45 protein-coding genes (1 of these 45 running past the window's edge) are annotated in these 57,671 nt (G+C 65.6%); 27 read left to right on the top strand and 18 right to left on the bottom strand.

Annotated features, from left to right (window positions below):
• Nucleotides 1-170 precede the first annotated feature (170 nt).
• Both HK353_RS05005 and HK353_RS05010 read left to right on the top strand, forming a co-directional pair.
• On the top strand, nt 171-968 hold the full coding sequence (locus HK353_RS05005) for a nitrilase-related carbon-nitrogen hydrolase (RefSeq protein ID WP_173153281.1): 798 nt from the start codon (nt 171-173) through the stop codon (nt 966-968).
• 60 nt (nt 969-1,028) lie between these two features.
• Nucleotides 1,029-1,724 (top strand): TetR/AcrR family transcriptional regulator, encoded by a 696-nt coding sequence (locus HK353_RS05010; RefSeq protein WP_173153284.1) that lies wholly within the window; start codon nt 1,029-1,031, stop codon nt 1,722-1,724.
• A 137-nt stretch (nt 1,725-1,861) separates the two neighbouring features.
• Here the strand turns inward: HK353_RS05010 and HK353_RS16935 are convergent, their stop codons facing one another.
• Nucleotides 1,862-2,242 carry a hypothetical protein gene (locus HK353_RS16935; RefSeq protein WP_245395806.1) on the bottom strand — a complete coding sequence of 127 codons (381 nt, stop codon included), beginning with the start codon at nt 2,240-2,242 and terminating at the stop codon, nt 1,862-1,864.
• Entirely contained in the window at nt 2,239-3,819 is a 1,581-nt protein-coding gene (locus tag HK353_RS05020; RefSeq protein ID WP_139470250.1) for an acyl-CoA carboxylase subunit beta, read from the bottom strand. The genes HK353_RS16935 and HK353_RS05020 overlap by 4 nt, the downstream gene beginning before the upstream one ends.
• Before the next feature lie 67 nt (nt 3,820-3,886).
• Between HK353_RS05020 and HK353_RS05025 the strand changes: the two genes are divergently transcribed.
• Both HK353_RS05025 and HK353_RS05030 read left to right on the top strand, forming a co-directional pair.
• Nucleotides 3,887-4,759, top strand: coding sequence for a biotin--[acetyl-CoA-carboxylase] ligase (locus tag HK353_RS05025; protein WP_173153287.1), 873 nt, complete (start codon nt 3,887-3,889; stop codon nt 4,757-4,759).
• On the top strand, nt 4,759-6,489 hold the full coding sequence (locus tag HK353_RS05030) for an adenylate/guanylate cyclase domain-containing protein (protein ID WP_173153290.1): 1,731 nt from the start codon (nt 4,759-4,761) through the stop codon (nt 6,487-6,489). Before HK353_RS05025 ends, HK353_RS05030 begins: the two co-directional genes overlap by 1 nt.
• A 133-nt stretch (nt 6,490-6,622) precedes the next feature.
• On the opposite strand, the gene HK353_RS05035 is transcribed toward HK353_RS05030, so the two are convergent.
• The 3 genes from HK353_RS05035 to HK353_RS05045 all read right to left on the bottom strand — a co-directional run bounded on the left by HK353_RS05035 (nt 6,623) and on the right by HK353_RS05045 (nt 13,038).
• Nucleotides 6,623-9,385: a DNA gyrase/topoisomerase IV subunit A gene (locus tag HK353_RS05035; RefSeq protein ID WP_173153293.1), complete on the bottom strand. Its 2,763-nt coding sequence runs from the start codon at nt 9,383-9,385 to the stop codon at nt 6,623-6,625.
• A gap of 147 nt (nt 9,386-9,532) precedes the next feature.
• Nucleotides 9,533-10,087: a TetR/AcrR family transcriptional regulator gene (locus HK353_RS05040; protein WP_173153296.1), complete on the bottom strand. Its 555-nt coding sequence runs from the start codon at nt 10,085-10,087 to the stop codon at nt 9,533-9,535.
• A 278-nt stretch (nt 10,088-10,365) separates the two neighbouring features.
• Nucleotides 10,366-13,038 (bottom strand): bifunctional acetate--CoA ligase family protein/GNAT family N-acetyltransferase, encoded by a 2,673-nt coding sequence (locus HK353_RS05045; RefSeq protein WP_173153299.1) that lies wholly within the window; start codon nt 13,036-13,038, stop codon nt 10,366-10,368.
• Nucleotides 13,039-13,118: 80 nt separating this feature from the next.
• Between HK353_RS05045 and HK353_RS05050 the strand changes: the two genes are divergently transcribed.
• From HK353_RS05050 to manA, 9 genes are all read left to right on the top strand, one after another.
• Nucleotides 13,119-13,706, top strand: coding sequence for a DUF5998 family protein (locus tag HK353_RS05050; RefSeq protein WP_173153302.1), 588 nt, complete (start codon nt 13,119-13,121; stop codon nt 13,704-13,706).
• Nucleotides 13,707-13,786: 80 nt separating this feature from the next.
• Nucleotides 13,787-14,896: an alkaline phosphatase family protein gene (locus HK353_RS05055; protein ID WP_245395807.1), complete on the top strand. Its 1,110-nt coding sequence runs from the start codon at nt 13,787-13,789 to the stop codon at nt 14,894-14,896.
• A 53-nt stretch (nt 14,897-14,949) separates the two neighbouring features.
• Nucleotides 14,950-16,221, top strand: a complete 1,272-nt coding sequence (locus HK353_RS05060) for a methyltransferase (protein WP_173153308.1) — start codon at nt 14,950-14,952, stop codon at nt 16,219-16,221.
• Nucleotides 16,222-16,296: 75 nt separating this feature from the next.
• Nucleotides 16,297-17,490, top strand: a complete 1,194-nt coding sequence (locus HK353_RS05065) for a 5-(carboxyamino)imidazole ribonucleotide synthase (protein WP_173153312.1) — start codon at nt 16,297-16,299, stop codon at nt 17,488-17,490.
• 78 nt (nt 17,491-17,568) lie between these two features.
• Nucleotides 17,569-18,096 carry a 5-(carboxyamino)imidazole ribonucleotide mutase gene (purE, locus tag HK353_RS05070; RefSeq protein WP_173153315.1) on the top strand — a complete coding sequence of 176 codons (528 nt, stop codon included), beginning with the start codon at nt 17,569-17,571 and terminating at the stop codon, nt 18,094-18,096.
• Nucleotides 18,097-18,131: 35 nt separating this feature from the next.
• On the top strand, nt 18,132-19,283 hold the full coding sequence (locus tag HK353_RS05075) for an acyl-CoA dehydrogenase family protein (protein ID WP_173153318.1): 1,152 nt from the start codon (nt 18,132-18,134) through the stop codon (nt 19,281-19,283).
• Nucleotides 19,284-19,631: 348 nt separating this feature from the next.
• Entirely contained in the window at nt 19,632-21,152 is a 1,521-nt protein-coding gene (locus HK353_RS05080) for an LCP family glycopolymer transferase (RefSeq protein ID WP_173153320.1), read from the top strand.
• 265 nt (nt 21,153-21,417) lie between these two features.
• Nucleotides 21,418-24,240, top strand: coding sequence for an NlpC/P60 family protein (locus HK353_RS05085; RefSeq protein ID WP_173153323.1), 2,823 nt, complete (start codon nt 21,418-21,420; stop codon nt 24,238-24,240).
• A gap of 290 nt (nt 24,241-24,530) precedes the next feature.
• On the top strand, nt 24,531-25,850 hold the full coding sequence (manA, locus tag HK353_RS05090; RefSeq protein WP_173153326.1) for a mannose-6-phosphate isomerase, class I: 1,320 nt from the start codon (nt 24,531-24,533) through the stop codon (nt 25,848-25,850).
• 342 nt (nt 25,851-26,192) lie between these two features.
• Here the strand turns inward: manA and HK353_RS05095 are convergent, their stop codons facing one another.
• The 4 genes from HK353_RS05095 to HK353_RS05110 are packed head-to-tail and all read right to left on the bottom strand — an operon-like array spanning nt 26,193 to nt 29,490.
• On the bottom strand, nt 26,193-26,855 hold the full coding sequence (locus HK353_RS05095; protein WP_173153329.1) for a 3-oxoacid CoA-transferase subunit B: 663 nt from the start codon (nt 26,853-26,855) through the stop codon (nt 26,193-26,195).
• Nucleotides 26,856-26,867: 12 nt separating this feature from the next.
• On the bottom strand, nt 26,868-27,638 hold the full coding sequence (locus tag HK353_RS05100) for a CoA transferase subunit A (protein WP_173153331.1): 771 nt from the start codon (nt 27,636-27,638) through the stop codon (nt 26,868-26,870).
• Nucleotides 27,626-28,318, bottom strand: coding sequence for a hypothetical protein (locus tag HK353_RS05105; RefSeq protein WP_173153333.1), 693 nt, complete (start codon nt 28,316-28,318; stop codon nt 27,626-27,628). Before HK353_RS05105 ends, HK353_RS05100 begins: the two co-directional genes overlap by 13 nt.
• Before the next feature lie 44 nt (nt 28,319-28,362).
• Nucleotides 28,363-29,490 (bottom strand): coenzyme F420-0:L-glutamate ligase, encoded by a 1,128-nt coding sequence (locus HK353_RS05110; RefSeq protein WP_173153343.1) that lies wholly within the window; start codon nt 29,488-29,490, stop codon nt 28,363-28,365.
• A gap of 349 nt (nt 29,491-29,839) precedes the next feature.
• On the opposite strand from HK353_RS05110, the gene HK353_RS17415 reads away from it, so the two are divergent.
• From HK353_RS17415 to HK353_RS05125, 3 genes are read left to right on the top strand one after another with little or no spacing between them, the layout of a single operon-like run.
• Nucleotides 29,840-30,280, top strand: coding sequence for a WhiB family transcriptional regulator (locus tag HK353_RS17415; protein ID WP_276330045.1), 441 nt, complete (start codon nt 29,840-29,842; stop codon nt 30,278-30,280).
• Entirely contained in the window at nt 30,277-33,378 is a 3,102-nt protein-coding gene (locus HK353_RS05120) for a glycosyltransferase family protein (RefSeq protein WP_173153345.1), read from the top strand. Before HK353_RS17415 ends, HK353_RS05120 begins: the two co-directional genes overlap by 4 nt.
• Nucleotides 33,375-34,832: a DUF5719 family protein gene (locus tag HK353_RS05125; RefSeq protein WP_173153348.1), complete on the top strand. Its 1,458-nt coding sequence runs from the start codon at nt 33,375-33,377 to the stop codon at nt 34,830-34,832. Before HK353_RS05120 ends, HK353_RS05125 begins: the two co-directional genes overlap by 4 nt.
• A 37-nt stretch (nt 34,833-34,869) precedes the next feature.
• On the opposite strand, the gene HK353_RS05130 is transcribed toward HK353_RS05125, so the two are convergent.
• Nucleotides 34,870-35,232 (bottom strand): metallopeptidase family protein, encoded by a 363-nt coding sequence (locus HK353_RS05130; RefSeq protein ID WP_173153351.1) that lies wholly within the window; start codon nt 35,230-35,232, stop codon nt 34,870-34,872.
• A gap of 88 nt (nt 35,233-35,320) precedes the next feature.
• Between HK353_RS05130 and HK353_RS05135 the strand changes: the two genes are divergently transcribed.
• The 3 genes from HK353_RS05135 (at nt 35,321) to ahcY (ending at nt 38,790) form a co-directional block, all read left to right on the top strand.
• Complete coding sequence (locus HK353_RS05135; RefSeq protein WP_173154351.1) at nt 35,321-35,677, top strand: DUF3499 domain-containing protein; 357 nt, start codon at nt 35,321-35,323, stop codon at nt 35,675-35,677.
• The gene (locus HK353_RS05140) at nt 35,674-37,158 is read left to right on the top strand and encodes a phosphohexomutase domain-containing protein (protein ID WP_173153354.1); all 1,485 of its coding nucleotides are present in this window, start codon (nt 35,674-35,676) and stop codon (nt 37,156-37,158) included. The genes HK353_RS05135 and HK353_RS05140 overlap by 4 nt, the downstream gene beginning before the upstream one ends.
• A gap of 171 nt (nt 37,159-37,329) precedes the next feature.
• Nucleotides 37,330-38,790, top strand: a complete 1,461-nt coding sequence (gene ahcY, locus HK353_RS05145) for an adenosylhomocysteinase (RefSeq protein ID WP_173153357.1) — start codon at nt 37,330-37,332, stop codon at nt 38,788-38,790.
• A gap of 120 nt (nt 38,791-38,910) precedes the next feature.
• On the opposite strand, the gene HK353_RS05150 is transcribed toward ahcY, so the two are convergent.
• Nucleotides 38,911-39,735: an RDD family protein gene (locus HK353_RS05150; RefSeq protein WP_342589821.1), complete on the bottom strand. Its 825-nt coding sequence runs from the start codon at nt 39,733-39,735 to the stop codon at nt 38,911-38,913.
• 114 nt (nt 39,736-39,849) lie between these two features.
• Between HK353_RS05150 and HK353_RS05155 the strand changes: the two genes are divergently transcribed.
• Nucleotides 39,850-40,848, top strand: coding sequence for a stage II sporulation protein M (locus HK353_RS05155; RefSeq protein WP_173153360.1), 999 nt, complete (start codon nt 39,850-39,852; stop codon nt 40,846-40,848).
• Between the two features lie 41 nt (nt 40,849-40,889).
• Here HK353_RS05155 and HK353_RS05160 read toward each other — a convergent pair whose 3' ends face one another.
• Genes HK353_RS05160 through HK353_RS05180 form a run of 5 tightly spaced genes read right to left on the bottom strand, consistent with a single transcriptional unit; the run spans nt 40,890 to nt 46,289 of the window.
• Nucleotides 40,890-42,176, bottom strand: a complete 1,287-nt coding sequence (locus HK353_RS05160; protein ID WP_173153362.1) for a DUF58 domain-containing protein — start codon at nt 42,174-42,176, stop codon at nt 40,890-40,892.
• Nucleotides 42,177-43,262, bottom strand: coding sequence for an AAA family ATPase (locus HK353_RS05165; RefSeq protein WP_173153365.1), 1,086 nt, complete (start codon nt 43,260-43,262; stop codon nt 42,177-42,179).
• Nucleotides 43,259-44,518: a DUF4350 domain-containing protein gene (locus HK353_RS05170; protein ID WP_173153369.1), complete on the bottom strand. Its 1,260-nt coding sequence runs from the start codon at nt 44,516-44,518 to the stop codon at nt 43,259-43,261. The genes HK353_RS05165 and HK353_RS05170 overlap by 4 nt, the downstream gene beginning before the upstream one ends.
• Nucleotides 44,515-45,243, bottom strand: coding sequence for a DUF4129 domain-containing protein (locus HK353_RS05175; RefSeq protein WP_173153375.1), 729 nt, complete (start codon nt 45,241-45,243; stop codon nt 44,515-44,517). The genes HK353_RS05170 and HK353_RS05175 overlap by 4 nt, the downstream gene beginning before the upstream one ends.
• A complete protein-coding gene (locus HK353_RS05180) occupies nt 45,240-46,289 on the bottom strand; it encodes a DUF7847 domain-containing protein (protein ID WP_173153380.1) in 1,050 nt (349 codons plus the stop codon). The genes HK353_RS05175 and HK353_RS05180 overlap by 4 nt, the downstream gene beginning before the upstream one ends.
• A gap of 344 nt (nt 46,290-46,633) precedes the next feature.
• On the opposite strand from HK353_RS05180, the gene mtrA reads away from it, so the two are divergent.
• From mtrA to secA, 7 genes are all read left to right on the top strand, one after another.
• Nucleotides 46,634-47,314, top strand: coding sequence for an MtrAB system response regulator MtrA (mtrA, locus tag HK353_RS05185; RefSeq protein ID WP_062861422.1), 681 nt, complete (start codon nt 46,634-46,636; stop codon nt 47,312-47,314).
• Nucleotides 47,311-49,290 (top strand): MtrAB system histidine kinase MtrB, encoded by a 1,980-nt coding sequence (gene mtrB / locus HK353_RS05190; RefSeq protein WP_173153384.1) that lies wholly within the window; start codon nt 47,311-47,313, stop codon nt 49,288-49,290. The genes mtrA and mtrB overlap by 4 nt, the downstream gene beginning before the upstream one ends.
• Entirely contained in the window at nt 49,287-51,017 is a 1,731-nt protein-coding gene (locus HK353_RS05195; protein WP_245395809.1) for an LpqB family beta-propeller domain-containing protein, read from the top strand. Before mtrB ends, HK353_RS05195 begins: the two co-directional genes overlap by 4 nt.
• Before the next feature lie 166 nt (nt 51,018-51,183).
• A complete protein-coding gene (locus HK353_RS05200; protein WP_173153386.1) occupies nt 51,184-51,906 on the top strand; it encodes a ComF family protein in 723 nt (240 codons plus the stop codon).
• A 66-nt stretch (nt 51,907-51,972) separates the two neighbouring features.
• Nucleotides 51,973-52,635 (top strand): ribosome hibernation-promoting factor, HPF/YfiA family, encoded by a 663-nt coding sequence (gene hpf / locus HK353_RS05205; protein ID WP_173153388.1) that lies wholly within the window; start codon nt 51,973-51,975, stop codon nt 52,633-52,635.
• 86 nt (nt 52,636-52,721) lie between these two features.
• Nucleotides 52,722-53,963, top strand: coding sequence for a winged helix-turn-helix domain-containing protein (locus HK353_RS05210; RefSeq protein ID WP_245395810.1), 1,242 nt, complete (start codon nt 52,722-52,724; stop codon nt 53,961-53,963).
• A gap of 54 nt (nt 53,964-54,017) precedes the next feature.
• Entirely contained in the window at nt 54,018-56,708 is a 2,691-nt protein-coding gene (gene secA, locus HK353_RS05215; protein ID WP_173153405.1) for a preprotein translocase subunit SecA, read from the top strand.
• A gap of 18 nt (nt 56,709-56,726) precedes the next feature.
• Here the strand turns inward: secA and HK353_RS05220 are convergent, their stop codons facing one another.
• Nucleotides 56,727-57,197: an Rv3235 family protein gene (locus HK353_RS05220; RefSeq protein WP_173153408.1), complete on the bottom strand. Its 471-nt coding sequence runs from the start codon at nt 57,195-57,197 to the stop codon at nt 56,727-56,729.
• Nucleotides 57,194-57,671, bottom strand: the 3' portion of a protein-coding gene (locus HK353_RS05225; protein ID WP_173153411.1) for a LysM peptidoglycan-binding domain-containing protein. It continues 416 nt past the right edge of the window; 478 of the gene's 894 nt are visible here — the last part of the coding sequence; its start codon lies off the right edge, out of view; the stop codon is at nt 57,194-57,196. Before HK353_RS05225 ends, HK353_RS05220 begins: the two co-directional genes overlap by 4 nt.

A 57,671-nucleotide genomic window follows, 5' to 3' on the forward strand; every position in this document is an offset into this window, starting at 1 on the left:
TTGGTGATCAGACAGTCCTGACGCATGGAATGGTCCCTTCAAGTTGGTTTGTGTTGATCACAGTCCAACTTTCGGGGACCACTCCAGCGCGAGGTTGCTGGGCCGCCGTCAGGTAGCAATTGGGGAGGGGTGGGCGCGATAGGCTGGAAATAACCGACTGGAGGATGAGAATGAAGTTCGCGCTCGCTCAGATCAACACCACCACCGAGGTGGCCGACAACCTTGAGAAGGTCCGTTCCTATTCCCGCCGGGCCGCCGCGGCAGGCGCACGGTTCGTCGTCTTCCCCGAAGCGACGATGTCGGCGTTCGGATCCGGCCTGCGCACCATCGCCGAGGAGCACTCCGAGTCGTGGCGGGCCGCGCTGAGCGAGCTCGCCGCCGAGACCGGAATCACCGTCGTCGTCGGCGAATTCGCGGCGACGGACGACAAGGTCATCAACCTGCTTGCCGTCTATTCCCCTGACGGCCGGCGCAGCGACTATGCGAAGATCCACCTCTACGACGCCTTCGGATTCAAAGAGTCCGACACCGTCGAGGCGGGAGAGGCGCCGGTGCTCTTCACCATCGACGGCGAGGACATCGGCCTGGCCCTGTGCTACGACATCCGGTTCCCGAAGCTCTTCGCCGAACTCAGCCGGCGGGGCGCACGCCTGACCGTCGTCGCCGCCTCCTGGGGTGCGGGACCGCGCAAGGCCGAACAGTGGGAGATCCTCGCTCGCGCCCGGGCCCTAGACTCGAATATGTTCATCGCCGCCCTCGGCCAAGCCGATCCCGAAGTGACCGGCGTCCCGGTTCCGAAGAAAGGGCCGACCGGGGTCGGCCACAGTCTGGTCTCCGACCCCCTCGGGAAGGTGCTGATCTCACTCGACGGTGCCGAACGACTCGAGATCGTCGAGATCGACCTCAGCGCCGCCGATACCGCAGCGGAGACGGTTCCGGTGCTCACGAACGCGAAACTCGGGTACTGAGCTCGAGGCGGGCGCTCAGCGCATTTCCGGTGAAAATGCAGCGACTGCAATACTGTTCTCATGAGTTCTGGTTCAGAGGTCCAAGCGTCACCGCCGGTCGAGGGACTGCGCGAACGCAAGAAGCGTGAGCGCGGGCAGGCTCTTCGCCGTGCCGCCATCGACCTGGCCCTGGAGAAGGGCTATCACGACGTCACTGTCGAAGACATCTGTGAGCGCTGCGGAGTCTCCCGACGGACCTTCTTCAACTATTACTCATCGAAGGACGAGGCGCTGCTCGGTCGCGCGGACACCGTCTTCGACGAAGAGGACCAACCGGCCATCGAGGAATTCGAAGCCGGGGGACCCCATGGGCGCCTCGTCGCCGACCTCGAACACCTGCTCGCATTCATCGTCGCCACTCGGATGGAGAAGCGCGATGATATGCACCAGTACCATCTCATGCTGAAAAAGGACCCGTCGCTGTTACCGCTGCAGATGTCGCGGATGGGCAACAACGAACGGCTCTTCCGGCAGATCATCCAACGCCGACTCGACGGGACCTCCTCGGCGCCGGTGGACGTCATGGGGGCGCACTCCGGTGACTATGCCGACGACGATATCGAAGTCTCCCCGCGAGCCGAAGCCGTCGCCGCCTTGGCGATGATGGCGCTCAAGGCGACATTCACCCGGATGCGACGAGTCGACGGAGATCCGGGACCAGTGATCGACAGACTCTTCGACGAACTGCGTGCGCTCTTCCGCGAAGAAGCCGACTAGAGAAACAGCAGACGAGAACAGAGGACCGTCGGTCGCCGCTGTCGCTTGAGGCGACGGCGGGCACGGGAGACGCGACCCCAGTAGGGTAGACCCGACCACAGTACGGGAGTCCGTCGAGGGCCGGGGCCGGCGGGGCCTCAGCGACCCAGGTGCTGGTCCCAGGTCTGGGGGAGGCGCTTGCGCACATTGCGTCGTGGAGCCCGGAAACCCGCTCGATCGCCCTTGCGGGTTTCGGACTCGGCCTCCGCACTGGCCTGCTGGGCCGCATAGGCGATCGCCACCTGACGGATCGCCACGACCGCGGCCACAGCCGCCGCGCTGGCCATCTCGTCGCTGATCGGTTCGCCGTCATCGGCGCGCACCTGTGAGCGTCCCTCCACGGAGGGCGCCCGCAGCGCCCCGTCTGAGGCTGTGGCCCCGCCCTCCTCGGCGGCCGCGCCCTCGCCGGGGACGGTCACCTCGGCGTCCACTTCGCCGGGCAGGTTCGCCTCGGCGTCGGTCTGCAGATCATCGCTCATAGGGGGATGTTACCGTGCTTGCGCGCGGGAGCGTCGACGTGCTTGTTCTTCAGCGCACGCAGCGAACGCACGATCCGGCTGCGAGTCTCGCTCGGCTTGATGACGGCGTCGATGTAGCCTTCCTCGGCGGCCAGGTACGGGTTGAGCAGCGCATCCTCGTAGTCCTGGATGAGTTCGGCACGCGCCGCTTCGACGTCCTCTCCGGCCTCTTCGACGGCCTTGAGCTTACGGCGATAGACGATGTTCGCCGCACCCTGGGCACCCATGACCGCGATCTGCGCGCTCGGCCAGGCGAGATTGATATCGGCACCGAGCTGCTTCGACCCCATCACGCAGTACGCGCCGCCGTAGGCCTTGCGGGTGATGAGGGTGACGAGCGGAACTGTGGCCTCGCCGTAGGCGTAGATGAGCTTGGCGCCGCGGCGGATGATGCCGCCGTACTCCTGGTCGGTGCCCGGCAGGAACCCGGGCACATCGACGAAGGTGAGGATCGGCAGGTTGAAGGCATCGCAGAGGCGCACGAAGCGTGCGGCCTTCTCCGAGGCGTCGATGTCGAGGGTGCCGGCCAGCTGCATGGGCTGGTTGGCGATGACGCCGACGCTCACCCCTTCGACGCGGCCGAAGCCGGTGACGACGTTCGGAGCGAAGAGCTCGGAGACCTGCAGGAAATCGCCGTCGTCGAGGATCGTGGTGACGACGTCGAGGATGTCGTAGGGCTGCGAAGGCGAATCCGGCATGAGCGTATCCAGCGCCTCGTCCTCGGGAGTCACCGACAGATCGGACTCGAACTCGTCGGCATCTGCTGGGTCGAGGTTGTTCTGCGGCAGGAACGAGAGCAGATCGCGCACATAGTTGAGCGCATCGTCCTCATCCGAGGCCAGGTAGTGGGCGTTTCCGGACACGGTGTTGTTCGTCCGTCCGCCGCCGAGCTCCTCATGGCCGACGGACTCTCCCGTGACGGTCTTGATGACGTCGGGGCCGGTGATGTACATGTGGCTGATCTGATCGACCATGATCGTGACGTCGGTCAGTGCGGGGGAGTACACGGCGCCGCCGGCCGAGGGCCCCATGATGAGCGAGATCTGGGGGATCACTCCGGACGAGGCGACATTGAGGCGGAAGATCTCGGCGAACAGTGCAATCGATCCGACGCCTTCCTGGATCCGGGCACCTCCCGAGTCGTTGATGCCGATGATCGGGCAGCCGAGTTTGAGAGCGAGCTTCTGCACCTTGACGATCTTGCGGCCGTTGGCTTCGGCGAGGGATCCGCCGAGGACGGTGAAGTCATGAGCGAAGACCGCGACGGTCTTGCCTTCGATCGTGCCCAATCCGCAGACGACTCCGTCACCGTCGGGGCGGTTGTCCTGCATCCCGAACTGGTGATTGTGATGGCGGGCGAATTCGTCGATCTCCTGGAAGGAGTCGGCGTCGAGGAGAGCGTCGATGCGTTCACGTGCGGTCTGTTTGCCGCGCTTGTGCTGGTTGTCCACCGAGCGCTGATTGCCCGTGTGGGCTGCTTCTCGGCGCTGGGTGAATGCGTCGATGCGCTCGGCTGTGGTCCGTGGGGTATCCGTCATGTCTCCACAATAACGATGACGTGAGACTTCGTTGTGCACTCTCACCAAAAGAATCTAGAGTGGGCTGGTGAACAGCCAACACAATTCCGTCCTCGTCGACGTCGACTCCGTGCGCCGCACCGCTGCGGACCGAGGTCTCTCGCTCCCGCCGCTGATCTGGGACGATAGCTGCACGTCGACGAATGACGAACTTGCGCGAGTGGTCCGAGAAGGAGCCGACGCCGGTTCACCCGTGGCCGAATTCACCATCCGCGGCACCGACTTCCAGAACGCCGGACACGGCCGACTGGGCCGGACCTGGACGGTGCCCGCCCGCCGGTCGCTGACGTGGTCGATTCTGCTCACACCCCCGGCCGGGTTCTCCCAATGGGGGTGGATCCCGCTCATTGCCGGTGAGGCCGTGCACTCCGCCGTCACCGAGGCGGGGGTGCCGGCCGCGATCAAATGGCCCAACGATGTGCTCACCGCCGAGGGCAGGAAGCTGTGCGGGATCCTCGCACGCGTCGAACCCCTGGCCGGCGGACCGCAGATCGTGTTGGGGATGGGGCTGAACACCCGGTTGGAGCCTGCTGATCTGCCGCGCGAAGACGCGAGTTCGCTGGCGATCGAAACCGGAGTCGACGGTTCAGAAATTGATCATGAAGCATTGTTAGTCTCGATTCTCGGCACACTGATCCCCTGCTACAGAGAGCTGATCGACTATGGAGACGAGGATTTCCGTGACAGCCGCACAGCGCGGAGAGTGCGTGATCATATGGTGACGCTCGGGTCGCGGGTCCGGGTGGAGAAGCCCGACGGTTCCGACATCATCGGCACCGCCACGGGGCTGGACGCAGGAGCCGACCTCATCATCGACGATCAGGTGTGCTTAAGCGCCGGAGACGTCCACCATCTGCGTCCGGCCGCGGCCCCGACCGCTGCGGAGAGGAGCGAAGACTGATGGCGGTTTCGGACTTCACCGCCGGATTCGACATCGTCGAACCGGAAGGTGTGGGCACACCCGAGGCGGCGGACGCCGACGGCTCCTCCACGAAGGGCCACCAGTCCGACGACAGAACTCAATCGGACGGTGAAACACCGCAGACCGGTCGTGATCCGCAGACGGCTGCCCAGGCCCAGGCCGATCCAGGCTCTCAGAAGCGTGCAGCGAATAGTGATGCGGCGAATCGCACGGGTCCCGACGCTGCGATGAGGGCAGTTCCGGAGGGGGAGGATGAGACGCGATCCCGCGCCGAGGCGGACGTCCGTTCCGCTGACACCGTCGCTGTCGAGGACGGCGAGGACGTCGAGGCGAACGCACACGACCAGTTCGGTGACGGCGGAGTCATCAGCGATGTCGGTGATGACGACGAACCTGTCGGCGGCCTGACCGGATCCGCTCCTCAGGCAGGAGAGGTCGGCGACGAGCTTGCCGACGAATTGACCGCTGATTCGGACACAGCCACCACGGACGTGGGGGCCGCCGACGCCGACTCGGACATCGACGTCGATGAGGACTTCTTCAGCGGACTGCGTGAGGATCCGCGCACCACAGCGCTGTCGATCATCGACGAGGACGACGCCGACGGAGCTCTCGACGCGGACGGCCCCGACTTCGACGACACGATCTATGAGACCCGAACCGCGGCCGAACGACTCGAAGAGATCCTGCTCGACGGCAAGCGCGTCCTCGACCGACGGGAGGCCGCGAAACTCGGCGGGATCTCCACGGTCTCGGCCCGGAAGATGTGGCGGGCCCTCGGCATGTCCCAGGCGAAGCCGACGGATAAGGCCTACACCGTCAGCGATGCGCACGCCCTGCGGATCTGGGCCAAGCCCGTCGCCGACGGACTCATCGACCAGACGACCGCGCTGTCCCTGGCTCGGGCGATCGGCCAGACGACGGACCGCCTCGTCGTCTGGCAGATGGAGACCCTTGTCGAATTCCTCACCGAGGAGAAGGGGCTGACCGATCCGGAAGCACGCCGGGATGCCCTGGCCGTCGTCGAAGAGATGATCGACCCGCTGCAGAAGATGCTCACCTACTCCTGGCGGCGAAACCTCGCCGACGTCATGGGCCGTCTCAACGTCAACGTCTCAGACGGGCTGGCCATGGACAACCGGCAGGGCTGGTACGACTCCTCGATGCCTTTGGCCCGTGCCGTCGGATTCATCGACCTCGTCTCGTTCACCCGCCTGTCGCAGAAGATGGAGCCGCGGCAGCTGGCGGACATGGTTCAGGAGTTCCAGGGCATGGCCTACAACATCGTCGCCACCGGAGGCGGACGGGTCATCAAGACCGTCGGCGATGAAGTGTTCTTCGCCGCCTCGACACCGCTGGCCGGCGCCGAGATCGCCATGACACTGATGGAGCGCGTGACCGCAGCCGAGGACCTGCCCCAGGCGCGCGTCGGCTTCGTCTGGGGCCGGGTGCTCTCTCGCCTCGGCGATATCTTCGGCTCCAGCGTCAACCTCGCCGCCCGCCTGACAGCAGTAGCCGATCCCGGGACGATCTTCACCGACGAGGAGACCGCGCGAGTGCTCTCGGCATCGGACGACTACGTCTTCGAACCGCGCGATTCGATTTCGCTGCACGGACTCGGCGAGACCGCCATCGGCGAGATGAAGCGCGGCACCGCAGCCAAGATGCGCCTCGACCTCGACGACGATCCTGAGAACTCAGACCAGTGAGCGGCTGCAGCGGCCGCTGACAGCACAGGCGGCAGACAGCAGAGCCCAGCACCGAGGTGCTGGGCTCATTTGCTGAAACGGCCGACGGCCGAGCGGTTCGCCAGAGCAGGCTCCCGTCAGGGCCGGTCCGAGCTCAGAACAGGGCGGAGTCGTCGTCCTCGTCGTCCTCGTCATGGGAGACGATCACGGCGCCTTCGGTGTCGAACTTCGACCGCGCGATCTCGTCCTTGGCCTCGTCGAGGTCGAGATCGAGCTCATCGAAACTGGTCGCCAGTCTCTGCTGTCCCCGCTGCTTCTGGCCCGCGGATCGCTTTCCTGCGGACTTGGGCTTCTCTTCGCCGGTGCCGGACGCAGAATCAGCGTCAGCTTCGGTGTCGTCTGAAGCCTCAGCCGATTCGTCATCGCCGGCCTCCGGTGACTGGTCGTGGGATTCGGCGCCGCCGAGGCGGGGCAGGGTGCCGATGACATCGATCTTCGACTCCAACGGCGATCCCGTCCCGTCGCGACGGGACAGCTCGGCCGGAAGCGTGCGTGCACCGCCGGCGGTGGCAGCAGCCTGCGGAGAGTCGCCGACCCAGGCCAGCGACAGTTCGGTCTCCCCCTTGAGGAACTTGTGGGCGCGCACCCCGGAGGTGGCTCGCCCTTTGGTCGGGAACTCGGAGAATTCGCTGACCTTGATCGACGACGATGGGGCGCCGTAGAAGTTCTCGCCGCTGGCGATCGTGACGACCGCGAAGCTGCCGAGCTCGGCGTCCGCGGCACCGTCCTCGTCGGTCTTCGCCGCCTTCGGAGTCATTCCGAAGAAGATCACCTTCGCGTCGGCGGCCACCTTGATTCCGGCCACGCCCGAGGCGTTCCAGCCCTGTGCACGCAGACCGGAGGCGTCGAAGGCGAGCAGCTGCGCGTTCGAGGTCACGAATACGGAGAGGGAGTCGTCGATGTCCTCGGGTTGGGCGACCCCGACGACTGAGTCCTTGCCCTTGAGGGTGATGGCTTCCCACTCGTTCTTGTTCGGCCGACCGGCCACCGATACGCGTTTGACGACGCCGTCGGCGGTGCCGAGGACGAATTCCCGGTCGAGGTCGATCAGACCGATGATCTTCTCGTTCTTCTCCAGCGCCGCATATTCGGCGATCTTCACACCGCCGGCGACATTGGGTCGTGCCGCGGCCGGCGGCAGGGCAGGCAGATCGACGACGTCGACCATGTGCAGGCGACCGGTGGTGGTGATGGCGCCGACCTTGCCCTGAGTGGTGGTGACGATCTCCGAGACCAGCGCATCATGGCTGGAGCGGCGACCCTCACGTGCCAGCGGAGCGGCATCCGAGGTGCGCGCAATGCGTCCGGAGGTCGACAGCAGCACCCGGCAGGGAGAATCGGCGATCTTGAGGTTCGTCGGAGCCTTCTTGCCTTTGGCCGTCAGCTCCTTCATCGAGCCTTCGATGAGGACGGTGCGTCGCGGAGAGCCGATGACCTCGGCCGTGGACTCCAGTTCCGAGGCGACGAGTTCCCGCAGCTTCGCCTCATCGGCGAGCAGTGATTCGAGGTAGTCGATCGTCTTCCTCAGCTCGTCGCGTTCGGCTTCGAGTTCGAGACGCGAGAACTTCGTGAGCCGACGCAGCTGCAGATCGAGGATGTAGGTCGCCTGCAGCTCGGAGAGCTCGAAGACGTCCATCAGGCGGGTGCGGGCCGTGGCCGCGTCGTCCGAGGAACGGATGAGCTGGATGACTTCATCGATGTCGAGGATCGCAATGAGCAGACCTTCGACGAGGTGGAGCCGATCCTTGGCCTTGCGCAGCTGGAAGACCGTGCGCCTGCGCACCACGTCGATGCGATGGGAGAGGTAGACCATGAGCAGCTCGCGCAGTCCCAAGGTCCGCGGCTGCCCCTCGACGAGGCAGACGTTGTTGATGCTGAACGATTCCTCGAGGGGGGTCTGGCGGTAGAGCTCGGCCAGCACGGCCTCGGGGTTGAAGCCGTTCTTCACACCGATGACCAGACGCATGCCGTTCTTGCGATCCGAATAGTCATCGATCGAGGCGATTCCGGACAGCTTCTTCGCCCCGACCGCGTCCTTGACCTTCGACACGACCTTCTCCGGTCCCACGAGGTAGGGCAGCTCGGTGACGACGATTCCCTTGCGGCGGGCACTGATGTTCTCGATGGACACAGTGGCTCGGGTGCGGAACGTGCCGCGACCGATCTCATAGGCCTCGCGCACTCCGTCGAGACCGATGATCCGCCCGCCGGTGGGCAGATCCGGGCCGGGGATGAAGCGCATGAGCTCCGAGAGTCCGGCTTCCGGATTGCGGATGAGGTGGGCGCAGGCGGCGATGACTTCGCCGGGATTGTGCGGGGCCATGTTCGTGGCCATGCCGACGGCGATGCCCGACGCGCCGTTGATGAGCAGATTCGGGAAGGCACTGGGCAGGACCTCGGGCTGAGTGAGCGTGTTGTCGTAGTTCGGCACGAAGTCGACGACGTCTTCGTCGAGCCCGGCAATCATGTGCATCGACGCGGTCGTCAGTCGAGCCTCGGTGTAGCGCGGGGCAGCGGGACCATCGTCGAGGGAGCCGAAGTTGCCGTGGCCGTCGACCAGGGGCACACGCATGATGAAGCCCTGACTGAGGCGCACGAGGGCGTCATAGATCGCGGTGTCGCCGTGCGGGTGGAGCTTGCCCATGACATCGCCGACGATGCGCGAGGACTTCACGTGTCCGCGGTCGGGGCGCAGCCCCATATCGCCCATCTGGTAGACGATGCGACGCTGGACGGGTTTGAGGCCGTCCCTGGCATCGGGCAGTGCGCGGGAGTGGATGACCGAGACCGCATATTCGAGGAACGAACTCTCCATCTCTGAGGAGACGTCGACTTCGATGACTCTGCCTTCGGGCATGGAACTCCTTTGACGCACGAACTGTTCGATTCGAACACCCGCCCGCGCCGAGGCCTGACCTCAGTGGGGGAGGGCACCCGTCGATTCTAGCGTTCGATTTGCGAACTCCTGCTCAATCGGTCGTTCCCGGAGGGTTCGTGTCGAAGTTCAGGCGCTTTCGCGGCTGCCGCGCAGCCACTGGAAGAACTCCCTCATATAGGCCTCGACACGTGCACGATCAGCCGTGCCGGCGACGAGTTCGCTGACCATCATGCCCGCGACCGAGCTGTTGACCCGCTCCGCGTACTCGGCGTCGATGCCGGCGAAGCGCATGATGAATTCCCTGATCGCGCGGAGGTTCTTCTCCTTGGCGATCACTGCCTCCGGCGGCAGCGCCGGATCCAAGCTGAGCATCATCATGGTGTAGAACCGGTTGCGGTCGGTGGTCAGCCAGTTCATGCAGAAGTCGATGGCGACCTCGATAGTGTCCGCGCCCGGAGTACGCACCAGCTCCGGCAGGCGCTCGAGCTGCTGGGAGTTGAGCTCACCGATGCGCTCCATGATTCCGGTGATCAGGGCATCGCGGGTGCGGTAGACATTCGAAGTCGACCCCACCGGCAGTTCGGCCAGTGCATCGACTGCCCGATGGGTGAGCCCGCGGACTCCTTGTTCGGCGACTACGGCGATCGCGGAGTCGGTGACGACGTCTCTGCGCGAAATCATGACTGTGAGGCCTCGCTCTCATGGGACACCCGCTGAATGCGGACGCCTGGGACGGTGGATGACCAGTGACTGGTCACAGACAATGGCCGCCGAAGCGGCCATCCATTAAAACACGAATTCATAACATTTCGTGGTGAACGGATACAGACACTACCCGTCAAGTCTGCGAATTGGTATAAGACGCGCCCATATGGGGCTGGGACACCGAAAGTCGAAGGCGTCCTGCGGCGGGGGCGGATTCTTTTTTTCAGCTGGGCAGGTGTCTGCTCCGAACCGTCTCAGCTCAGCAGTCGGCGGGTGCCGTCGATGCGGGTGGGGTCGGGCAGCAGATCGACACGGGCGCTGAGCACATGCCCCTCGGTCTCCGTGGCGATCATCGGATGGATGACGAGCTCGAGGATCTGCGGATGACGTTCGACGAGCACCGAGAGCCTTTCGAGGACGTCGATGAGCGGGCCGATGTTCATCGGCGGAAGACCGCGGTAGCCGAACAGGCGCGGGGAGGCCTTGACCGTGCGGATCATGTCTTCGGCCTCCCGATCCGTCAGCGGCGCGACCCGGTGCGAGACGTCGCCGAGCAGCTCGGTCGTGTCCCCGGCCAGAGAGAAGGACAGCAGCGGTCCGAGGAGGGGGTCCTCGCCGGCGCGGATGACACACGGGACACCGTGGGGGGCCATGGCCTGAACGTCGACGAGGGGCTCGTCGTCGCCGATCACCTGGGTGATGATCCGCTGCACGGCAGCGAAGTCCTCGGCCAGTTCTTCGGGCGAATCGATGTTCAGGCGCACCCCGCCGAGCTCCATGCGGTGCCGGAGCACGTTCGTCACCGCCTTCAGCGCCACGGGATAGCCGATCTTCTCGGCGGCGGCGAGCCCCTCGTCGACCGAGGAAGCAGTGATATAAGGCAGGACCTCGATCCCGTAGGCGCGGAGCAGCTCTCTCGTTGCATCGCGTTCGAGGCGAACCGGTGTGCCCAGCGGCGCCCCGTCGAGAGCCGAATCGATGATCGAACGCACCGCTTTGTCGTCGATGTCGTCGAGTTCGACGTACCGACCGTGGTCGGCGGCGCGCCAACGCGAGTAGTCTGTCGCCCTGGCCAGCGCCCACACGGCATCCTCCGGGCCGATGTAGCTGGGCACCGTGCGGGAGACGCGGTTGCCGTCCTGGTCCTTGAGGTAGCTGGTCAGTTCGTCGCGGACACCTTGAATGCCGAGGAAGCAGGCCACAGTGGTCTTCTCCGACTGTGCGGCGGCCTCGGACAGCAGCGCGGCGATCTCAGACTCCTCGGCTCCCGCCGACGGGGTGAAGGTGACGATGACCGAGTCGACGTCGTCGCGGGCATACATCGCATCGAGTTCGCTCCGGAAGGTCTCCGCATCGACCTCGGGGTGCAGGGACACGGGCTCGGTGTCGACGCGCATACCTTCGGAACGGGCGCGCTGCATGGTCAGGGTGCTCATCGCCGCGGAGTTGCCGATGACACCGACCCGGCGGCCCGCCGGCAGCTTCTGGGTCGAGAACACCTGGGTGAGGTCGAAGAGCTGGTGGATCGTATCCGCGCGGATCACTCCCGCCTGCTCGAGCACCTGGTCGAGGGTGTTCGGCGCCAGGGACGAGGTGCGCACGATATGCCCGGGCGGCAGCTCCCGCCCCGTGAGGTCGGACTTGATGACAACGACGGGTTTGACGCGGGAGACTCGACGGGCGATGCGCGAGAACTTGCGCGGGTTGCCGATGGATTCGAGGTAGAGGCCGACGGTCTGCGTGGCCGGATCCTCCTCCCAGTACTGGAGGAGGTCGTTGCCTGAGAGGTCGGCGCGGTTGCCGGCGGAGACGAAGGTGGAGATGCCCAGTCCGCGGGTCTTCGCTGCCGCGAGCAGGGCGGTGCCGAGGGCTCCGGACTGACTGAAGAGCCCGAGCGTTCCGGAAGCCGGGAGGAACGGGGCCAGAGAGGCGTTGAGCGAGATCTCGACGGCCTCGTTGACCAGTCCGAAGGAGTTCGGCCCGACCACGCGCATTCCGTAGGCGCGGGAGGTTGCGACCATGCGGCGCTGGAGTTCGGCCCCTTCGGGACCGGTCTCGGCGAATCCGGAGGAGATGACGAGCACGGCTTTGACCCCGTGCACGGCACAGTCCTTGACCACCTCCGTGACGGATTCGGCGGGCACGGCGATGACCGCGAGGTCGGCCTTGCCCGGCAGATCGGCGAGGCTCGGATAGGCCTGGACGCCGGCGATCTGATCGGCTTCGGGGTGGACGACCCACAGGTCGCCGGTGAACTTCGCGGCCGTGATGTTGCGGATGAGCAGATGGCCGGTGGAGTTGCGTTTGCGGCTGGCGCCGATCACCGCCACCGAGGCGGGGTGGAGGACCGTGCGCACGCTCAGGGCCTCGGCCCTGTGTTCCCTGGAGGCCTGCACTTCGATGGACCGTGCCGTGGGATCGATGTCGAACTTCACGGCCACGACACCGTCATCGAACCCGCGGGAGACCTCGTAGCCGGCGGCCTGGAATACCTGCAGCATCGACCGGTTCTGGGGCAGCACTTCGGCGGTGAATCGCTGGATCCCCGATTCGCGCGCGGCCGCGGCCAGATGCTCCAGCAGGATCGAACCGACCCCGCGACCCTGGTGGGCGTCGGCGATGTTGAACGCCACCTCGGCGTCGGTGTCGCTGATCCGATCGAAGCGGCCGACGCCGATGATGTCGTCGCCGATGAGCATGATCAGCGCCACCCGGTCGCGGTGGTCGACGTTGACGAAGCGGTCGAGGTCGCGTTTGGGAAGCCGGGGCAGCGGAGCGAAGAAGCGCAGATAGACGGACTCCGGCGATTGGGCCTCGTGCATGCGGGCCAGAGCGGCGGAATCGTCAGGGGTGATCGGGCGAAGGTGGGCGGTGCCGCCGTCGCGGAGGACGACATCGGCTTCCCATCCGGCAGGATAGTCTTCCATGGTCCCAGCATATGCGTCGGGCGTCCGGATATGGCCGACCTCGCTGGGACAAGTCAGAGGAGTGGGGCACAATAGTGGGCATGGCATTACCCGAAGTTCTCGTTCACGATCTGCAGTCGGCCGGCTACTATCCCCAGCTCACTCAGGGCATCCTCGCCGACTCGCTCTACGACGAACCGGTCTTGGCCCACTTCGTCCACATCGACACACATGTCGACATCGAATCCATCCACCGGCATGTCACCGCCTTCGTCCTCACCGAGACCCGCCTCCTGCTGGCTCACGTCGATGACGATCCGAACGCGGAACCCGGCGCCAAACCCCGCGCCGTCACGAGCAGCGAGGACATCGAACTCGATCGCCTGGGCACCGTGATGGTCGGCCGCACCTTCGCCGATCCGGCCGCCTACAAGCCCGGTGACAAGCCCGTCGAAGTTTCGCTGACCATGTCGTGGGGTGCGTCGAAGCGCATCGAGGCCTTCCCCGAGACCTGCGGAGATCCCAACTGCATGGGCGATCACGGATACGGCGGATCGATCTTCGCCGAGGATGTCATGCTCCGGGTCTCGGCCGAAGCCGAAGGGCAGGCCGCCGTCGACCGAATGGCCGACTTCGCCGAGAAGCTGCGCGCCGCAGTCTTCCATGCCCGGCTGCGGTCGCGCCGCTGATGAGCGGGGACTCGACGAGTCAACAGCAGCAGGACCCATCCGGTGCTGAGCCCCTGGGCCCCCCGGACTATGCGGGTCCCATGCTCTCCGATGTCGTTCCCGCCGCGGCGCTGAGCCTCGGTGCGGCCGACGCCCTCGACGCGCCGATGTCCGATCGTGCACGAACGCTCGGACTCGGCCGGGAGTCCCGGGCGACGATCGTAGTGCTCATCGACGGTCTCGGGGAGCAGCAGCTGCGCCGCTACAGCGGATACACTCCCTTCTTCCGGTCGCAGGCCGGAACACGCCGTACCCTGTCCGCCGGATTCCCGTCGACGACGGCGAACTCTCTGTCGTCGTTGGCCACGGGCCGCCTGCCCGGCGCCCACGGCGTGGTCGGCTACCGCGTCCTCGACCCGGAGAAGGACGCGGTGTTCAACCAGCTGACGTGGAACCTCGACGTCGACCCCGTCGCCTGGGTCCCCGATGCGACGCTCTTCGAACGCCTCGTCGATGCCGGAATCGATGTGGTCAGCCTCGGAGAGAAGAAGTTCGCCGGACGCGGCCTCAACCGGGCCTCGCTGCGCGGCGGCAGATTCCGGGACTCGAAGAGCCTGGAGGAGCGCTGTGCCCAGGCTCTCGCCGAGACGAGGGCTCCGGGCCGCCGCCTCGTCTACCTCTATTGGGGCAATCTCGACAAGACCGGTCATGTGCACGGTGCGGACTCCGCCGCTTGGACAGAAGAACTCGAACGCGTCGATCTCGCCCTGTCCCGACTCGCCTCCGACCTGCCGCACGACGCGACCATGCTCATCACCGCCGACCACGGCATGGTCGACGTCGACCACGAACGCCGTTTCGACCTCGCTGAACTCCCTGAGCTCAAGGCCGGCCTGCGCCACGTCGGCGGAGAGCCGCGCGCACTGCATCTCTACGCCGCTGAGGGCGCGGAGGCGGACGTGCTCTCGGTCTGGCAGGAGACGCTCGGCGATCGCGGGCTCATCCTGCCGAAAGCCTCGGCGATCGACCGCGGCTATTTCGGTCCAGTCGCCCCGCACGTCTATCCGCGGATCGGGGATTTCCTCGTCATCTGCACCGATGGCTTTGCCGTGGTCGATTCGGAAGTGGAATCCGCCTCGGCGCTGGCCCTCATCGGTCACCATGGTTCGACCACGGAGCAGGAGCTGCAGATCCCGCTGCTCGTCGTGTGAGCGGTGCCGACTGCAGCCGAGATGACCCACCACCGACCTTCTGGGAGCACCCGTTGACGACGATCCGCTGGACCGAGGACGGCATCGGCCGCGCAGCCCACTGGCATTCGGAGAACGGGGCGCCGCCTCCCGCGACTGTGCAGATCATCGGAGACGAGACAACCGCCGACGAAGCCTGCCGATCGGCACGCGCCGGAGTGGGACTGCTGTGGCGCGGAGACTTCCACAACGGCCGCCAACTCGTCCAGGCGATGAGCCGTCGGCTCAGGGGCGACCGAGGCGGAAACCGTGAAGCCACCGGGGGTCGACGTTCCGGCGGCCGTCGGGGCGGCCGGGGCCGATCCCGCGACAGACGGGGCAGAGACCGATTCGTGGGATCCGTGGACAGTGCTGGCCCTGCTCACGATCCCGCTCTGTCATTCTTCGCGGAACGTGACGCCATCGAGCAGCGGGCCCGGCTGCTCGGCAGAGTCGTCGTCGAGCTCGGCCCGGACTTCGACCTCGCGCTGCGCCGTGCCCCCGACGTCGCCGCGGCCTGCCGCGCCGCCTACGGCCCGGCCGACGGACCGGTCTGCGTGTCGCTCACCGAACTCGGCGGAGTGCTCAGCGCTTATGAATGGCAGCTGCGAGGAGTCGAGATCCCGGCTCTGGGCGATTCCGTCCATCCGCGCTACGGCGTCTTCTCGCCTGTGCGGGGAGAGTACCTCGATCTCGTCGCTCAGACGCCCCTGCCGTGGGGAAGGAATGTCGGTTCGGTTTCGACCGACACGGATTCCGCGGAGCCGACCGGCACCGCATTCGACCTCGGAACGGGGACCGGAGTCCTCGCCGCGATCCTGCTGCGGCGCGGCGCTGCGACAGTGGTGGCCACCGACATCAACCCGCGCGCCGTCGCCTGCGCCAGTGAGAACCTCGACCGTCTCTGTCCTGGTGCCGATGTGAGCGTGATCGAGGCCGACCTGTTTCCGCCTGGTCGTGCCGACCTCATCGTGTGCAATCCGCCGTGGCTGCCGGCCCAGCCGACCTCGGCACTCGAGATCGGCATCTACGATCCGGGCTCCGCTGTCCTCCATCGCTTCATCGAGAGGCTGACCGACCACCTCACACCGGCTGGGGAGGGATGGCTGATCATCTCCGACCTCGCCGAACGATTGGGCCTCAGGCCCTCAGGTGAGCTCCGCGAACGCATCGAGACGGCAGGACTGCGCGTGCTCGAACGCATCGACACGGTGCCCCGCCATCCCCGCGCCGCTGATACCGCCGATGCGCTCCACGCTGCCCGCAGCGCCGAAGTGACCTCACTGTGGCGACTGGGACTGAGATGAGCTGCCGACCGCTCGGCCGATCCACGATATGACCGCAGTCGATCCGCGACATGCGCGGAAGATAGGATGTAAAACGTGACTTTTCCTCGAATCGGTGTCATTGGCGGCGGTCAACTGGCACGCATGCTCGCCCCCGCCGCAGAAGCTCTCGGCGTCCGCTTCTCCGTTCTTGCGGAGACCGCCGACGCCCCCGCCACACAGGTCATCAACGAGGTGACCGTCGGTGACTATACGGACTATCCGACGCTCAAGGCCTTCGCCGAGACCGTCGACGTCATCACCTTCGACCACGAACACGTCCCACCGGAGCATCTGCAGGCCCTCGTCGAGGCCGGACACGCAGTGCGCCCTGGGCCCGATGCCCTCATCTTCGCCCAGGACAAGATCCGGATGCGCACGAAGATGGACGAGCTCGGTCTGCCCAATCCCGCATGGGCGGAGATCACCTCGGTCGCCGATGTCGAAGCGTTCGCCGCTCGCGTCGGATACCCCTTCATCCTCAAGACGCCCCGCGGAGGCTATGACGGCAAGGGCGTGCGCGTCATCGACAGCCTCGACGAGGCCGTCGAGTGGCTGAACGAGGTTCCCCAGCTGCTCGCCGAGGAGAAGGTCGACTTCACCCGGGAGCTCGCCGTCATGGTCGGGAGGTCCCCGATGGGGCAGACCGCAGTGTGGCCGGTCGTCGAGACCTGGCAGCAGAACGGCGTGTGCAAGGAGGCCATCGCCCCGGCTCCCGATCTGAGTGATGAGAAGGCGCGGGTCATCACCGAAGCGATCCTCACTGTCGCCGGCACCCTCGAGGTCACCGGCGTCATGGCGATGGAGATGTTCGAGACTGACGAGGGGTTCCTCATCAACGAATTCGCAATGCGCCCGCACAATACCGGGCACTGGACCCAGGACGGAGCGGTGACGAGCCAATTCGAACAGCACCTCCGCGCGGTTCTCGACCTTCCCCTCGGCAGCCCCGCGGCACGGGAGGACGTGTCCGTGATGGTCAACATCCTCGGCGCTGATCACGAGGACCTCTATCAGCCGTACCTGCATGTCATGGCTCACGACCCGGCGGTCAAGGTCCACCTCTACGGCAAGGGGGTGCGTCCGGGTCGGAAAGTCGGCCACGTGAATGCCTACGGCGAGGACCGGCAGCTCGTGCTCGCTCGAGCGCGGCATGCCGCCGATTTCATCGCCGGCGTCGACGTCGATCCGCATCCGCAGATGCCCACTCCGGAGAACCTCCGGGCCGAGAGCGAATCCGGCACACGCTGAGTCCCGGCGCCGACTGCACCCCGGATCCACCCGGCACCGATCCGCGGATATCATCCGCCTGCAACGAAGGAAGCACAGATGACCACAGCGAATGAACGCTCCACTGACACGGCGGCTCCGGTCGGCATCGTCATGGGCTCGGACTCGGACTGGCCGACGATGAAAGCCGCCGCCGACGCCCTCGACGAACTCGGCATCGAATCGAGCGCCGAGGTGGTCTCTGCCCACCGCATGCCCGAGGACATGGTCGAGTGGGCCAAGTCCGCGGCCGCTCGCGGCGTCCGAGTGATCATCGCCGGAGCCGGGGGAGCGGCCCATCTGCCCGGAATGATCGCGTCGATGACCTCGCTTCCGGTCATCGGAGTCCCCGTGCCCCTGAAGTACCTCGACGGAATGGATTCGCTGCTGTCCATCGTGCAGATGCCCGGAGGGGTTCCCGTGGCCACCGTTTCGATCGGCGGCGCCAAGAACGCCGGCCTGCTGGCGGCGCGCATCCTCGGGGCCGGGCAAGGCGTCGAAGCCGAGGCTGTGCGCACACGTCTCGACGACTATCGCAGCCAGCTGCGGCAGGTCGCTCTCGACAAAGGCCGGGCGCTGCAGGAATAATAGGGCTTGCTGAACGTTTGATAAGTCTGAGGAGAATGATGTTCGACCTGTACCAGCCCAGCGAAGAGCACGAAGAGATCCGTGCCGCGGTCCGCAATGTCGTCGAGAAGAAGATCGCGCCGTTCGCGGCCGAGGTCGACGCGGACTCCCGCTACCCGCAGGAGGCGCACGACGCCCTCGTCGAGACGGATTTCTTCGCCGCGCACATCCCCGAAGAGTACGGGGGCATGGGCGCTGATGCGTTGGCAGTGGCGATCATCATCGAAGAGGTCGCACGCGGCTGCGTCTCGTCCTCGCTGATTCCGGCTGTGAACAAACTCGGCAGCATGCCCGTCCAGCTCGGAGGCAGCGAAGAGATCAAGAAGAAGTACTTCCCGTCCGTGGCCGCCGGAGAAGCAGGCTTCTCCTACGGACTGTCCGAGCGCGAAGCCGGATCCGACACCGCATCGATGAAGACCCGCGCCGAACGGGACGGCGACGACTGGATCCTCAATGGTGTCAAGACCTGGATCACCAACGCCGGAGAATCCGAGTACTACACGGTCATGGCCGTGACCGACCCCGACGGAGCCCGTGGGCGCAACATCTCCGCCTTCGTCGTCGAGAAGTCCGATGAGGGCTTCACCTTCGGAGAGAAGGAGCGCAAGCTCGGCATCAAGGGCTCGCCCACCCGCGAGCTCCTCTTCGACAATGTCCGCCTGCCCGGCGACCGCATCGTCGGTGAGCCCGGGGAAGGTCTCAAGATTGCCCTGCGCACCCTCGACCACACTCGAGTCACGATCGCAGCGCAGGCCGTCGGCGTCGCCCAGGGCGCGCTCGACTACGCCCTGGCCTACGTCAAGGATCGGCAGCAGTTCGGCAAGTCGATCGCCGATAATCAGGCGATCCAGTTCATGCTCGCCGATATGGGCATGAAGCTCGAGGCTGCACGCCAGCTGACCTACACCGCTGCCGCCAAGAGCGAACGCGGCGACGACGACCTCACGTACTTCGGCGCCGCGGCGAAGGCCTTCGCCTCCGACGCCGCGATGGAGATCACCACTGACGCCGTGCAGCTGCTCGGCGGTGCTGGCTACGTCGTCGACCACCCGGTCGAGCGGATGATGCGCGATGCGAAGATCACGCAGATCTACGAAGGCACCAATCAGATCCAGCGCATGGTGATGGGACGCAAGCTCCTCGCCTGAACCGGGCTCGAGATCTGAGCTGCTGGCCGCACATGGTCATGGCCGCTCGGTGCCGGCCGGTCCGTGTCGAACGGGCGCTGCGGACTCCCCCGGGACGGGAGTCTGCAGCGCCCGTTCTTCTGTCTGTGTCAAATCGCACACGCGACGAATCCGACATGCGCGGCGCGGATGTGCCGGAATCGATGGTTCTCACGCGACACAATAGGTGAACACAGTGGTCTCTGAAGTCTCTTTGGCACAGTTGTCTGCTGTGGACATCCACTGGGTCGATGCGACCTGAGCGTAGCCACCCGCGGATGTCGATGCCGGAAGCAGTCCGTGAGCAGAGCCCGAAGCGAAGGGAAGTCAGTGGCCGAAACGAGATATGTGGACCCGATCCGCCACCCGTCGTATGCTTCGCAGCCGACGCGTGATGTGCGGGCTTGGCTTCTGCTGCTCGTCACGGCTCTCGTGCCCGGGGGAGTGCAGCTGCTCTTCGGCCACCGCCGGTGGGCGAAGATCTCTCTGTCGATCACCGCCATCAGCTGGTTCCTTGTCCTGATCGCCGGTGTGATCGTCCTCATCAGCCGGACGTTCCTCTTCACCATCGGCACGAACCCGTTCATCCTCACATTTCTGACCATCTGGGTGCCCGTCATCGCGATCAACTGGGCGGTGTGCCTGTTCGACACCCTGCGCCGCATCCGGATCGTCACGATCTCCCGAAGGGCCCGCAAACGCTTCGTGGCGGCCTTCTGCGCCCTCTTGCTCATCGTCGTGGGCCCCTTGGCTTGGGGGACGACGATTCTCAACTCGCAGCGCGGACTGATGAGCGACCTGTTCGCCTCGGGCAAGGCGCTCAAGCCCGTCGACGGCCGATACAACATCCTGCTGCTCGGTTCGGACGCCGGAAAAGGGCGGACGGGAATCCGACCGGACTCGCTGTCGCTGGTCTCGATCGACGCGAAGACCGGCAAATCCGTCATCATCGGCCTGCCTCGCAATATGGAGAACGTGCCGTTCCCGGACGACTCTCCGCTGCACAAGCATTACCCGCAGGGATACAACTGCGGGGACGAATGTCTGCTCAACGCCGTCTTCCAGCAGGGCGAACAGCACAAGGATGAGTTCGAGGACCCGAAGACTGCCGGCGAGCAGGCGACCATGGACGCCGTTTCGGGCGCCACCGGACTCGAGGTCCAGTACTACGCGATGATCAATCTCAAGGGATTCGAGAACCTCATCGACTCCCTCGGCGGAATCACCCTCGTCTCCGGCAAGCGAGTGCCGATTTCGTCGAAGGTCGATCCGACCACGGGCGAGCATGGGCCGGTCAAGGGATGGATCGAACCGGGCAAACAGAAGCTCGACGGTTTCCACGCGCTGTGGTTCGCCCGCTCCCGAGAGTTCTCCAGCGACTACGAGCGGATGGTCCGCCAGCGTTGCGTGCAGACGGCGATGGTCAAGCAGCTCGACCCGGCCACCGTGCTCACCCGCTACCAGTCGATCGCGAAAGCCACTCCAGGGGCCGTGTCGACGGACATTCCCTCGTCGCAGGTGGACTCGTTCGTCGACCTCGCGCTCAAGGTGAAATCGCAGAAGATCGAATCCGTCGACCTCACCCCGCCGCGCATCACTCCGTCACAGCCCGACTTCGATGTGGCACATCAGCTGGTAGCCGATAAGATCGAGGAGTCGTCGAAGTCCTCGGAAGAGGACAAAGGCGCGTTCTCGGTTCCCGGAAGCGACCTGTCAGCCGCTGCCGGAGTCGATGCGGGACTCGATCCGAACCCCGGTTCAGGGCCGCAGCTGCTGGCGCAGGGTGCCGGCGACACCTCTGCTGACAACGGCGAAGAAGCCGACGCGAAGGCGATCTGCTACGTGCCGTAAGGCGCCGCTGTGGGGTCGGTCGTGATGAGACCGATGACCGAATCGGTCGATCCCATGCCGATTCCGGGAAAATCTTTTGCTCGGTGTGTCCCTTGCCAATGCTGGGAACCACACTCGTGTAATTAGAATATTCTGCTCTGTGGCTAGTCTGACACGCCGAAAATGTGTAACAATTTTGAGATGTTGGGGTTGCCCACCGTTCTGCCAACGGTGAAGGGGACCTCGAGGCCTGAACTTCCCTGTCTTCCTCGAAAAGGCTGTAACGATGAAATATCTATTGCCCACTGTTGCGGGCTGCGCTTCTATTGCGCTGGTCGGCACCTTAGCGGTCACGGCACCGTCGGCTTCCGCAGCCACGACGTCGCCTGATGTGTCCAAAGAGGCGCTGAACGTCAGCAAAGAGGGACTCAACGTCCCCGGCGCCCGCGATTCCAGTGATTCCACCGCCACTGCCGCCAACCAGAGCGCCACGAGCAATCTGCCGAATATCTTCAAGTCGCAGACCGCCCTGGCCTCGGCCAAGGTGCCCGATATCGTCAACGCGTCGGCGTCGGCGTCTTCGGGTTCGGTCAACAACGTCTCCGCCGGACTGACCTCCGGAGCCGACGAGGCCGCACCGTCTGAGGGATCGGCTCCGTCCGAGACCGAGCAGGCTCCTGCCGAGGGCGCAGAGACCGAGACCCCGAAGTCCGAGGACGAGGACGCGAAGGATTCGTCCGACGAGTCGAAGGCCGAGGGCGAAGACGACATCTCCGGTTCGGTCCGTCAGAAGACCGAAGACGGAGTGAACATCGCGCTCATCTCCGATGTCCTCGATGTCCCCGCGAACAACCCGAGCCTTGTCGGCTTCACCTTCTCCGAGTCGAAGTCCAATATCCGCATCCAGGTCCGCACCAAGCAGGGCTCGGAATGGGGCAATTGGGACACCCTGGACGAAGAGCAGCAGGAAGAAGCCCAGAACAAGGGTTCGGAGCCGATGACGGTGTCGAACGCTTCCGCTGTGCAGATGCGCATCCTCGGTGACTCCGCACCGAGCGAGGCCGAACTCGTCCTCGTCGATTCGAAGCGGGACGCCGGCGACGCTCAGGCTGTCGCCGAGAACGATCCCGTCGAGCTCGACGATCAGGTCGGCGGCGACTCCGCCGGTGCTGAAACCGCGCCGGAGCAGTCGACCGAGGACGCGACCGACGCCGAGGCGGCATCCGCAGAGAACGTCGACGCGGCGGCCGGTGCGACGGTGACCAACCAGAACTACGTACCCGGATCGTCGACGGTGGACACCGTGGCGAAGAAGGTGTCGAAGCCGAAGATCGGCTCGCGCAGCTCGTGGGGTGCCAAGGCCTACCGCGGCAGCCCCGACTACGCCAGCGGAATCAAGCAGGCCGTCGTTCACCACACCTCCGGCTCGAACAGCTACTCGGCTGCCGACGTTCCCGGAATCATCCGTGGTATCCAGGCCTACCACCAGCAGGGCCGAGGCTGGAGCGACATCGGATACAACGTCGTCGCAGACAAGTACGGTCGCCTCTGGCACGCCCGCGGCGGTGACGTCTCGAAGGCCGTCGTCGGCGCTCACGTTGCCGGACACAACACCGGAACCTTCGGCATCTCCGTGCTGGGTACATACAACAGCGCGGCTCCGCCGAAGAAGACCCGCGACGCCGTCGCCTCGGCGATCGCCTGGAAGTTCTCGATCAACGGAATCTCCAAAGCCACGAAGTCGAACCTGGTCGGCCACCGCGATCTGGGACAGACCGACTGCCCGGGTGACGCCTTCTACGCCAAGTTGGGTGAGATGCGCTCGACGGTCAACTCGATCCTGAAGACCGGCGAACAGCCCAGCGACAGCAAGGACGATTCCAAGAAGGATGACGACAAGTCCAAGGATGACTCCAAGAAGGACGACGACAAGTCCAAGGATGACTCCAAGAAGGACGACGACAAGAAGGCCGAGAAGCCGAAGGCGAAGACCTCGATCGAGAAGTACGCCGAGAAGAACAAGCTCGGCAAGGCCCTCGGCAAGGAATACGACGTCAAGGGCGTCGCTGGTGCCAAGGCACAGAAGTTCGAGAAGGGCACCGTCTACTGGTCCAAGAAGACCGGCGCCTACCACCTGTCCGGAGCGATCGCTTCGGCCTACAAGGACAATGCAGTCACCGACTTGGGGCTGCCCACCTCTGCGGAGAAGGGCGGCCTCAAGGGCGGGGGCGTCGCGCAGCGCTTCGAGAAGGGCTCGTTCTACTGGTCGAAGACCACCGGCGCTCACTACACCTCCGGCACGATCATGAAGTACTGGGGTGACAAGGGGACCGTCAAGGGTCACCTCGGTTACCCCAAGTCGGACGTGGTCTACAAGAAGGGCCGCGGTGAGCAGCTCTTCGAAGGCGCACGTCTGGTCTGGGCCGAAGGCTACGGAACCACCGAGTTCTCTGCCAAGGGTTCGATCGCCGGCGGAGTCAGCGACGACAATGCTCCGGGCGGCACGACGCCACCGGGAGACGATTCCACCGATGACAAGTCGGCTGCAGACTCCGGGGAAGGTTCTGCAGACGACAAGGACTCGAAGGATGACAAGTCCAAGGACGACTCCAAGAAAGACGATTCCAAGAAGGACGATAAGTCCAAGGACGATTCCAAGAAGGATGACTCCAAGAAGGATGACAAGTCCAAGGACGATAAGAAGAAGGACGACGACAAGAAGAAGGACAAGCCGTCCAAGGCCGAGAAGATCGCGGCCCAGCGTGCGTCCATCATCAAGGATGCGAAGGCCAACCTCGGCGTCAAGTACGTCTGGGGCGGCACCTCGCCGAAGTCCGGTTGGGACTGCTCGGGTTACACCCAGTACGTCTATGGCAAGAACGGCATCAAACTGCCGCGTACAACCAGTCAGCAGCGTTACGCCGGCAAGGAGATCTCGCTCAAGGACGCCAAGGCCGGCGACCTGATCTGGATCCCCGGTCATATCGGAATCATCTCCGAGACCAAGGGTCAGATGTACGATGCCGGCTCGACGCGGACGAACACCACGAAGCGCAGCTACAGCTGGATGCTGAACCGTGGAGCCAAGGTCATCCGCGTAGTCGGCTGACACTCGGCATCGAGGACGGGGCGTACAGCGCCTGCCAGCCAGTGCCCCGGGGGAGGATCCCATTGTGGATCTCCCTCGGGGCACTGTCTGGTTTCCCCGACGATTCCGGTCGCCGCAGTGACCGGGGCATATGCATCTGCGCAGGTGAAAAGCGGTGAATAGATTGTGACTTCGGCTGAACAGTCAGTGAAGTGCCGACTCCGGGCACGACAGCGGGGCTAGGCTGAACTGAGCACAACCGGAAAACACCGGATGTGAATCCGACTCGATCCTGTCAAAGGGGGCCCGCAGTGCATCGTCTGCACAATACGGTCAAGAAGTTCGAATGGGGCAGCACCGACGCGATTCCCGCGATTCTCGGCACAGTCCCGGACGGCACCCCCTGCGCGGAACTCTGGCTCGGAGCACATCCGGTCAGCCCCTCTCGACTCGATGTCGGGCACACGCGGGCCCAGGCTCCGCTGGAACGGCAGAACCGCCTCGGCGGGCAGCAGGCGACGGGCGGCGTGGCGACCGAGGCCGAGCCGCGGCTCGGACCCAACCTCATCGAGTACCTGGCGGGGGACCCTGAAGGTCTGCTCGGCCATGACTCCCTCGAGTCCTTCGGAGCGCGACTGCCGTTCCTGCTCAAGGTGCTTTCGGCGAGCAAGGCCCTGTCGATCCAGGTGCACCCGAACCGCGAACAGGCCCGGGCCGGATTCGCCGCCGAGGAAGCGGCCGGACCGGCACTGGACGCTCCCGACCGGAACTTCAAAGACGCCTCGGCGAAACCGGAGCTCATCTACGCACTCACCGACTTCCACGCGCTCACGGGATTCCGTCCGCGCAAGGCCGTGCGAGCCACGTTCGAACGGATGCTCTCCCAGCCGCTGACTCCGCCGTCCTTGGACGTGCTCGGAGCCATCATCGCAGCGCTGAAGTCCTTCAGCGAGTCCAAGGCGCTGTCTCGAGCCGTCGAAATCATCCTCAGCGATCCGCGGACACCTGGGCTCGTCGACGAGGTGGCCGCCCACGGAATCGACGAACTGCCGGTCGGACACATCAGCCGGTCGGGCAGTGCTGTCGATCCGGCGCAGACGTTCTGCGAGCTCGTCACCGACTATCCCCATGACCCCGGTGCGCTGGTCGGACTCATGCTCAACCGGGTTCACCTGCAGCCGGGTGAAGCACTGACCATGGACGCCGGAGTGCTGCATGCCTACCTCTTCGGCACAGGCATCGAGATCATGGCCTCGAGCGACAACGTCGTGCGCGGCGGTCTGACCTCGAAGCACGTCGACATCGAACAGCTGTCGAAGATCACGGACTTCCACGCCGGTGCTCCTCGGATGGTCGAGCCCGATCACTCGGGAATGCTGCTGGGACCCACCGATGATTTCGCTCTGCAGGCACTGCGGTGCCCGCGTATGGCGACGGTGGAACGGCGCGGTGCTGCGATTGTGCTGTGCACCGCGGGAACTGTCACACTCAGCTCGCTCGGCTCGACGCTCACCCTCGAACGTGGGCAGAGCGCGTTCATCGCGGCCAACGAACCGACGGTGACGGCCGATGGCCACGGCGACCTGTTCGTGGCGACCACCGGACTGAACTCCGGAGCTGCCGGCCGCTGAGCCCGCGCTGTCCGCCACCACCGGCGGCTGAGCTCGTCTGCTCAACTCACCCCGGCGAATGCTTACTCACCCCTGCTGATCGGTGTGCAGGGCCCCTGGAGTGTGATTGTTGGGTCGATCCACGGTGATTTCTTCAACGTAACCACCGTGGATCGACCCAAGAATCTGCGTTTCCAACGGTGTCGAATAACGTCCGACGGCCCTGACGGACGAAGACGGTGTTCGGCGGCGGTCGACGCCAACGCGTGGGCGATCAAGACTGCGGTGCGCAGGCGGCAGAACACAGAACAGTGGTCACGTTCGGACACTACACGCGTGAGGCCTGGGCCGGTCACTCGGAACTCAGGCGGCGACCTCGATGGTGGGGACGTCCTCGGGGACGATCACCTCGGCGCCGGTCTTCTCCTTGACTTCGTCGACGGTCACGCCCGGGGCGAGTTCGACGAGGGTGAACGCGTCACCGCTGACGTCGAGTACGGCGATATCGGTGATGATGCGCTCGACGACGCCCTTTCCGGTCAGCGGCAGTTCGCACGCCTTCAGCAGTTTGTGCGAACCGTCCTTGGCGACGTGGTCCATGATGACGATGACGCGCTGGGCACCGTGCACGAGGTCCATGGCGCCGCCCATTCCCTTGACCATCTTGCCCGGGATCATCCAGTTCGCGATGTCTCCGTTCGTGGCTACCTGCATGGCGCCGAGGATCGCGGCGTTGATCTTGCCGCCGCGGATCATGCCGAAGCTCGCCGCTGAGTCGAAGTACGCGGCGCCCGGGTTCATCGTGACGATCTCCTTGCCCGCGTTGATGAGGTCGGGGTCGATCTCATCCTCGGTCGGGTACGGGCCGACGCCGAGCAGGCCGTTCTCCGACTGGAGCACGAGGTGGACACCCTCGGGCAGAAAATTGGGCACCAGGGTCGGCATGCCGATGCCGAGGTTGACGTAGCTGCCGTCTTCGAGTTCCTGGGCGGCACGGGTCGCCATCTGATTGCGTGTCAATGACATTTCTGTGTCTCCTCAGGCTTCTCGTACGGTGCGCTTCTCGATGGGCTTGTCCGCCACCTGTTCGGGCGTCAGCGGCACCACGCGGTGGACGAAGACGCCTGGCACGTGGACCATGTCCGGATCGATCTCGCCGGGTTCGACGAGCTTTTCGACCTCGGCGATGGTGATGCGAGCCGACTCTGCGGCCGGGGGATTGAAGTTCCGCGCCGAGGAGTGGAAGACGAGGTTGCCGTGCCGGTCACCGATCGCGGCACGCACAAGTGCGTAGTCGGGAGCCAGGGACTTCTCGAGGACGTATTCCTTCTCTTCTCCGAAGGTGTTGAAGACCTTCGTCTCCTTGGCCGGAGATTCCTTGACGACGTTGCCGTCTGCGTCGTACTTCCAGGGCATGCCGCCCTCGGCGACCTGCGTCCCAGCGCCCGTGATGGTGAAGAAGCCCGGGATGCCGGCGCCTCCTGCCCGCAGCTTCTCCGCCAGGGTGCCCTGCGGGGTGAGTTCGACCTCGAGTTCACCGGAGAGGTACTGGCGAGCGAATTCCTTGTTCTCGCCGACATACGAGGCGATGATGCGGCGGAGTCGTCCGTCGGCGAGCAGAATGCCCAGTCCGCGGCCGTCGACGCCGGCGTTGTTCGAGATCACCTCGAGGTCTTTGGCTCCCTGGTCCTGGAGGGCTCGAATGAGGAATTCGGGCACGCCGACGACACCGAAGCCGCCCACGGCGATCGATGATCCATCTGCAATGTCGGCCACCGCTGCTGCGGGGGTATCAACTACTTTGTCCATGTGCCCAGTGTGCCATGGACCACTCCGAGCCCGGCGGCCAGGTCCGTGATGCGAGCATCGTCGACTCTGCTGGTGAGCAGAACCTCACCACCGCCGAGGAGGTGCTGCAGAAAGCGCGGCCACTCGCCCGGCAGCGGGGTCGAGTTCGAGGCGAGCAGTCCCTGCGGGCGGGCGGCGTCGGTCGATGGGGAACTCGTCCAGTCGATGATCTGACCGTCCACTTCGAGGATTCCCGAAGCGTCGAGGCGACGCGCTGTGACATCGGGGTAGGCGCGGATGGCGGAATTGACGTCGATGAAGTCGGCATCGACCGGGGTGCTCAGCGCCAGGGCCGGGGGATTGAAGACGAAGACCTCATCGGCGTCGGCCACTTGGTCGTCATCCTCGTGGCCGAAGGGAACGAGGGCCATGAAGTCCTCGTCCGGTGCTTCGCTCGCGATGACGACGCGGCCCCCTGCCATCAGGACGCTGAGGACAGCGACGAGTTCGCGCCAGTGCAGACCCTCCGGCAGAGGAGCGAAGAGAGTGAAGTCCGGTCCGAGGTCGTAGTCGCCGAAGAGCCCGACTCCCTTATTCACCCAGTTCGAGACGACCGGACCGGTGAGGTCGAGTCGATCGAAATCGGGTCCGCGCCAGATGAGGACGGGCCCGCCGGTGCGCGCGATGACTGAGAGATCCATATCCGCTTCCATGATTGTGTTTCGAGTGCAGCCTGTCGGGAGGGTCAGTGAACGATGAGGCCGATGTCGATCGTCACCCCGCGGGGGAAGGCCCCGAGCTCACCATCGACCCAGTGATAGCACGTGGAGGCGCTGAGATCCTCGGCGAAGAGGGCTGTATGGAGGCGTTCGACGAGCGATCCGAGTCCGACCATCGCCTCGAGCAGGGGCGGGCCGCCCGATTGGGCGGTCGCCGGCGAGTCAGAGGGGCTGAGCGTGATCCGCGATCCCGACCCCTCGATGCGCATCCGCCATGCCGCATGGCCCGGAGTCCGCGACTGCCCGGCGCGGACGACGCGGATCGCTCGAGACACCCTTTCGAGGATGTCGTCGCTGTTGTCGCCGGCAGGGGCGCTGCCGGGCAGGTCGGTGACTCCCAGACCGCGTTGAATGGCTTCGACATGGCCGTGTCGGAACCAGTCCTCGCCGAGGTCGCGGGAGAGCGCACGGGCGCCCTCGCGACCGTTGTCGAGGTATCCGCCGGCGCCGCGGACCAACGCCATGGGCAGTCCGCGGGAGGAGCCCTTGACCAAGTCGGCGGCCGCTGCGATCTCATCGGCGATCGCGCGTACCGTCACGGTCTGGACGCGCCCGTCGTCGTCGGGGCGACCGCGCTGGTCGTCGAGACCGGAGAACCCGGACAGGCCGATGGCGATATCGCCGACCCCGACCCGCCACGGCCGTGAACTCGTATCCGAGATGACCAGACCGATACGCACCTCGAAAGCCTGCTCGACCCGTCGGCGCAGGCCGTCGGCGGATCGGTCGCTGTCGAGCGGGTGGAGGATGACGGCACCGCCGGAGTTCGACTGGTCGAGACCCGCTGCTGCCTGAACGGTGCCCGCCGGGGTGCGCACGATCTGCACGGTGGTGCCGGAGCGATAGGAGCGTTCAGCGACCAAGTGGGTGCCGGTCTCCGCGACGAGCTCCTCGAACTCGGCACGATCTGAGACCGTGCGCAGGCGCCCCTCGGCCTTGGAGACGACTTTCGAGGCGACGACGAGGATATCGCCGTCCTTGAGGTCGATGCGGTTGCGTCGGAGGGCGTTGATGAGGATCGCGGAGAGGTCGGAGCCCGACGCGATCTCTTCCTCGACGGGAGGCGCGTAGACGGTGAGCAGACGGTCATTCATGCCGGGCCACCGGTGATTCCACTCTCATCTCTCCATAATCCCATTGTGGGTGCCCACTTTCTAAATTCTCCAGGTTTGCTCAGGCGAATCCCACAGGTTGTGCCCAGCGACTGGGTCGTGACCTATATATGGGGTTCCGGGCGCGTGTGCATGTGAACGCGTGTTCGAATAGCGTCTCACGCGGTGTCTCGATACTCCATAAGGGCTTGACGGGGCGGTAATGACACGCGTGTAATTTATACCTAAGGGGAACGCGCCGAGCAGGGATCCTTCAGGATTCGACCGTACATCGGACTGATCGCCTCAGTCACGGTACTGGACCTGCTCGAGCGTGAGAAAGGGGAAAACCGTGCAAAGTGCACAGAGAGAATGGCGGGAGAGAGAAGACTTCACCGCCGCACCGGGAGTCACCTCCCGCCGTGCCGAAGACTGGTTCATCGAACCGGGAGCACGTACACCCGAGACGTTGCCGGATCCGCTGGCCGTCGATCCGAGCGATCTGACGCCGCTGCCGCCGGACAACTCCGCCGTCTCTCCGCTGTCCCTGCTGCTGGGAGCTGCAGACGACGGTGAACTGTCCTGGCAGGACCAGGCCCTCTGCGCTCAGACCGACCCCGAGGCGTTCTTCCCGGAGAAGGGCGGATCGACGCGTGAAGCCAAGCGGGTCTGCGCCTCCTGCGACGTCCGTTCCGAATGCCTCGAATATGCTCTCGCCAACGATGAGCGGTTCGGCATCTGGGGCGGAATGTCCGAACGCGAACGCCGCCGGCTCAAGAAAAAGGTCGTGTGAGTCAAGCCGTCACCATCGTCGTCGTCTCCGGCGACGATGCCAGCAAGGTCGAGCTCGAAACAGCTCTTCGTCCGCACTACCCCGAGATCCCCGTGGTGGATCTCGGGGGGCGGACGGTCCGCGAAGCCGGTGAGATGCCGGAGATCGCGGAGTCGGATTTCCTGTGGTTCCTCACCCCTGACTCCCGTCCCGAACCAGACTGCCTCGATGAGCTGCTCGACGCCATCGGGGAGACGGAATCCATCGCCGCCGTCGGACCCAAGCTCATCTGCTCCGGCCGCATCGTCTCCGCCGGAGTGAGCACCACCGCGGCGGGGGAGCGTTTCAACCCCGTCGGCTCCGGGGAGATCGACCAGGGCCAGCGCGACAGTCAGATCGAAACACTGGGTCTCGACCTGCCGGGCCTGCTCATGGCCACCACCGAACTCGAGCGCATCGGGGCACCCTCCCGTGTTCTCGGCCCCGCCTATTCCGGTCTCGAATACTCCCGCCGTCTGCGCGACCTCGGCGCCCGCGTGCTGCTGGCCCCGCGTGGGCGGATGGAGATCTCCGCTGCGTCCGCTGCCCGGCTCGGCTCCTCGCCCCACCCGCCGAGGTCGAAGTCCCAGATCCGGACGGAGCAGCGCTATCGTCTCAGCCTCGCCGGTCAGGGGCTGGTCTCGCTGTTCTGTCTCCTTGCTCTCGGCCACCTCGGCCGAGTCATCGGCGGGCTGCTGTCGAATAACTTCCGTCCTGCCGGGTGGCACCTCGGTGCGCTCATCGGCCTTCCCGCAGACGTGTCGACCACCGCCCCGCTGAGACGTGCCAACGCCCGTCGCAACCGTGTGGCCAGACGATCGAACACCGGACATGTCGCCGCGCTCTACGCCGATGACGAAGAACTCGCCGTACAACGCCGGACGATGAGCGGTGAGAGCGATGACTCGCGTCCCGCGGAGGTTCCCACCGGCGGCCCCGACGCCGATGCCGAACTCAACCCGGTCGGCGACACCGAAGAGGCCATCGACTCCTTCTCCCGTCTGGAGATCTCCGGCGGTTCCAGTCTGCTGCGTGCACCCCTGACCTATGTGGTCCTCGCCGCCGTGGTGATGAGCGGGGTCATCAGCTTCCGTCTCTTCGGCCCCGGCCACCTCGACGGCGGCGCCCTGGGTTCGACCGACATCGGCTTCGGTGAGATCGTCGACCGTCTCCTCGGACGTCACCTCGACGTCTCGACTGGCGCGGCGGTGCCGGCCGACCCCTACCACCTTGTCCTCGGTGTGCTCTCCCTCCTCTTCTTCGGCCATGTCGATGTCATGGTCCGCTCCCTGCTGTTGGCCGCGCCGATCCTGGCCGCCATCACCGCCTACGCGGGCGCGGGGAGCGTACTGGCACGGCGATGGGTGCGCGGCTTCGCCGCCCTGCTGTGGATCGCGTCTCCGCTGTTCACGGCCGCACTGTCGGACGGTCGCCTCGGCGTGATCCTCGTTTGGATCTGTGCCCCGCTGGCGGTGCTGACTCTGCGCCGCAGCCTGACGACCGGATCGATCGCCGCGGCAGCGGGCACCGGCCTGCTGCTGTTCGTCATCACCGCAGGCATTCCGCTGCTCCTGCTGGTCACGGTCCTCGGTACCGCGGTGCTTCTCGTGGCAGGTCGCGGCCTGCGCCATCTGTGGCTGCTCGCCCCGACCGTGTTCCTGGGCTGGCCGTGGCTGTGGGCCGTCGTCCGCGAGCCGGGAACTCTTCTCACGATGCCCGGGCAGACCACAGCCACCGAGTCCGCCCCGACCTATCTGCTTGCCGTCGGGTTCCCCGCTCCGCTCGACATGTCCTGGCTGACGAAGCTGATCTCTGATCTCGGCTTCGGCGGGGTCTCTGCCGGCACCCTCGAACTCTGGGCGCCGGTCCTGATGCTGCCGATGCTCATTCTGGCCTTCTTCACCCTCATCGAAGCCCGGCTCGAACTCTCCCGCCTGACCTGGGCGGTCGGACTCTACGTCGGCGGTCTCATCCTCGCCGCGATCCAGGTGCACCTGCCGGCGGAGACGGGACCGTTCCACCTCATCGCCTCATACCCCGCAGCGGGACTGACCCTGGTCAGCCTGGGGTCGATCCTGTTGCTGTCCCTCGGCGCCGACCGCACCGTGGGTCGCCGCCCCGGGCGCAGCCGAGACGCCGGTTCGTCCTCTGCGAAGAGTGCGGCCAAGGGAGCCTCCGCGGCATCCGGCCGACTGCCCATGCGCGGCCTTGTCGGGCTCGTGACCGTAGCGGCCATCGGGCTCATCGCCATCGGCGCCGTACGGGCCGCGTCCTCGCCCGAAGCGGTCACCGCGACCTCCGACGGCAACGTCCCCGCACTGGCCGCCGACCGCGCAGCGGGGGAGACCCAAGCGCGCACTCTCCGCCTGGACAACGTCGACGGAGAAGTTCTCGCCACCCTCATCGCCTCCGCCGACGGCACGGTGCTGGGCACATCGACGGTGACCTCGGCAGAAACCGTGGGTGGGTGGCCGTGGCAGCGCCGCCCGCTGCCGATCACCTCCGACCGGGTGCTCGTGGCTCAGGCCGCGTCCGCGCTCTCGGCCGATGACGCCGGTGACCTCGGCAGCATCCTCGGCGAACTCGGAGTCGATTTCGTCCTCGTCGGCCCCGATGCCGGCAGCCTGACCAACTCGGTATCCGTCTCCGAGGGGCTCCTGCCGGTCGGGCCCACCTCGTCCGGGCAGCTGTGGCGCGTCGATAAACCCTACAGCGGCCGTTTTCTCATCCGCGACGCCGAAGGCCAGGTGTCGACGGCGGCGATGAAAGGCACCACCGCGACGGTGCCGGCCGGTCAGGAGGGGCGTACCTTGACCATCGCCGATGCAGCGCACGGCATCACCGCGAGCATCGACGGTGAGCCGCTGCCGCAGCCGAAGCCAGGCGAAGAGGCGTGGGCAAGCGAATTCGACCTTCCCGCCGCCGGGGGAACGGTCGAGATCTCGCTGAACTCACCCCTCTACCCGATCGGCGTCATCGTCGGATGGGTGCTCGGACTGCTCAGCCTCATCGTCGCAATCCCCTTCGGCCGGGCGGGGAATGTGACACGGAAGACCGGCCGTGAGGAGCAGCAGGCATGAAGCACCAGCGCAGCATCGTCACCTTCACGGCCATCGCCGTGCCCGGGGTGCTTGTGGCCATGACCTCGTTCCTCACCCCGTTGACCCCTGGCACGCTGGACCGCAGTCCGGAACAGGTGCGCATGCCCACCGCGGACACCCGCGCCGTCTGTCCCGGCCCCCTGCTCACAGCGGGAGAGGCCGAGGGTACCGATGCCGAATTCGTCGACGACTCGAAGGTCTCGACCCGTCTCGTCTCCGCCTCTGCGCCGATCGGTGCGGCAGACGGATCGACCTCCTCGGCTCGGCTCCAGGTCGCCGATCTCGGCGGTTCGATCGACTTCGACAATCCTTCCGGCCAGGGCTTCGTCTCCGGAGACGACAACATCGACTCGACGAAGCTCGTCACCGGTTTCGCCCGCCCCGGGGCTCCGGCTCTGACGACCGGCCTCGAAACCGTCGAAGGCAGCTCCGGTGACCTCACGGGCCTCGCCACCCTCACCTGCGCCCAGGCATCGAGCAGCTTCCGGATCGTCGCCGGATCCGGAGCCACCGGCTCGAACTCGCAGCTGCTGCTGAGCAACCCGGGAGACGTTCCCGTGCAGGCGAAGGTTGCGCTCATGACTCCGGGCGGCGAATCCGCCGAACCGACCGAACTCAGCATCAAGGCCGGTCAGCAGCGTGCGGTCCCGCTGGGCGGACTGGCAGGAGGTGCCGAGGCCCTCGCCGTCGACGTCACCGTCGACGGCGGAGTCCTGGCCGGTTCCGTCCAGGAGACCATCCTCGACGGACTCAAACCGCAGGGCATCGACCTCGCAGCCGGCGGGGCAGGGGCCGATCGCCAGCAGGTGCTCACCGGGCTCAGCGGCAAGGACGCGCGAGTCCGGGTCGCGAACCCGAGCAGCGACCTCGCCGAGGTATCCCTGAAAGCGTACGGGCCGGACGGAGAGATCGACATTCCCCGTTCCTCGATGACCGTTGTCGGCCGCGGTGTCGCCGAGGCCGACCTCGGGGATCTCGACGCCACGAGCCTCGTCATCGAATCCTCACAGCGCGTCCAGGCCGGAGCCTTCATCGGCAAGGACGGTGAGAAGGGAGCCGCCGACTTCGGCAGCATCCCGTCGACCGACTCCCTCGCCGAGACCCAGATTCTGGCGCTTCCTCGCACCGGTGAGTCCTCACTGAACCTCTCGCCCGGTCAGGGACATGTGCAGGTGCAGGGAATGCTCGACGACGGAACGCTTACCGATCCTCAATCGATCGACCTCAACCCGACGGGAACGACCGTGCTCAATCCGAGCGACGTTTCCGAGGAGCCGGTGCGCGCACTCGTCCTCAAAGGATCCCAAGCCTCGGGCTCACAGGCCGATGGGGTGCATGCGACCCTCGTCGTGTCCACCGAGGACGGAATCTCCACGGTCGTCCCGGCGCCTGCTCCGGCAGGTGTGGCCTACCGGGATATCCGGCTCGGCTGAGGTCTCACGAACCAGGATCCTGCGGTGACTGCGGATCTCAGGTGCGACGGAGGATATCGACCTGGTCCGCCACCACCTCGGCGATGAGCGCATCCCGGGCGTCACTGCCGGCATGATCTTCGATCACCCGCCGATAGAGGACGATATGGGTGGGACGGTCCCCGGCCGCCGGGAACACGCGGCCGAAGCTCGGTTCGGTCGAACTCGCCGGTGGGACGGAATCGACGGCCAGCACCACCTCGGCGAGGAGGACGGGTTCGCGCCTGCGCATGCGGGCGAATTCGGCGGCCGCGACCTTTGCAAAACTCTCCGCCCGACTCAGCCGCGCGGGCACCTCGGCCCGGTGCAGCGGAGACCGCAGACCCCGCCCATGTCGGTCGCGATGTCGCCTTGGTCTCATAGCACTTCATTCTACGTGCGGTGCCGCCGTGCCTGAGCGAATCGGCGGGGCGCGGCGTGTAGAGTGTGGGACTGTGTCAGCCGTGAGAATGTGTTCAAAAGTCAGCTGTTCGCGCCCCGCCGCCGCCACCATGACGTACGTGCACGCCGATGCGACCGTCGTCATCGGACCTCTGGGCAGGCGCGCCGAACCGGGCGCTCATGACCTGTGCGCCGAACATGCGGCGAAGCTGACCCCGCCCGTGGATTGGCAGCTCATCCGCATCGACTCCGGGCAGGCCCCACCCGAACGCAGCCATGACGACCTGCTGGCGATCGCCGACGCCGTCCGCGAGGCCGCCGATCGCGCCGATCAGACCCCGGCCCGGAAGGAATCGGGACCGGCCGACGATCCGGCCGCTTCGGGACGTCGACACGGTCACCTGCGCATCATCGGCGACTCATGAGCCACCGCGAGCCGGACTCGACTCGAATCGAACCCGCCCAGCAGATCCCGACCGACTCCGAACTCGGACGAGCCCGGACGGCTGCCCTCGATTCCGCCGTCGGAGCCTACGACATCCGCGGTCGCATTCCCGACCAGCTCGACGACGACATCCTGTTCGCCCTCGGCTGGGCGACGGCCCGAGCCATGGCAGAGATCCACACCGCCACCGAGGTGGTCATCGGCCACGATATGCGACCGAGCTCTCCCGGATTCGCCCACTCCTTCGCCGCGGGAGTCGAGGCTGCCGGCTCGGCAGCCGTCCTGCTGGGGCTGTGCTCGACCGATCAGCTCTACTTCGCCTCGGGCATCTTCAAACTGCCCGGCGCCATGATCACGGCCAGCCACAATCCCGCCGACTACAACGGGATCAAGATCTGCGGACCTCGCGCCGCCGGAGTCAGCCTGGCCTCCGGACTCTCGCGAGTCAGAGAACTCGCGATCACCGCACCACAGACCGGCGGCCGGACCATCGCCGAAGATGAGACTGCCGCATCCCGGATGCGGGAGCAGTACGCGGCACGGATCCGCGAACTCACCCACGTCGATGAGGTCACGGGACTGTCGATCGTGCTCGACGCCGGAAACGGCATGGCCGGGCGCCTCCTCGGGGAGGTCTTCGGCACGGACGCGGGATCCGCCTCGGTGCCCTTCGACGTCATCGGCCTCTTCACCGAACTCGATGGGACGTTCCCCAACCACGAGGCGAACCCGCTCAAACCCGAGAACCTCGTCGACGCGGCACGCGCTGTCGTCGACAACGGCGCCGATCTCGGACTCGTCTTCGACGGGGACGCCGACCGCTGCTTCTTCATCGACGAGACAGGCGCGACGATGTCGGCCTCGGCCGTCGGCGCACTCGTCGCCGAACGCGAGATCGCACGGGCCCGGGCACTCGGCGACGACCGACCCACCGTCATCCACAACCTCATCACCTCCCGCAGCGTGGCCGAGACGATCACCGCCGCCGGCGGACACGCACTGCGGTCGAAGGTCGGGCATTCGGGAATCAAGACGCTCATGCGCGAAACCGGTGCCGTCTTCGCCTGCGAACACTCCGCGCACTTCTACTTCGACGAGTTCTTCGGGGCGGACTCGGGAATGCTCGCCGCCTGTCACCTCATCGCCGCCCTCGCCGAATCACGCGCTCCCGCCTCCCGTCTGGTTGCCGACTATGACCGGTTCGTGCAGTCGGGGGAGATCAACTTCACCGTCACCGACCCCGACGCTGTGCTCGCCGACTTCGCCGCACGTGCCGGAGACTTCCCAGAGAACACCGTCGACGACCTCGACGGTATTGGCCTGCAGGGTGCGGACTGGTGGGTGAACCTGCGCAAGTCCAATACCGAACCCCTCGTCCGACTCAACGTCGAAGCCGCCGATTCGGCCCAGGTGGACGCGCTCACCCGCCGGGTCACGGACTTCGTCAGCGCTCACGCCTGAAGCCGGATCGACGACCGCCGGATCTCTGCTTCCGGTTCTCGGCAGTAGGGCAGCAGGGATATGACCGCTCGCTGACAGTCTTCGCTGTCCGCAGAACGAACATGACGCGACAAGCCGCCTGCCCGGCAATAGACTCGAAGCCGATCAGACAGCCCGCCTTATGGAGGTACCGTGCTCGTTTCCACTGACTTCAAGGTCGCCGATCTCAGCTTGGCCGAGGCCGGCCGACACCAGATCCGCCTCGCCGAACGGGAGATGCCGGGCCTCATGGCGCTGCGTGAGGAATACTCCTCGACGGCACCGCTGGCCGGGGCCCGCATCGCCGGCAGCCTGCACATGACCGTGCAGACGGCTGTCCTCATCGAGACCCTCGTCGCACTCGGTGCAGACGTCCGGTGGGCCAGCTGCAATATCTTCTCCACGCAGGACGAGGCCGCAGCGGCCGTCGTCGTCGGCTCCGGCACTCCCGAGGCCCCGGCCGGCGTCCCCGTCTTCGCATGGAAGGGCGAGACCCTCGAAGAGTACTGGTGGGCCGCTGACAAGATCTTCGACTTCGCGGATGGACCGAACCTCATCCTCGACGACGGCGGCGACGCCACCATGTACGTGCTCAAGGGCACCGAATTCGAAGCCGCCGGGGGAGTGCCCACCGCCGGCGCCGAGGACTCGGAGGAGTTCAAGGTCCTGCTCAAGCAGATCGCCGCGTCCATCGAATCGGCCCCCGGACGCTTCGCCCGTCTGGCCGCCGGAATCAAGGGCGTGAGCGAGGAGACGACGACCGGAGTCAACCGCCTCTACCGCCTCGCCGAACAGGGGACTCTGCCGTTCCCTGCCATCAACGTCAACGATTCGGTGACGAAGTCGAAGTTCGACAATCGCTACGGCATCCGCCATTCGCTGCCCGATGGACTCAACCGTGCCACCGACGTCCTCATCGGCGGAAAGATCGCCGTCGTCATCGGCTACGGCGACGTCGGCAAGGGTGCCGCCGAAGCCCTGCGCGGGCAGGGTGCGCGCGTCATCGTGACCGAGATCGATCCGATCTGTGCGCTGCAGGCCACGATGGACGGCTACCAGGTCGACCTCCTCGCCGAGGTGGCGCCCCAGGCCGACATCATCATCACCACGACCGGAAACACCCGGGTCCTCGACGTCGACGTGCTACAGACGCTCAAACCCGGCGCAATCGTCGGCAACGTCGGCCACTTCGATGAGGAGATCGATCTGGCAGGGCTGTCCCGCCTGCCCGGAGTGGAGAAGATCGAGATCAAACCGCAGGTCCACGAGTGGAGCGTGCCCGTGCCCGCCGAGGCGGGACTCGGTCGCGACCGCACGGACTTCCTCGTCCTCTCCGAAGGGCGCCTGCTCAACCTGGGCAACGCCACCGGCCATCCGTCGTTCGTGATGAGTGCGTCATTCAGCAATCAGGTGCTCGCCCAGATCGAGCTGTGGAACGCCCACGATGACTACGGCAACTCGGTGCACCGGCTGGCGAAGGAACTCGACGAGAAGGTGGCGCGCCTCCATCTGCCGGCGCTCGGGGCGAAGCTGTCCGAACTGAGCAAGGAACAGGCCGAGTACATCGGCGTCGACGTGGCAGGGCCGTTCAAACCCGAGCACTACCGGTACTGATCGAGCACTGCCGGTCCGGTCCGGCGGCGGAGTTGGCGAACCCGGTCGCAGTCCGGGACCGCTCCGCCGACCGAGGACAGTCGAGTCGCGGCGTCGGCGGCGGACAGTCAGACTGCGTCGTCAGCGGCGGGTGAGGCTGAGACCGTAGGGGAGCGTGTCGACTCCGGACCGGAAAGCGTCCGCACGGTCGCTCCGACGGCGCTGTTTCTCGATTTCGGCGATGCGTTGCCGATGGATGACCGCTGACAGGAACTGTTCGGGAAACGTTCCCTCCGGCGGGGCCGGAGCCACATAGGGATTGAGCTCGGTGGCGAGCTCGATCGCTCGCTGCCACCTCGACTCCGCACCGAGTTGGGGCGCCATTGCGAGGAACGCGACGATGCGCCGATGCAGACCATCGGGGATCGCTGTCACGTCTGTGCGGTTCAGCCATTCGTGCAGATGAGGAGCCACATGGGTGTGCATGGGCGGCAGAGGTCGGCTGCGTTCGCTGACGGCGATGGTCCCGGCCAGATAGTCGCCGAGGCGCTTGGCCTGCGGTGAGAGCAGACCGGACAGAGCCGCGATGCCGCCGCCGCTGGACACGATCTCGAACGGCCACAGCAGAGCGCGGATGAAGGAATGGCGCAGCCGCACCGCCCCGCCGTCGTCGCGAACAACGCGCAGCCCGAGGATGAGCTTGCCCAGCGAACGACCGTGACTGAGCACTTCGACGAGCATCGGCAGCAGCACGAACACGAAGATCGTCATCACGGTCATGAGCGAGCCGAGAAGCAGTCCGTTGAGATCGAGCACCTTGAGCATGAGCCAGAACATGGCGATGAGCAGACCGACGTTCACCAGCGAATAGACGATGTAGTCGATGAGACAGCTCAATGCCCGCGCCGCGAGAGCGGCCGGTTGGACATTGAGTTCGACGGCTTCACCGGTGATCAGAGTACTCACCCGACCATCGTGTCATATTGCCGCGTTCGGAGGCGGTCGTTTCGCCGAGAGCTTGCCGTGTGCCTCTCGCTGAGTTCGGCGGTCCCGAGGTGTCGTCTCCGATAGGGTGGAGGGATGGATCCGAACCTGCTGGCCCAGCTGCACGGCGATGACTGGCTGGAGCTCTCGGCATTGGCGAAGAAGAACACGCTGACACCCGAGCAGACGACCCGTTTCCTCGAGCTCTACCGGACCGCGTCGAAGGATCTGTCGCGGATCACGACGGTGGCTCCCGACTCTCTCGAAGCCGCTCGGCTGTCGGCGATCGTCCACCGATCCCGCAATCATCTCTCGTCCGTGCCCAGCGGAGGACTGTCCGGGCTCGCACGGTTCTTCGTCATCAGTCTGCCGCTGTCGATGTACCGGCTGCGATGGGACTTCGTCATCGTGGCCGCCGGATTCCTCGCCGTCGCCGTCCTGTCGGGCATCTGGGCGGGATCGCATCCGGAAGTGCTCGAGACCTTCGGGGATCGAGAGTTCCGACGACAGTTCGCCGAACATGATTTCGTCGACTACTACAAAGAGAATCCGAACGGCTTCTTCGCCGTCGGCGTGTGGACGAACAACGCTTGGATCGCCGTCCAGTTCGTCCTCCTCGGCATCACCGGCGGCTATGTCATCGTCGGGCTGTTCTCGAATGCCGTCAACGTCGGCTTCTCCGGAGCGATGATGTTCGAGTTCGACCGGGCCTCCGACTTCTTCCTCTACATCCTGCCCCACGGGATCCCGGAGATCAGCTGCATCATCCTCGCTGCTGCCGCGGGTCTGCGTCTCTTCTTCGCCTGGGTGGTGCCGGGCCCCAGGCTGCGCCGTGACAAGCTCGCCTCCGAAGCTCGGTCGCTGCTCGTCGTCGCCGGCGGTCTCGTGCTGCTGCTGTTCGGTTCGGGACTCATCGAGGGCTTCGTGACCCCGAACCCGATTCCGCCGGCGGTCAAGATCGCCATCGGAGTGGCCTATACCGCGGCTGTCGTCGTCTACGCGTGGTACTTCGGCAAGCGCGCCGCCGCAGGCGGACTCAGCGCCGATCTCGACGAGCATCAGGCCGGATACTCGGTCATCTCCACCGACCGCTGATCAAATTGTCGCTGACAGTGCGCCGCTGAGCGGGGTCGCGGTCACAGCCCGCCGGAGACCTTGAGTCGGATGTAGAGATCGGCCAACGCTCCGGGAAGCTTCTCCGGCAGAGCCTGGACGGAGGAGATGCCGAGTCCGCGCAGCCGAGACTGCAGCGACGCCGTCGCGAGCATCTCGGCCTCGGCGGCGGCCGCTGTATAGACGTCGTCGGCGTCGCCGCGCCGGGCAGCCAGGTCCTCAAGTGCGGGATCTTCGACTCCGGCGATGACGACCCGGTGGTGTGCAGTGAGAGTCGGCAGCACGGGCAGGATGTCCTCGGCGATGGTCGCCTCATCGAGCTGAGTGACCAAGACGACGAGCGCCTGCTGCCGGGAGGTCTGCAGAACCGCAGCGGCGATCGACTCCCAGTTCGCCTCGTAGAGCTCCGGGTACACAGGCGTCAGCGCCACCGACAGGTCATGGACCGGATCATGAGCCCGATGGCTCGACGCGACGGCCCGCACCCGGGCATCGGCGACGATGACATCGACCCGATCGCCGGCACCCGTGGCCAGAGCCGTCAGCAGCAGTGACGCCTCGAGCGCGGCGTCGAAGACCGTTCCCTCACCACAGCGACGGGCGGCGAACCGGGAGGAATCGACGACGATGACGACGCGACGATCCTTCTCCGGCCGCCAGGTTTTGACCACGAGATTCTGCGCGCGAGCGCTGGCTCGCCAGTCGATCGACCGGACATCGTCACCGTCGACGTAGTCGCGCAGCGAATCGAATTCCGTGCCCATTCCGCGGATCATCACCGCGGATCGTCCCTCGAGCTCCCGCAGCTTCTGCGTCTTCGACGGCAGCTCCCTCCGGGACACGAAAGGTGGCAGCACGCGCACAGAGGCGGGAACATCGATGCTCTTCTGCCGATGGATCAGCCCGAGCTTGCTGCGACTGCGCACGGTCACCAGATCGCCGGGCAGCGCGCCGCGTCTAGTCGGCTCCAGATCGGTGATCACCTCTGTCTGCTCGCCCGGTTCAAGCACGTGACGAGAACGGGTCTCGACCGCCCCGGCACTCGGTGCCCAGGCGTCGCGGACGTGAAGGCGCAGCCGGCGGCTGGTCCCATTGATGAGAGTCAGCGTGCTGTGGGTGCTGTCGCCGAGGCGGACCATCGGTCCCGGTGTGCGCTGGACTTCCAAACCGTGGATCCGGGGAACGAAGAAGAAGTCGAGGACCGCTGCCAGGACGATCACACCGGCCACGATCAGGGCCGTCGGCCATGTGGGCACCAGCATGACGGGCACGAGGCCGAGGAGAGTGAGCAGGAACAGTCGGGTGGTCATTCAGCGGGGCACTTCGGTCGTGGCGATGATCGAGTCGAGGACCTGACCGACGTCCAGACCGTCCATCTGCGCCTCTGGGCGCAGGATGACCCGGTGCGACAGCGACATATGGGCCAGAGCCTTGACATCATCGGGGGTGACATAGTGCCGACCGCTCAGCCACGCATGAGCGCGGGCGGCTCCGAGCATCCTCGTCGCTCCGCGAGGTGAGACGCCCAAGGCCAGGGACGGGGTCTGGCGGGTAGCTCGGGCGAGGTCGACGATGTAGGTGATGATCTGCGGGGCGATGTAGATCTTGGCGATGGCTTCGCGGGCCCGGCCGATGAGTTCGGCATCGGCGACCGGACGCAGACCTGCCGCGGCCAGGGATCCGGCGTCGAAGCCTCGGGCGTGACGGTCGAGGATCTCGAATTCGTGATCCCGTTCGGGCAGGTTGAGGACGAGCTTGAAGAGGAACCGGTCGAGCTGAGCCTCCGGGAGCGGATAGGTGCCTTCGTATTCGACGGGGTTCTGTGTGGCTGCGACGAGGAACGGTTCGGGCAGCTTCCGTGACCGTCCCCCGACGGACACCTGATGCTCCTCCATCGCCTCGAGCAGGGCCGACTGGGTCTTCGGCGGGGTGCGGTTGATCTCATCGGCTATGAGGATGTTCGTGAACACCGGGCCGGGACGGAATGAGAAGTCCGAGGCGGACGCGTCGTAGACCAGCGAACCGGTGACATCGCTGGGCATGAGGTCGGGAGTGAACTGCACACGGGAGCTGTCCAGGCTGACCGCGGCGGCGAAGCTGCGCACGAGCAGAGTCTTCGCCACTCCGGGAACCCCTTCGAGAAGCACGTGACCTTGGCACAGCAGTGCGATGAGCATTCCCGTCACTGCCTGTTCCTGGCCGACGACGGCCTTGGCGATCTCGGTGCGCACACCGGTGAACGCCTCTCGGACCGGGTCCGGTTCAGCCTGCGGAGCCTGCGCGCTGTCCGCAGCGGGGGGCTGCGGCGCGACCGGCTCCTGGGGCCGCGGTGCGGCCGGCGGCTGAGGGGCAACCGGTTCCTGAGGATTCGTGGGGCCCTGGGGCGGCTGGGTCATGGGATCTCACTTTCGATCTGGGTGAGCTGATGGACGAGTTCGGTGAGTTCGGCGTCGGTGCGAACCGGTGCAGAGACGAAGACATGGTGGAGACGGCCCGGATCTGTCCCCGTGACGGTCGCGATGCGAGCGATGATGTCGGGGGTCCGGGCATCGGGGCTGAGACCCAGTCGTTTGGCGATGCGCAGCAGTGCTCCGGCCCGCAGAGTGTGCAGCGCCCCGTCCCGATCGTGGCTGCGCGAACTCAGGGCGGCCCGGCCGTGCACGGTCTCCACGGCCGGCACGATGACCGGCAGCCGTTCGAGAGCCAGCGGCCCGAACCGGCGCCCGATGACGAGCAGCAGGACGAGGAGGCAGGGGACCAGCCACAGGACTCCTGCGAGGAACCAGCCGGGCACGAAATCGATCGTCGACGGAGGCGACTGCTCCTGTCCCGAACCTTCGACGGTCGGATAGTAGACGACGAGGTTCTGCGTCTGGGACAGCTGCGAGAGCACGAGGGAGGCATTGCCCTCTTCGTCGATGTTCTCATTGGTCACCCAGTCGGGGTTGCCGAGCACGGTCAGCGGGACGGAACCGCCCGAATCGGTGAGGAACTGTCCGCGCGCAGACCCGGGGGCCACCTCGGTGCCGTCGATCTCAGCGACCCCGGGGCCGGTGAACGGATAGCAGGCGGTGATCCCCTCGGTGCCCTTCTTCGCCTCCGCGTATTCGACCTCGCCGGTGGTCACGGCACCGGCGCTGCGGGCGATCGGTGAGTCGCAGGCCGGTGTGGAGGTGGCCTCGGGATCGGCCAACGGGCTGAGGTTGTCGTTGACGGTGAGCCGGTCGGTGAACTCCGACACCGTCGGACCGGGATCGACGAGGACGAGCCGGTTGCCGTGGGTGCGCAGAGCGTACTCGAGGCCGGCGATGTCTCCGGGTGACAGAGCCGCGGTGTTCGCGGGGATGAGCAGGGTGGTGTCCGGTCGGGCGGCGGCCGAGCGGGCCTGCTCCTGATCTTCGGTGGTGGTGACATCGACGTCATGGTCGCGCAGGGTTTCGACGAGCGCCTTCGTGCCGGTGCGCTCCGTCGAGTCATAGTGCAGCGGCTCTGCGGACTCTTCGTCACCGGTCAGCAGCACGAGCACGATCACGGTGATGAGGATGACGAAGGCCGCGACGATCCACACCGCGGCCGATCGCAGACGAGCGCGCAGCGGGACCCGCGAGGTCGACCGGGTGGCGCGGGCGGCGACATCCAACTGTGCGCTCATACAGCTGCCTCCCGGCGGACCGGAAGTGCGCTCAGCGCCCGGTCGAGAGTGCACAGATCCGCATAGACCTCGCCGAGGCTGCGGTCGGCGCGTGTCTTCGCCGCGCTCTCCTCCCCGTAGCGGAGGTCGTTGAAGACCTCGGCCACCCCGTGGACGGCGGGCCCGTGCTCGGGCAGGGCCGCCTCGGCGGAACGGGCGATCTCACTCGCTGTGGCCGAGGACTCGAGCGAGACGATCTGCTTGACGGACAGGACCGCGAAGATCGCTCGGGATTCGTCGATGACCGCGGTCTCGAAGTCCCCGGCCTGTGCGGCGCGGGCCGCGCTTTCGCGCCACGGGCCCGGTTCTGGCTGGGAGACGACAGGATCGAATGCGGACAGCGGGACGCCGACGCGGCGGAATCCGGCCCGACGCACGCGCCAGACGATGAGGGCGATGATCGCGGCGAGACCGAGGACGACGACGATGAGCAGCCACGGGGAGTTCGCGCCCAGGGCGGCGTTGACGAGCGAATCCCACAGGGAGGACAGCCACCGGCCGATCCGTTCCAAGGGGGTGAGGTCGTTGGCGGCGTATTCCGGTTTCGAGAGTTCGTGCTCGACCCATTCGCGGCCGGTGTCCCGGTCGATATTCGCCGAGGCGGCGCGAAGCTGTGCCGCGCCCGGCAGGGAGGCCGCGGCGGTGTGGAGATGGCCGGCCGCCTCGGTGATGGGGGAGAGGATCATCGGTCCTCCTCGGCGCGGATGAGGACGAGGTCGAGTCCCTCGGAGCGCATCTGCTGATCGAAGAAGCAGACCGTGACCAGGCAGGCGAAATAGGCGAAGAGGACGGCGGAGGAGATGAGCGTGAGTGCGAGCAGCAGACCCACGGAGACGACGGCGATGGCCGCCTGGGCCGTCGTCGACTCGGTTGTCGTCGTCATGCCGACGCCCAGGAGAACCGAGATGATGAAGACGATCGGGGTGATGATGAGCTGGACGAGCTGATTGGACAGGAAGTAACCGAGCGCCAGCTGGCCGAGCATTCGCCAGAAGCCGCGCCCGGTCAGTTTCCAAGAGCGGCGGATTCCGGCACGGACGCTCAGGTCCTCGACCGCGATCGCCGAACCGAGGAACGCCAGGCGCAGATTGACCCAGATGAGCGCGACGAACCACAGCAGGGCGGCCAATGCGGCCCAGACGAAGGCGAGGATCGCCGAATCGGCGCCCAGGAACAGCAGCGTCGGGGCGGTGAGGGCCAGCAGCAGGCCGAGGTTGATTCCACTCATCAGCAGGGTGGCCAGGATGAGGCGCAGGCGGCGACCGGACAGGGACTTCCACGCCATCGACAGAGTGGTCCTGCGGGCGCCGAAGGAGGCGCGGGTGCCGGTGGCGATGATGCCGGAGAGCAGATGGGCAAGCCCCAGGCTGAGCAGGCTCAAAGCGACCGTTCCCAACTGGGCCAGGGCGATGAAACCGGAGGCGGCATCCTCATTGCCGCTGAGGTCGTGGAAGAACGGCAGGAACTGCACTGCGATGAGGGTGCCGATCGCGGTGAGCAGCAGGCTCCAGAGGGAGAAGACGATGAGAGAGGAGCCGATGGACAGAGTCGGGACGAATCGCAGCAGGCGGAAGCCCGAATCCAGCGCCTCGATGAAAGTCAGCGGACGTTTGGGCAGGAGCCCGCGTGGGGGAGGCGGCTGCCATCCGCGCGAGGGCGGGGACGGCGAACGCCGCTGCCACCGGCCGGTGTGCCAGTCGACCTCTGAGGTCCATGCATTCGTCTGTCCCATCACGCCAATCCTGCCATGATTGGCCGGCGAGTGCCGAGAGGCCTCCCTGTCGGATTCGGTGCGCGTCGGCCTTGTCGATCCTAGCCGTCGGGGTAACGGCCCGGGGACGGTTCGGGGTTGGTCTGAGGGGTGATCGGAAAAGGCGATCGGGAGGGAGGTCGGGAGGCCGTTTCGGTGGTCCGCCTCGGGGAACGAATAGCCCGCTGCTGGGGGCCGTGCGTGGCGGCAGCTGAACCGTCGGTCACCGCTGTCGGCGGATCCGGTGCATGAGGCAGTCGACGACGCCCGATAGGCTAGGAGTGTCGAGAACCGAAGAACACGCGAACATAAGGGACAATGGGAGCATGAACGCTCGAATCCTTGTAGTTGATGATGACACGGCTTTGGCCGAAATGATCGGAATTGTGCTCAAAAGCGAAGGCTTCGAGCCCTTCTTCTGCGCCACCGGAGACCAGGCCTTCGAAGAATTCCAGAAGGTCAATCCGGACCTCGTGCTCCTCGACCTCATGCTGCCCGGCAAGGACGGACTCGAAGTGTGCCGGGAGATCCGTGAGATCTCCTCGGTGCCGATCATCATGCTCACGGCGAAGTCCGACACCGTCGATGTCGTCCTCGGCCTCGAATCCGGTGCCGACGACTATGTGCCGAAGCCATTCAAGCCCAAGGAGCTCATCGCCCGTGTCCGCGCTCGGCTGCGGATCTCCGAACCGCAGGCTCCCGAGCTGCTGACCGTCGGCGACGTCGTCGTCGACGTCGCCGGCCACACGGTGACCAAGGGCGGATCACCGGTGTCGCTGACCCCTCTCGAGTTCGACCTCCTCGTCGCCCTGGCTCGCAAGCCGTGGCAGGTGTTCTCCCGCGAGACCCTGCTCGAAGAGGTGTGGGGCTACCGTCATGCCGCCGACACCCGACTGGTCAATGTCCATGTGCAGCGTCTGCGGTCGAAGATCGAACGCGATCCGGAGAAGCCGGACATCATCGTCACCGTCCGCGGCGTCGGCTATAAGGCCGGCCGAGCCGCGTGACTTCCGAGTCAGCCGCGGACGGACCCGTTCGCACCGCGGCCTCGGCATTGAAGACGTTCTGGAACTTCATACTCCGATCGTTCAGCCACTCCCTGCAGGTCCGCATCGTCGTGCTCACGATCGTGCTCACTTCGGTGGCGATCTTCGGCGTCGGCACCTATATGTCCCAGCAGATTGCCCGCGGTCTCTTCGACACCCGCCTGGATTCCCTGTCCTCCCAGACTCGGTCGATCCTGGCCGAGCTTCGCTCCCTGGCGCCCGTCGACGGGCAGGCGGTCACGCAGGACACGCTGAGTTCGCAGCTGTCCTCGATCTACAACCGTTCGGCCGGGTCGGTGTATTCGCTGACCCTGCAGCCGAAGGATCCGAACTCCTCCTTCTCGACGATCACTGCCGGTGGGTCGAACGAGGACGGTGAGGCCACGCAGGTGCCCGTCTCCGATGAACTCCGCGAGGCCATCCGCAAGGCCCCGACCGACGACAAGCTCTACCAGTCGGTGAGCTTGCCCGACGGAACCGGACCGGGTCTGCTCATCACCCAGGAGCTGCAGATTCCGGGCGCCGGCCAGTTTCAGCTCTACTACCTCGGCGACCTCAGCGAACAGCAGGACACGCTCAACTTCGTGCAGCGTTCGATGTTCGTCGCCGCCCTCGTCCTCGTCGTCCTCGTCGGTGCCGTCGCCTGGATCGTCACCCGACTCGTCGTCACACCGGTGCGCACCGGGGCCGAGGTGGCCCGGCTCATCGCCGATGGTGACCTCGACGAACGCATGCCCGTCCACGGCAACGATGAGATCGCCGTCCTCGGTGAGAGCTTCAACGATATGGCCGACACCCTCCAGCACCAGATCGAGCAGATGGAACGGCTGTCGGTGCTGCAGAGGCAGTTCGTCTCCGACGTCTCCCACGAACTGCGGACACCCCTGACAACGATCCGTGCCGCCGCGGACCTCATCTACGATTCCCGTGACGACCTCGACCCCGTCACCGCGCGCAGCGCGGAACTGCTCAACTCGCAGGCAGAACGGTTCGACAACCTGCTCTCCGACCTGCTGGAGATCTCCCGCTACGATGCCGGTGCCGCGGCGCTGGTGCCCAAGCCCGTCGATATCGGCGCGATCGTGACCTCGGTGATCGAGACCGTGTCGATGGTGGCCGACCAGATGGACACCGCCATCGTCGTCCACGCTCCGTCCTCACCGGTCATGGCCGAGGTCGACCGGGTGCGGATCACCCGGATCGTACGCAACCTCGTCGTCAACGCCATCGAACACGGTGAGAGCAACCCCGTCGATGTCTATGTCGCCTCCAACGCCGAGGCGGTGGCTGTGAGCGTGCGCGACCACGGAGTGGGCATGAACGAAGAGCAGGTCGAGCACGTCTTCGACCGGTTCTGGCGTGCCGATCCGGCACGCAAGCGCACCCTCGGCGGGTCGGGTCTGGGCTTGGCGATCTCACTTGAGGACGCGCACCTGCACAACGGCTGGCTGCAGGTCTGGGGCAAACTCGGCGAAGGATCGTGCTTCCGGCTGACGATTCCCAGGCGCCCCGATCAGGAGATCACCTCCTCACCTCTGCCTCTGCCGCCTCGCGATGCGCAGATCCGCGGTTCCGCGCTCGTGGCGGGACCGCTGTCCTCGGACGGCTCCGTCCGCATCCAGACCGGATCGATCCCGATCGTCGTCGAAACCGAGCCGGAGATGCTCGAAGATGACCACGAATCCGTCGTCGAGGCGGCCCCGCAGTCAACATCGCCGGAGACGACCACGACTGCCCTTGAGTCGGTCTCGGACGGTGAGGCGGTGGCCGACGAAGCGCGCATCGCCGATGCGAACCGTTCCGAGTCGGACATCGCCGAGACAGGGGAGCGGTCCCTGGACGTCGGCGATCCGGACCTGGACGGTGACGGCACGGACGTCGGCGATCCGGACCTGGACGGTGACGGCATGGACGACGGAGAAGGAAGACGGTCATGATGCGCACTAAGCCCAGAGGGCTGCGAGTGAAGACCATGTTGGTCTCCGTGTTCACCGCCTTGACCCTCGTCGGCTGCTCGTCGATCCCGACGTCATCGCCTGTCGGCCATATCGAAGACGACTCAGGCGATGCGGGTGCGAACAATGCGCGGATCCCCGACGGTCCCGAACCCGGGGACAGCCCGTCGGACATCGTGCGCGGGTTCCTCCGGGCAGGAGCGGGCGCCGGCAACAACTTCTCCGTGGCCCGGTCATTCCTCACCGAGGGTGAGGCACAGAAATGGAGCCCACAGGAATCGGTGTCGGTGCTGCCCAACGGCACAGATCTCGACTCCTTGAACGTCGGAACCACCTCCGACCAGAAGACGATGAGCATCTCGCCCCCGGTCGTCGGTCTCGTCGACTCCTCCGGAGTGTACAATTCGACCGAATCGGGCACTCGGTCCACGATGGAATTCTCGCTGCGGCAGGAGAACGGGGAGTGGAGGATCTCCTCGGCGCCGGACGGGCTGCTCATCAGCCAGACCGACTTCCAGACGATCTTCCTCAACTATTCGCTGCAGTTCTTCACCTCCGACTATTCGTATCTCGTCCCTGACTCCCGCTGGTTCCTCCGGTCTTCCTCGACCCCGACGGTGCTGATGAACGAGCTGCTCAGCGGACCCGCCCCCTACCTCTCGGGAGCGGTGATCACGTCGATTCCCGATGGTGCCAAGCTCAGCGATTCGGATTCGAACGTGGTGACGATCGAGAACGGCGTCGCCAATGTGGCCCTGGGACCGCAGAACCCGGCCCCGTCCGACCGCGAAAAGGGACTGATCCGTCAGCAGATCGCCACCACGCTGCAGGTCATTCCCTCGATCTCGGCAATCGATCTGAGCATCGGCGGGCAGACGGTTCCGGCCAGTCTGCAGCCGAAGACCGATACGTCGGTCCAGGTGGACGGGCCACCCGTGGTTCTCGCCGACGATCACCTCTCTCGGGTCTCGGGCACCACCGTGGCCAAGGTCGAGAACAGTCCGGATCTGAAGAAGGCGAAGGCGAGCGATCCCGCGGTGTCATTGGATGACTCTCTCTACGTCTATCTGGCCGACGACGGCAAGCAGCTCATGCGGTTGAAGTCCGACGCCGTCGACGCCACTCCGATCCTCAAAGGCGAGAAGCTCGTGCGCCCCAGCATCGATCGCTTCAACACGACATGGACGGGTGAGGCTGAGAACGAGGGCGAGCTCAAGGCGGTCGGTCGTGACGGCAAGTCCTCCACCGTCGCCGCTGACTTCCTCAACGGTCGACAGCTCATCGATATCGAGGTCTCCCGAGACGGCACTCGTATCGCGCTGCTCAGTCGCCACAAAGGGGAACCGTCTCGCGTCGACGTGGTCGGCATCCCCAGGGACAAAGCGGGCAATCCGGCCGGCCATGTCTCTGAAACGCCGATCGAAGTGGGTGCGAACTTCCACGAGATCAAGGATGTCTCATGGGCAGGGTCGACGTCTCTCGTTGCTCTGGCCGCAGAGGAAGGCGAATCAGCGCAGCCGTTCCGCATCGGAGTCACCGGCCCTGCCGAACAGCTCGGCGAGGTCTCGGACGGAAGCCGCATCGCCGGTGGAGTGGACGGACGCTCGATCCTGGTCACCGGTGCCGATGGCGCGCTGTACAGCTACAACTCGAACGCCTGGCAGAAACTCGTCGACGTCGAAGCGAAGGATCCCTCCTATCCCGGTTGACCCGCACAGCATTGCCTGTCCCAGCAGACCTCCGGAGCCTTTCCCTTCCCTGCTGAGCCATGGAGCCTTTTTCTTCCCGGATGGGCCGTCGGGCGGCGGTGCGCGGCTGTTCTGGAAGGCGCCTCATCGCCGGCACCCCGAGCTGGTCATGGAGTAGATTGCTCCCATGGGGCTGCTCGGGGAGTTCGGCGAACTGCTCCTGCCTCGCCGGTGCGCCGGCTGCGGGCGGGAGCACGTGTCCCTGTGCACCCGCTGCCTGCAGCTGCTCGGTGGGATCCCACGGGCGATGGAACCGCGCTACGGCACGATTCCGATCGTCGGGGTCTGCGAATACAACTCTCAGATTTCCAAGATGGTCGTGGGCTTCAAGGACGACGGACGCCGGGACATCCTCGACCCCTTGGCCCTGGCTCTGACCCGTTCGATCGTCGCCGCCCTCGAGCTCATCGGCTACTCGGGTGGGGCGATCCGATTGTTTCCGGCGCCCAGTTCGGATCGGGCCAGACGTCGTCGAGGCGGATCGCATACGGCTGCCCTGGCGAATCGGGCGAAGGAACTGTCGCCGGAGCTGCCCCTGGAAGTCCACGATGTGCTCGCGGCGAAACGATCGCGTGACCAGGTCGGACTCGGGGCGATCGAACGGGCTGAGAATGCGAAGCGGACCCAATATCTCGACCGGAGGAGAATCGCTGAGATCTCGGAAGTCCGTGCCGTGTCGGGCACCGAATCCGCGCCGACGGACCTGCTCATCGATGACTTCTCCACCACCGGCGCAACCTTGGCAGAAAGCGCACGTCTGCTAGCATCGGTGCAGATCAGACCCGCTGTAGGAGCAGTTCTCGGTCTCGGTCGCGGGGGCACTCGATTTGTCTCTCCCTTTACTGTATAACGGTGTTTACCCATCCAAGGGCATGGGATCGGATGAATCCGACGAGCGAGTCGCTAAGGACACATCATGGAAATTGTTGTCAACGGCCGTCAACTGACCATCTCCGACAGCTTTCGAGCCCACATCGAGGACAAGATCGCCAAGGTCGAGCAGCTTGCCCCTCGCGCTCAGCGTGTCGAAGTGCATGTCACACACGAGAAGAACTCCCGCCAGCCCGAGACGAGCGAGCGAGTCGAGCTCACGGTAGTGGCGAAAGGGCCGGCAATTCGGGCAGAAGCCATGGCAAGCGACAAATATGCGGCACTCGATCTGGCATGGGCGAAGCTCGTCGAACGACTGAGGCGAGCGAGGGACCGGCACAAGGTGCCGCGGTCGGGACACCACCGCAAGGAATCCACCGCCGAGGTGCTGGCGAAGATGCCTGTGGCCGAACCGATGGTTCCCGATGCGAACGCCGACGACGCGAAATCTGCAGCGGACCAGAGCGCCGATCAGACGAACGGTCGCATCAAGGCCGAAGGCGATTCGCCGGTGGTGCTGCGAGAGAAGACCTTCACCGCCTCACCCATCGGCATCGAAGAGGCGCTGAACAGAATGGAACTCGTCGGGCACGACTTCTACCTGTTCATCGACGAAGAGTCGAGCAAGCCGTCCGTCGTCTATCGCCGTAAGGGCTGGAGCTACGGAGTCATCGCCCTCGACCACGATCTCGAAGAAGCCACCGACTGACCAATTACTACCTGACGGCGGCCCAGCAACCTCGCGCGAGGTTGCTGGGCCGCCGTCAGGTAGTAATTGGGGTATAGCGTTGGGGTATGCAGAGGATGACACGGGCTGCGGCCCGCAGGACGGCGATCGCAGCGACGGGGCTGGATCGACCGCGACCGGCTAAGGTCACCGCCCGACACCTCAAGAATGTCTTCGCCACCTTGGGACTGACCCAGATCGACTCAGTCGCCCGAGTGGTCCGATCCCACTATCTGCCCTTCTACTCTCGCCTGGGTCCCTACCCGCGGGAGACCCTCGACCGTCTCTTCTACTCTTCTCCGCGCATGGGTGTCGAGTACTGGGCACACGCCGCGGCTTTCGTGCCGCCGCAGACATGGAAGCACTTCGCCCGCGCCCACAGCGAATGGTGGCGCAACGACTTCGGACAGCGCCACCCGGAGACCGGGGAGGAGTTCCGAAACCTCCAGACTCGCGTCCTCACCGCCCTGTCCACCCGGCCGATGACGGCACGTGAAGTCGCCGAGGTGGTCGACCACGATCTGCCGGAGATCCACCGCGGACATTGGGGCTGGAATCCCAGCCAGGTGAAAGTCGCCCTCGAAGCGCTGTTCGCCGGTGGAGTCATCAGCGCCTCGGGACGCAACGACCACTTCGAACGCATCTATGCCCTGGCCCGTGACGTCTCACCAGAGCTGCCGCAGCTGCCACTGAATTACGGGCCGCCGGAGGATCCTCGGCTGGGGCTGGACGCTAATGCGGAGCTTCCACGCGGAGTATCCGGGGTCGAGAACAATGTCTTCGAACTCACCCGGATCGCGGCACGTGCCCTGGGCATCTCCCGGCCCGAGGACATCGCCGACTACTTTCGGCAGCGGCGGGCACCGACCGCCGCCGCCATCACCGAACTCATCGCCTCCGGAGAGCTGCGCGAAGTCGATGTCGAAGGTGTCTCCGCCTTGAAATGGCATGAAGCTCGGACCCCGCGCACCGTGAACTCTCGAGCGCTGCTGGCGCCGTTCGACCCGTTGGTCTTCTACCGGCCGCGCATCGAATGGCTCTTCGACTTCCACTACCGCATCGAGATCTACACCCCGGCGGCCAAGCGTGTGCACGGCTACTACGTCACTCCGTTCCTCCTCGGTGATCGCCTCGTCGGGCGAGTCGACCTGCACAGGGATCGGGCGGCGGGCATCCTGCGTGCTCACCAGGTGACATGGGAGCCGGGGGAGGAGCACATCACCGAGCTGACGGACGAGCTCATGACGATGGCTGCGTGGTTGGGACTGACCGCCGTGGACCTCGAAGGTACTCACCTGCCATTAAGCTAGGGGCTATACAGTCGTTCGAGTCGTTGTCCGGCAGACATGCCGATTAGGAGAAAAGTGGCTAATTTCCTCGAGAAGCTTCTGCGCACAGGTGAAGGCAGAACTCTGAAGAAGCTCCGCCGATACACGGATGCCATCAATCAGCTGTCCGATGAGTTCAGCGAGATGACGGACACCGAACTGCGGGAGGAAACCGGCCGGTTCAAGGAGCGCTACAAGGACGGCGAGAGCCTCGACTCCCTGCTTCCCGAAGCCTTCGCCACCGTTCGCGAGGCTTCGAGCCGGACCCTGGGTCTGCGGCACTTCGACGTCCAGCTCATGGGCGGCGCCGCTCTGCACCTGGGCAACATCGCCGAGATGAAGACCGGTGAGGGCAAGACTCTCGTCGCCACGGCCCCGGCCTACCTCAACGCGCTCACCGGCGATCCGGTCCACATCATCACGGTCAACGACTACCTGGCTACCTACCAGTCCGAACTGATGGGCCGCGTATTCCGCTTCCTCGGCATGGAGACCGGCTGCATCCAGGCGAATATGCCCTCGGATCTGCGCCGCAAGCAGTACGCCGCAGACATCACATACGGCACGAACAACGAGTTCGGCTTCGACTACCTGCGCGACAACATGGCCTGGTCCGCGGACGAGCTCGTCCAGCGCGGTCATGCCTTCGCCATCGTCGACGAGGTCGACTCGATCCTCATCGACGAGGCCCGCACTCCGCTCATCATCTCCGGTCCTGCCGAAGGCGATGCGAACCGCTGGTACGGCGAATTCGCCAAGGTCGTCAAGCGCCTGAAGACCGATCGCGACTACGAAGTCGATGAGAAGAAGCGCACCGTCGGCGTCCTCGAACCCGGAATCGAACGCGTCGAGGACTACCTGGGCATCGGCAACCTCTACGATGCGGAGAACACCCCGCTCATCAGCTTCCTCAACAACGCCATCCGCGCTAAGGAGCTGTTCAAGAAGGACAAGGACTATGTCGTCCTCGACGGCGAAGTCCTCATCGTCGACGAGCACACGGGGCGTGTGCTCAAGGGCCGCCGCTACAACGAGGGCCTGCACCAGGCCATCGAGGCGAAGGAAGGGGTGAAGGTCCAGGCAGAGAACCAGACCCTGGCGACGATCACTCTGCAGAACTTCTTCCGCCTCTACGAAAAGCTCTCGGGAATGACCGGTACGGCCGAGACCGAAGCCGCGGAATTCATGTCGACCTACAAGCTCGGTGTCGTCCCGATTCCGACGAACAAGCCGATGCAGCGTGTCGACCAGTCCGACTTCGTCTACAAGAACGAGGTCGCGAAGTTCGACGCCGTCGTCGACGATATCGTCGAACGACACGAGACCGGACAGCCCGTCCTCGTCGGCACGACGAGCGTCGAGAAGAGCGAATACCTATCGAAGCATCTGGCCAAACGCGGCGTCAAGCATGAGGTCCTCAACGCGAAGAACCACGCCCGTGAGGCGTCGATAGTGGCGATGGCCGGACGCAAGAACGCCGTCACTGTGGCCACGAACATGGCCGGACGCGGTACCGATATCATGCTCGGCGGAAACGCTGAGTTCCTCGCGGTCGCGGAAATGGAGCGTCGAGGCCTCGACCCCGCCGAGAACGAGGACCAGTACGAGTCCGAATGGCCGGAGGTGCTCAAGGCGGCCGAAGACAAGGTCAAGGAAGAGGCCGAAGAGGTCGTCGAGCTCGGAGGACTCTATGTGCTCGGCACCGAACGCCACGAATCCCGCCGCATCGACAATCAGCTGCGCGGACGCTCCGGCCGCCAGGGAGACCCCGGCGAATCCCGGTTCTACCTGTCTTTGACCGATGACCTCATGCGGCTCTTCGGCTCGGGGGCTGCCGAACGGATCATGGCCACAGCGAACGTGCCCGATGATGTGCCGCTGGAATCGAAGATGGTCTCCCGTGCCATCCTCTCGGCCCAGTCGCAGATCGAACAGCGCAATGCCGAGCAGCGCAAGAACGTGCTCAAATACGATGATGTGCTCAACCGTCAGCGCACTGTGATCTACGATGAGCGCCGCCGTGTGCTCGACGGAGCCGACCTCGAAGATCAGGTCGCGAAGTTCCGTGAAGAGGTCATCGACGCCTATGTCGCCCAGGCGACGACGGGACCAGTCGAGGAATGGCAGGTCGACGAGCTCTTCGAGGCTCTCGGAAAGATCTACTCACCGTCGATCACCCCCGACGACCTCGCCGAGGAACTCGGTGGCCTCGGCAACCTGACGAAGAACCGCCTCAACCAGGAGATCCAGTCCGACATCGCACTGTTCTACTCCCAGCGCGAAGAGGAACTCGGAGAGGACGCCACCCGCGAACTCGAGCGCCGCGTGGTGCTCTCCGTTATCGACAAGCGCTGGCGTGAGCACCTCTACGAGATGGACTACCTCAAGAACGGCATCGGACTGCGGGCGATGGCCCAGCGCGATCCGCTGGTGGAGTACCAGCGTGAGGGGTTCGAGATGTTCACCACCATGCAGGACGGGATCAAGGAGGACGTCGTCCGTCTGACCAACACTCTGCAGGTTCAGGTGACCTCATCGGCCGGCTCCGACGGTGACGAACCCGAGGTCGAGGTCGACGCTGAGGAGCTGCGTCACAAGACTCCCAAGATGCAGCTGTCGGCGCCGTCCGAGGGCGGTTCCGCATCGGTTTCCGAAACCGAGGACGAAGACGAGCCGGCTCCGGCCAATCGCGCCGAACGTCGCGCGAAGAAGAAGGCCAAGAGCTGACTCCGAGCCCTCAGCGGCTCACATCGTCTGCAGCGCAGTCAGCGTCCACCGGGTGGTGAGCAGTTCCAAACGGACTGCCACCGCCCGGACGCGATTTGCGGCGGCGACGATGACTGTGACTTCGGCGATCTCGGGGCTGATCTGGCAGACGTGCGCCGTTCCCGGCCTCACCGTCCGAGCTCCGGGCACGGTCGCCCTGTGGGGAGCCACCTCGGCGCGCAGCTGACTGCGGTGGTCGATCTTCGCCAGCAGCTCCGGTTGGACCCATCGGGCGATCGTCTCACTGCGTCTGGCGCCCGAGAGGACTTCGAGGCAGGCTACCGCCAACGAGGTGGCCGTGGCCGCGATCCGCGCCCGGTCGTCCACGACGTCCTGGCCCCGGACCTGCCCGTCGACCCGGCGAGGGGGCGGTGCCGTGGACGACGGTGCGACCTCTCGCCGAGGCGGTGCCGACGCCTGCGGTCGGGTGAGGGTTAGTGGGGCGGTCATTTCTGGATCTCCAATCTCTGACCAGCGATGATGAGGCTCGGATCGGGGCCGATGGTGTCCTCGTTGGCAGCATAGACGTGCGCGACGAGCTGCGGGATCTCTTCATGGGTCTCGGCGAGATCGGCAGCGATCGACCACAGGCTCTCGCCTTGAGCCACAATATGTGTGGAAGTTCCAGGATCCGCAGGCTCGGCGGCATCGGCACTGCTGTCGCCCGGCTCATTCGGCTCCCTGCCGCGGTCGGACCCGCCTGACCGGTCCGATTCGCCGGACCCGTCCGACGACCGGTCGGTCGGTGGTGCTGAAGGCCCTTTGTCTGCGGGCGGCTCCGTGGGCCAACCGGGATCGGGTGGGTGGATTCGACCGGGTGGCTCGGATTCCTCACGGGGCTTGGCCCCGTCTGGCGACTGCTCATCCTCAGACTGCTCGGCATCGTCGGAGGAGTCCGCAGAGGGTTGATCATCGTCGATCGTC

The sequence above is a fragment of the Brevibacterium permense genome (genome assembly GCF_013280495.1).
Lineage (GTDB): Bacteria > Actinomycetota > Actinomycetes > Actinomycetales > Brevibacteriaceae > Brevibacterium > Brevibacterium permense.

What these genes read in the sequence shown, in the direction of transcription:
- HK353_RS05160 (WP_173153362.1), bottom strand. Translation starts at nt 42,176, where the DNA reads ATGACCACCCGACTGTTCCTGCTCACTCTCCTCGGCCTCGTGCCCGTC.
- HK353_RS05200 (WP_173153386.1), top strand. Translation starts at nt 51,184, where the DNA reads ATGGGGCTGCTCGGGGAGTTCGGCGAACTGCTCCTGCCTCGCCGGTGC.
- HK353_RS05095 (WP_173153329.1), bottom strand. Translation starts at nt 26,855, where the DNA reads ATGTCATTGACACGCAATCAGATGGCGACCCGTGCCGCCCAGGAACTC.
- hpf (WP_173153388.1), top strand. Translation starts at nt 51,973, where the DNA reads ATGGAAATTGTTGTCAACGGCCGTCAACTGACCATCTCCGACAGCTTT.
- HK353_RS05035 (WP_173153293.1), bottom strand. Translation starts at nt 9,385, where the DNA reads ATGCCCGAAGGCAGAGTCATCGAAGTCGACGTCTCCTCAGAGATGGAG.
- HK353_RS05045 (WP_173153299.1), bottom strand. Translation starts at nt 13,038, where the DNA reads ATGGAAGACTATCCTGCCGGATGGGAAGCCGATGTCGTCCTCCGCGAC.
- HK353_RS05105 (WP_173153333.1), bottom strand. Translation starts at nt 28,318, where the DNA reads ATGGATCTCTCAGTCATCGCGCGCACCGGCGGGCCCGTCCTCATCTGG.
- HK353_RS05075 (WP_173153318.1), top strand. Translation starts at nt 18,132, where the DNA reads ATGATGTTCGACCTGTACCAGCCCAGCGAAGAGCACGAAGAGATCCGT.
- HK353_RS05050 (WP_173153302.1), top strand. Translation starts at nt 13,119, where the DNA reads ATGGCATTACCCGAAGTTCTCGTTCACGATCTGCAGTCGGCCGGCTAC.
- HK353_RS05195 (WP_245395809.1), top strand. Translation starts at nt 49,287, where the DNA reads ATGATGCGCACTAAGCCCAGAGGGCTGCGAGTGAAGACCATGTTGGTC.
- HK353_RS05140 (WP_173153354.1), top strand. Translation starts at nt 35,674, where the DNA reads ATGAGCCACCGCGAGCCGGACTCGACTCGAATCGAACCCGCCCAGCAG.
- HK353_RS05110 (WP_173153343.1), bottom strand. Translation starts at nt 29,490, where the DNA reads ATGAATGACCGTCTGCTCACCGTCTACGCGCCTCCCGTCGAGGAAGAG.
- HK353_RS05210 (WP_245395810.1), top strand. Translation starts at nt 52,722, where the DNA reads ATGCAGAGGATGACACGGGCTGCGGCCCGCAGGACGGCGATCGCAGCG.
- HK353_RS05155 (WP_173153360.1), top strand. Translation starts at nt 39,850, where the DNA reads ATGGATCCGAACCTGCTGGCCCAGCTGCACGGCGATGACTGGCTGGAG.
- HK353_RS05175 (WP_173153375.1), bottom strand. Translation starts at nt 45,243, where the DNA reads ATGATCCTCTCCCCCATCACCGAGGCGGCCGGCCATCTCCACACCGCC.
- HK353_RS05005 (WP_173153281.1), top strand. Translation starts at nt 171, where the DNA reads ATGAAGTTCGCGCTCGCTCAGATCAACACCACCACCGAGGTGGCCGAC.
- HK353_RS05220 (WP_173153408.1), bottom strand. Translation starts at nt 57,197, where the DNA reads ATGACCGCCCCACTAACCCTCACCCGACCGCAGGCGTCGGCACCGCCT.
- mtrA (WP_062861422.1), top strand. Translation starts at nt 46,634, where the DNA reads ATGAACGCTCGAATCCTTGTAGTTGATGATGACACGGCTTTGGCCGAA.
- HK353_RS05170 (WP_173153369.1), bottom strand. Translation starts at nt 44,518, where the DNA reads ATGAGCGCACAGTTGGATGTCGCCGCCCGCGCCACCCGGTCGACCTCG.
- HK353_RS05020 (WP_139470250.1), bottom strand. Translation starts at nt 3,819, where the DNA reads ATGACGGATACCCCACGGACCACAGCCGAGCGCATCGACGCATTCACC.
- HK353_RS05100 (WP_173153331.1), bottom strand. Translation starts at nt 27,638, where the DNA reads ATGGACAAAGTAGTTGATACCCCCGCAGCAGCGGTGGCCGACATTGCA.
- purE (WP_173153315.1), top strand. Translation starts at nt 17,569, where the DNA reads ATGACCACAGCGAATGAACGCTCCACTGACACGGCGGCTCCGGTCGGC.
- HK353_RS05125 (WP_173153348.1), top strand. Translation starts at nt 33,375, where the DNA reads ATGAAGCACCAGCGCAGCATCGTCACCTTCACGGCCATCGCCGTGCCC.
- HK353_RS05030 (WP_173153290.1), top strand. Translation starts at nt 4,759, where the DNA reads ATGGCGGTTTCGGACTTCACCGCCGGATTCGACATCGTCGAACCGGAA.
- HK353_RS05130 (WP_173153351.1), bottom strand. Translation starts at nt 35,232, where the DNA reads ATGAGACCAAGGCGACATCGCGACCGACATGGGCGGGGTCTGCGGTCT.
- HK353_RS05135 (WP_173154351.1), top strand. Translation starts at nt 35,321, where the DNA reads ATGTGTTCAAAAGTCAGCTGTTCGCGCCCCGCCGCCGCCACCATGACG.
- HK353_RS05040 (WP_173153296.1), bottom strand. Translation starts at nt 10,087, where the DNA reads ATGATTTCGCGCAGAGACGTCGTCACCGACTCCGCGATCGCCGTAGTC.
- HK353_RS05180 (WP_173153380.1), bottom strand. Translation starts at nt 46,289, where the DNA reads ATGGGACAGACGAATGCATGGACCTCAGAGGTCGACTGGCACACCGGC.
- HK353_RS05085 (WP_173153323.1), top strand. Translation starts at nt 21,418, where the DNA reads ATGAAATATCTATTGCCCACTGTTGCGGGCTGCGCTTCTATTGCGCTG.
- HK353_RS05055 (WP_245395807.1), top strand. Translation starts at nt 13,787, where the DNA reads ATGCTCTCCGATGTCGTTCCCGCCGCGGCGCTGAGCCTCGGTGCGGCC.
- HK353_RS16935 (WP_245395806.1), bottom strand. Translation starts at nt 2,242, where the DNA reads ATGAGCGATGATCTGCAGACCGACGCCGAGGCGAACCTGCCCGGCGAA.
- HK353_RS05010 (WP_173153284.1), top strand. Translation starts at nt 1,029, where the DNA reads ATGAGTTCTGGTTCAGAGGTCCAAGCGTCACCGCCGGTCGAGGGACTG.
- HK353_RS05165 (WP_173153365.1), bottom strand. Translation starts at nt 43,262, where the DNA reads ATGACCCAGCCGCCCCAGGGCCCCACGAATCCTCAGGAACCGGTTGCC.